The 55,568-nt window shown below is 69.2% G+C and carries 52 protein-coding genes (1 of these 52 running past the window's edge); 24 read left to right on the forward strand and 28 right to left on the reverse strand.

What is annotated here, in order from left to right; translation table 11 throughout:
* Positions 1-573 precede the first annotated feature (573 nt).
* Positions 574-879 carry a non-histone chromosomal MC1 family protein gene (locus NO998_RS10910; protein WP_267647215.1) on the reverse strand — a complete coding sequence of 102 codons (306 nt, stop codon included), beginning with the start codon at positions 877-879 and terminating at the stop codon, positions 574-576.
* A gap of 212 nt (positions 880-1,091) precedes the next feature.
* Between NO998_RS10910 and NO998_RS10915 the strand changes: the two genes are divergently transcribed.
* Positions 1,092-1,289 (forward strand): SymE family type I addiction module toxin, encoded by a 198-nt coding sequence (locus NO998_RS10915; protein ID WP_209492741.1) that lies wholly within the window; start codon positions 1,092-1,094, stop codon positions 1,287-1,289.
* Between the two features lie 5 nt (positions 1,290-1,294).
* Entirely contained in the window at positions 1,295-2,350 is a 1,056-nt protein-coding gene (locus tag NO998_RS10920; RefSeq protein WP_267647216.1) for a quinone-dependent dihydroorotate dehydrogenase, read from the forward strand.
* A 21-nt stretch (positions 2,351-2,371) separates the two neighbouring features.
* Here the strand turns inward: NO998_RS10920 and NO998_RS10925 are convergent, their stop codons facing one another.
* The 6 genes from NO998_RS10925 to NO998_RS10950 all read right to left on the reverse strand — a co-directional run bounded on the left by NO998_RS10925 (position 2,372) and on the right by NO998_RS10950 (position 12,498).
* Positions 2,372-5,065, reverse strand: coding sequence for a valine--tRNA ligase (locus tag NO998_RS10925; protein ID WP_267647217.1), 2,694 nt, complete (start codon positions 5,063-5,065; stop codon positions 2,372-2,374).
* An 81-nt stretch (positions 5,066-5,146) separates the two neighbouring features.
* The gene (gene pheT / locus NO998_RS10930; RefSeq protein WP_267647218.1) at positions 5,147-6,982 is read right to left on the reverse strand and encodes a phenylalanine--tRNA ligase subunit beta; all 1,836 of its coding nucleotides are present in this window, start codon (positions 6,980-6,982) and stop codon (positions 5,147-5,149) included.
* On the reverse strand, positions 6,982-8,487 hold the full coding sequence (gene pheS / locus NO998_RS10935) for a phenylalanine--tRNA ligase subunit alpha (RefSeq protein ID WP_267647219.1): 1,506 nt from the start codon (positions 8,485-8,487) through the stop codon (positions 6,982-6,984). The genes pheT and pheS overlap by 1 nt, the downstream gene beginning before the upstream one ends.
* Positions 8,488-8,951: 464 nt before the next feature.
* On the reverse strand, positions 8,952-10,541 hold the full coding sequence (locus NO998_RS10940; protein ID WP_267647220.1) for a tryptophan--tRNA ligase: 1,590 nt from the start codon (positions 10,539-10,541) through the stop codon (positions 8,952-8,954).
* 19 nt (positions 10,542-10,560) lie between these two features.
* The gene (gene endA, locus NO998_RS10945; RefSeq protein WP_267647221.1) at positions 10,561-11,625 is read right to left on the reverse strand and encodes a tRNA-intron lyase; all 1,065 of its coding nucleotides are present in this window, start codon (positions 11,623-11,625) and stop codon (positions 10,561-10,563) included.
* 84 nt (positions 11,626-11,709) lie between these two features.
* Entirely contained in the window at positions 11,710-12,498 is a 789-nt protein-coding gene (locus tag NO998_RS10950) for a topoisomerase DNA-binding C4 zinc finger domain-containing protein (RefSeq protein WP_267647223.1), read from the reverse strand.
* A gap of 60 nt (positions 12,499-12,558) precedes the next feature.
* Between NO998_RS10950 and NO998_RS10955 the strand changes: the two genes are divergently transcribed.
* Positions 12,559-13,206 (forward strand): HAD family hydrolase, encoded by a 648-nt coding sequence (locus NO998_RS10955; protein ID WP_267647224.1) that lies wholly within the window; start codon positions 12,559-12,561, stop codon positions 13,204-13,206.
* Here the strand turns inward: NO998_RS10955 and msrA are convergent, their stop codons facing one another.
* Positions 13,207-13,737 (reverse strand): peptide-methionine (S)-S-oxide reductase MsrA, encoded by a 531-nt coding sequence (gene msrA / locus NO998_RS10960; RefSeq protein WP_267647225.1) that lies wholly within the window; start codon positions 13,735-13,737, stop codon positions 13,207-13,209.
* Between the two features lie 107 nt (positions 13,738-13,844).
* On the opposite strand from msrA, the gene NO998_RS10965 reads away from it, so the two are divergent.
* A complete protein-coding gene (locus NO998_RS10965; RefSeq protein ID WP_267647226.1) occupies positions 13,845-14,831 on the forward strand; it encodes a hypothetical protein in 987 nt (328 codons plus the stop codon).
* 49 nt (positions 14,832-14,880) lie between these two features.
* Here the strand turns inward: NO998_RS10965 and NO998_RS10970 are convergent, their stop codons facing one another.
* Positions 14,881-16,245 carry a hypothetical protein gene (locus NO998_RS10970; RefSeq protein WP_267647229.1) on the reverse strand — a complete coding sequence of 455 codons (1,365 nt, stop codon included), beginning with the start codon at positions 16,243-16,245 and terminating at the stop codon, positions 14,881-14,883.
* Positions 16,246-16,369: 124 nt separating this feature from the next.
* On the opposite strand from NO998_RS10970, the gene NO998_RS10975 reads away from it, so the two are divergent.
* From NO998_RS10975 to NO998_RS10985, 3 genes are read left to right on the forward strand one after another with little or no spacing between them, the layout of a single operon-like run.
* Positions 16,370-16,579, forward strand: a complete 210-nt coding sequence (locus NO998_RS10975; protein WP_267647230.1) for a DUF7996 family protein — start codon at positions 16,370-16,372, stop codon at positions 16,577-16,579.
* A 56-nt stretch (positions 16,580-16,635) separates the two neighbouring features.
* Complete coding sequence (locus NO998_RS10980) at positions 16,636-16,887, forward strand: DUF8006 family protein (protein WP_267647231.1); 252 nt, start codon at positions 16,636-16,638, stop codon at positions 16,885-16,887.
* A gap of 40 nt (positions 16,888-16,927) precedes the next feature.
* A complete protein-coding gene (locus tag NO998_RS10985; protein ID WP_267647233.1) occupies positions 16,928-17,803 on the forward strand; it encodes a homoserine kinase in 876 nt (291 codons plus the stop codon).
* Between the two features lie 141 nt (positions 17,804-17,944).
* Here the strand turns inward: NO998_RS10985 and pyrF are convergent, their stop codons facing one another.
* From pyrF to NO998_RS11000, 3 genes are read right to left on the reverse strand one after another with little or no spacing between them, the layout of a single operon-like run.
* Complete coding sequence (gene pyrF, locus NO998_RS10990; protein ID WP_267647235.1) at positions 17,945-18,805, reverse strand: orotidine-5'-phosphate decarboxylase; 861 nt, start codon at positions 18,803-18,805, stop codon at positions 17,945-17,947.
* A gap of 43 nt (positions 18,806-18,848) precedes the next feature.
* On the reverse strand, positions 18,849-19,070 hold the full coding sequence (locus tag NO998_RS10995; protein WP_267647236.1) for a hypothetical protein: 222 nt from the start codon (positions 19,068-19,070) through the stop codon (positions 18,849-18,851).
* Entirely contained in the window at positions 19,067-19,333 is a 267-nt protein-coding gene (locus NO998_RS11000; RefSeq protein WP_267647238.1) for a preprotein translocase subunit TatA, read from the reverse strand. Before NO998_RS11000 ends, NO998_RS10995 begins: the two co-directional genes overlap by 4 nt.
* Positions 19,334-19,409: 76 nt before the next feature.
* Between NO998_RS11000 and NO998_RS11005 the strand changes: the two genes are divergently transcribed.
* Together NO998_RS11005 and NO998_RS11010 are read left to right on the forward strand one after the other, a co-directional pair.
* Positions 19,410-20,411 carry a lysylphosphatidylglycerol synthase transmembrane domain-containing protein gene (locus NO998_RS11005; RefSeq protein WP_267647239.1) on the forward strand — a complete coding sequence of 334 codons (1,002 nt, stop codon included), beginning with the start codon at positions 19,410-19,412 and terminating at the stop codon, positions 20,409-20,411.
* Between the two features lie 51 nt (positions 20,412-20,462).
* A complete protein-coding gene (locus NO998_RS11010; RefSeq protein ID WP_267647240.1) occupies positions 20,463-20,879 on the forward strand; it encodes an SHOCT domain-containing protein in 417 nt (138 codons plus the stop codon).
* Here the strand turns inward: NO998_RS11010 and NO998_RS11015 are convergent.
* Entirely contained in the window at positions 20,876-22,420 is a 1,545-nt protein-coding gene (locus tag NO998_RS11015) for an amidohydrolase (RefSeq protein WP_267647242.1), read from the reverse strand. The genes NO998_RS11010 and NO998_RS11015 overlap by 4 nt on opposite strands.
* Before the next feature lie 139 nt (positions 22,421-22,559).
* On the opposite strand from NO998_RS11015, the gene hmgA reads away from it, so the two are divergent.
* Positions 22,560-23,792, forward strand: a complete 1,233-nt coding sequence (hmgA, locus tag NO998_RS11020) for a hydroxymethylglutaryl-CoA reductase (NADPH) (protein ID WP_267647243.1) — start codon at positions 22,560-22,562, stop codon at positions 23,790-23,792.
* Positions 23,793-23,809: 17 nt separating this feature from the next.
* Here hmgA and NO998_RS11025 read toward each other — a convergent pair whose 3' ends face one another.
* Positions 23,810-24,325, reverse strand: coding sequence for a DUF5817 domain-containing protein (locus NO998_RS11025; protein WP_267647244.1), 516 nt, complete (start codon positions 24,323-24,325; stop codon positions 23,810-23,812).
* A 156-nt stretch (positions 24,326-24,481) separates the two neighbouring features.
* On the opposite strand from NO998_RS11025, the gene NO998_RS11030 reads away from it, so the two are divergent.
* The 3 genes from NO998_RS11030 to NO998_RS11040 all read left to right on the forward strand — a co-directional run bounded on the left by NO998_RS11030 (position 24,482) and on the right by NO998_RS11040 (position 27,007).
* Positions 24,482-25,315 carry an NAD-dependent epimerase/dehydratase family protein gene (locus NO998_RS11030; protein WP_267647245.1) on the forward strand — a complete coding sequence of 278 codons (834 nt, stop codon included), beginning with the start codon at positions 24,482-24,484 and terminating at the stop codon, positions 25,313-25,315.
* 348 nt (positions 25,316-25,663) lie between these two features.
* On the forward strand, positions 25,664-26,005 hold the full coding sequence (locus NO998_RS11035) for a cupin domain-containing protein (RefSeq protein ID WP_267647246.1): 342 nt from the start codon (positions 25,664-25,666) through the stop codon (positions 26,003-26,005).
* Positions 26,006-26,014: 9 nt separating this feature from the next.
* Complete coding sequence (locus NO998_RS11040) at positions 26,015-27,007, forward strand: sodium:calcium antiporter (RefSeq protein WP_267647247.1); 993 nt, start codon at positions 26,015-26,017, stop codon at positions 27,005-27,007.
* 134 nt (positions 27,008-27,141) lie between these two features.
* On the opposite strand, the gene icd is transcribed toward NO998_RS11040, so the two are convergent.
* Positions 27,142-28,404 carry an isocitrate dehydrogenase (NADP(+)) gene (gene icd, locus NO998_RS11045; RefSeq protein ID WP_267647248.1) on the reverse strand — a complete coding sequence of 421 codons (1,263 nt, stop codon included), beginning with the start codon at positions 28,402-28,404 and terminating at the stop codon, positions 27,142-27,144.
* 156 nt (positions 28,405-28,560) lie between these two features.
* Here icd and NO998_RS11050 point away from each other — a divergent pair, with 156 nt between their 5' ends.
* Both NO998_RS11050 and map read left to right on the forward strand, forming a co-directional pair.
* The gene (locus tag NO998_RS11050) at positions 28,561-29,409 is read left to right on the forward strand and encodes an isoaspartyl peptidase/L-asparaginase (RefSeq protein WP_267647957.1); all 849 of its coding nucleotides are present in this window, start codon (positions 28,561-28,563) and stop codon (positions 29,407-29,409) included.
* Positions 29,410-29,570: 161 nt separating this feature from the next.
* The gene (map, locus tag NO998_RS11055) at positions 29,571-30,476 is read left to right on the forward strand and encodes a type II methionyl aminopeptidase (protein ID WP_267647249.1); all 906 of its coding nucleotides are present in this window, start codon (positions 29,571-29,573) and stop codon (positions 30,474-30,476) included.
* A 169-nt stretch (positions 30,477-30,645) separates the two neighbouring features.
* On the opposite strand, the gene NO998_RS11060 is transcribed toward map, so the two are convergent.
* The 6 genes from NO998_RS11060 to NO998_RS11085 all read right to left on the reverse strand — a co-directional run bounded on the left by NO998_RS11060 (position 30,646) and on the right by NO998_RS11085 (position 36,815).
* Positions 30,646-30,846 (reverse strand): DUF7835 family putative zinc beta-ribbon protein, encoded by a 201-nt coding sequence (locus NO998_RS11060; protein WP_267647250.1) that lies wholly within the window; start codon positions 30,844-30,846, stop codon positions 30,646-30,648.
* Between the two features lie 200 nt (positions 30,847-31,046).
* Positions 31,047-33,233: an ATP-dependent DNA helicase gene (locus NO998_RS11065; protein ID WP_267647251.1), complete on the reverse strand. Its 2,187-nt coding sequence runs from the start codon at positions 33,231-33,233 to the stop codon at positions 31,047-31,049.
* A gap of 128 nt (positions 33,234-33,361) precedes the next feature.
* On the reverse strand, positions 33,362-33,493 hold the full coding sequence (locus NO998_RS11070) for a hypothetical protein (protein WP_267647252.1): 132 nt from the start codon (positions 33,491-33,493) through the stop codon (positions 33,362-33,364).
* A 42-nt stretch (positions 33,494-33,535) separates the two neighbouring features.
* On the reverse strand, positions 33,536-34,150 hold the full coding sequence (locus NO998_RS11075) for a dolichol kinase (RefSeq protein WP_267647253.1): 615 nt from the start codon (positions 34,148-34,150) through the stop codon (positions 33,536-33,538).
* Positions 34,150-35,961: a glycine--tRNA ligase gene (gene glyS, locus NO998_RS11080; protein ID WP_379821861.1), complete on the reverse strand. Its 1,812-nt coding sequence runs from the start codon at positions 35,959-35,961 to the stop codon at positions 34,150-34,152. Before glyS ends, NO998_RS11075 begins: the two co-directional genes overlap by 1 nt.
* The gene (locus NO998_RS11085; protein ID WP_267647255.1) at positions 35,958-36,815 is read right to left on the reverse strand and encodes a CBS domain-containing protein; all 858 of its coding nucleotides are present in this window, start codon (positions 36,813-36,815) and stop codon (positions 35,958-35,960) included. The genes glyS and NO998_RS11085 overlap by 4 nt, the downstream gene beginning before the upstream one ends.
* A gap of 195 nt (positions 36,816-37,010) precedes the next feature.
* Between NO998_RS11085 and NO998_RS11090 the strand changes: the two genes are divergently transcribed.
* The 5 genes from NO998_RS11090 to NO998_RS11110 all read left to right on the forward strand — a co-directional run bounded on the left by NO998_RS11090 (position 37,011) and on the right by NO998_RS11110 (position 45,490).
* On the forward strand, positions 37,011-37,154 hold the full coding sequence (locus tag NO998_RS11090) for a DUF7556 family protein (protein WP_267647257.1): 144 nt from the start codon (positions 37,011-37,013) through the stop codon (positions 37,152-37,154).
* Between the two features lie 342 nt (positions 37,155-37,496).
* Positions 37,497-37,916: a PPC domain-containing DNA-binding protein gene (locus tag NO998_RS11095; RefSeq protein WP_267647258.1), complete on the forward strand. Its 420-nt coding sequence runs from the start codon at positions 37,497-37,499 to the stop codon at positions 37,914-37,916.
* Between the two features lie 22 nt (positions 37,917-37,938).
* Positions 37,939-41,613 carry a DNA polymerase II large subunit gene (locus tag NO998_RS11100; RefSeq protein WP_267647259.1) on the forward strand — a complete coding sequence of 1,225 codons (3,675 nt, stop codon included), beginning with the start codon at positions 37,939-37,941 and terminating at the stop codon, positions 41,611-41,613.
* A gap of 241 nt (positions 41,614-41,854) precedes the next feature.
* Entirely contained in the window at positions 41,855-45,070 is a 3,216-nt protein-coding gene (locus NO998_RS11105; RefSeq protein ID WP_267647260.1) for a hypothetical protein, read from the forward strand.
* A 132-nt stretch (positions 45,071-45,202) separates the two neighbouring features.
* A complete protein-coding gene (locus NO998_RS11110; RefSeq protein ID WP_267647261.1) occupies positions 45,203-45,490 on the forward strand; it encodes a DUF7130 family rubredoxin-like protein in 288 nt (95 codons plus the stop codon).
* An 81-nt stretch (positions 45,491-45,571) separates the two neighbouring features.
* On the opposite strand, the gene NO998_RS11115 is transcribed toward NO998_RS11110, so the two are convergent.
* Positions 45,572-47,128 carry a sulfatase gene (locus NO998_RS11115; protein WP_267647262.1) on the reverse strand — a complete coding sequence of 519 codons (1,557 nt, stop codon included), beginning with the start codon at positions 47,126-47,128 and terminating at the stop codon, positions 45,572-45,574.
* A gap of 105 nt (positions 47,129-47,233) precedes the next feature.
* Here NO998_RS11115 and NO998_RS11120 point away from each other — a divergent pair, with 105 nt between their 5' ends.
* Positions 47,234-48,193 (forward strand): hypothetical protein, encoded by a 960-nt coding sequence (locus tag NO998_RS11120; RefSeq protein WP_267647263.1) that lies wholly within the window; start codon positions 47,234-47,236, stop codon positions 48,191-48,193.
* 62 nt (positions 48,194-48,255) lie between these two features.
* Here the strand turns inward: NO998_RS11120 and NO998_RS11125 are convergent, their stop codons facing one another.
* The 4 genes from NO998_RS11125 to NO998_RS11140 form a co-directional block, all read right to left on the reverse strand.
* Complete coding sequence (locus NO998_RS11125) at positions 48,256-49,419, reverse strand: NAD(P)/FAD-dependent oxidoreductase (RefSeq protein ID WP_267647264.1); 1,164 nt, start codon at positions 49,417-49,419, stop codon at positions 48,256-48,258.
* 81 nt (positions 49,420-49,500) lie between these two features.
* Complete coding sequence (locus NO998_RS11130) at positions 49,501-50,130, reverse strand: IMPACT family protein (protein ID WP_267647265.1); 630 nt, start codon at positions 50,128-50,130, stop codon at positions 49,501-49,503.
* On the reverse strand, positions 50,131-50,631 hold the full coding sequence (trpY, locus tag NO998_RS11135) for a TrpY family transcription regulator (RefSeq protein ID WP_267647266.1): 501 nt from the start codon (positions 50,629-50,631) through the stop codon (positions 50,131-50,133).
* 54 nt (positions 50,632-50,685) lie between these two features.
* Positions 50,686-51,045, reverse strand: coding sequence for a hypothetical protein (locus NO998_RS11140; protein WP_267647267.1), 360 nt, complete (start codon positions 51,043-51,045; stop codon positions 50,686-50,688).
* Positions 51,046-51,148: 103 nt separating this feature from the next.
* Between NO998_RS11140 and NO998_RS11145 the strand changes: the two genes are divergently transcribed.
* Positions 51,149-51,688: a hypothetical protein gene (locus tag NO998_RS11145; RefSeq protein WP_267647268.1), complete on the forward strand. Its 540-nt coding sequence runs from the start codon at positions 51,149-51,151 to the stop codon at positions 51,686-51,688.
* Here the strand turns inward: NO998_RS11145 and hisB are convergent.
* The gene (gene hisB, locus NO998_RS11150; RefSeq protein ID WP_267647269.1) at positions 51,685-52,272 is read right to left on the reverse strand and encodes an imidazoleglycerol-phosphate dehydratase HisB; all 588 of its coding nucleotides are present in this window, start codon (positions 52,270-52,272) and stop codon (positions 51,685-51,687) included. The two genes, NO998_RS11145 and hisB, sit on opposite strands and share 4 nt — an antisense overlap.
* A 171-nt stretch (positions 52,273-52,443) precedes the next feature.
* Here hisB and NO998_RS11155 point away from each other — a divergent pair, with 171 nt between their 5' ends.
* Positions 52,444-53,178 (forward strand): MBL fold metallo-hydrolase, encoded by a 735-nt coding sequence (locus NO998_RS11155; protein WP_267647270.1) that lies wholly within the window; start codon positions 52,444-52,446, stop codon positions 53,176-53,178.
* A gap of 29 nt (positions 53,179-53,207) precedes the next feature.
* Here NO998_RS11155 and hisA read toward each other — a convergent pair whose 3' ends face one another.
* Positions 53,208-53,936, reverse strand: coding sequence for a 1-(5-phosphoribosyl)-5-[(5-phosphoribosylamino)methylideneamino]imidazole-4-carboxamide isomerase (gene hisA / locus NO998_RS11160; protein WP_267647271.1), 729 nt, complete (start codon positions 53,934-53,936; stop codon positions 53,208-53,210).
* 119 nt (positions 53,937-54,055) lie between these two features.
* Here hisA and NO998_RS11165 point away from each other — a divergent pair, with 119 nt between their 5' ends.
* On the forward strand, positions 54,056-55,568 hold the 5' portion of the coding sequence (locus NO998_RS11165; RefSeq protein WP_267647272.1) for a DNA-directed DNA polymerase II small subunit. The gene runs 179 nt beyond the window's last position; 1,513 of the gene's 1,692 nt are visible here — the first part of the coding sequence; its start codon is at positions 54,056-54,058; the stop codon falls past the right edge of the window.

Consider the following 55,568-nt stretch of genomic DNA (forward strand, 5'->3'; position numbering starts at 1 on the left):
GGTTAAGATCACGTCGTGATCTTACCGTTCATGGTCTATGTATCGGTTTCCGTTCGGTGATCGCCGGCCGCTCCGGGGGTCACCGAACTACCAAGGCTCGCATCAGATGCCGTCCTGTGGCGGACCACGGGGGCGACGTCCTCATCCGTCGCGGGAAGCGCGGGCCCGAGCCGACCTCGGTGTGAACCCCGCTCCCCTCTGCGTATTACATCCGAACACCCGTATTCACTTAAGGGCGTCGGAACGCATCCGAACTCGCTCGGAGCGAGCCCGGGTGTCTCCGGGGGCGACCGCCCCGGCGACCTTCGCATTTCATTCGATGGGAGGTAACTACTTAACCCCGTCGAACCATCGGCGCTACGTCATGCGGTTTCATGCGGGGAACGTTCACACGAAGAGACGATAGGACGCACCTGAAGCTCCGAGTGCGTAGAAGTATTGCGGAGCGGAGGGGCGGTCGATCATCCAGCGTTCGCACGCCAGTTCAACCGCGTAGTACCGCACGTCGAAGCGTTTCGACGTGGGGGAGTGGTGCGCCTGTCGGAACGGCAAGGCACCCATCGGCGTCGACGACTACTCGTCGAGGTGTTCGATCCCCTGTTTGGAGACGTTAGCTTCGGTGATTACCTCGGGCATCCAGTCGGGCTTGTTGTCCGGAGCCTCCTCTTCCCACGCCCAGCCCTCGTAGATGTGTACTTTATCCGTTCCTTTCTCCCGGAGTTCGAGGTCGACGCGTTCGGCGGCGTCCTCGGAGCTCGCAGGCTCGAGGCGGCGAGCAGCTTTGAGTGCTGCCTGCCGAGGGGTGTTCCCCGAGAACACGCTTTCCTCACCGGTCTCTCCTCGAAGCGCGAAATTCCGCTTACCGTCTTCTCGTACCATGGTTTCTCTCCATGCGGGTGGTGCACAGGGTGTATTATAAAAATATCGGGGAAAACGACCCCTATCGCCGGTGGTCTTATATATGGCCCACTAATATTCGTACCTTAACTCTCGGTATTAACCCCGAATCCGCCCGACAGAGGCTCGGGCGCGCGTCAGCCGGAGACAACACTTTAGTAGCGCGTACGGCCAACGACGGGTAGACAGACCAGATGGTCCGCAAGAAGAAGCTCAGCCCGAGCGGGGCCAAAGACGAGAACGGCGAGTACCACAACGTCCACGTGAACCTCCACGAGGACGAACTCGAGGTCGCCGGCATGGAGATCGGCGACGAAGTGTTCGTGCGTGTCCGCGACGGGAAGATCATCATCCAGTCGGCCGACGCCGACGACGTGGAACACGACTTCTGAGGACCATGGACCTCTACGACGCCGGTAAACCGGTTCTGTTCGCACTCCCGGCCGAAACCGCCCACACGCTCGTGAGCCGCGGTCTCGAAGCCGTCCAAGGCACTCCCATCGAGGGAGCCCTCCGTGATCGTTACGTCGTCGACGACGAACGGCTCACGACCGAGGCCTTCGGCCTCCGGTTCCCCAACCCCGTCGGCGTCGCCGCCGGGTTCGACAAGAACGCCCGCCTCCCGAACGTGCTCGCCGCACTGGGCTTCGGCCACGTCGAGGTCGGCGGCATCACCGCCGAGGCACAGGCGGGCAACCCTCGCCCGCGGATGTTCCGCCTCCGACCCGACCGAGCGCTCATCAACCGGATGGGGTTCAACAACGAGGGCGCCGACGCCGTCGGCGCGCGCCTGGACGACACCGCGCTCCCGCACGTGCCCGTGGGCGTCAACCTCGGGAAGTCGAAATCGACGCCGCTGGAGGAGGCCCCGAGCGACTACCGGTACACGTACGAGCGCGTGGGCGACGCGGGGGACTACTTCGTCATCAACGTCTCCAGCCCCAACACGCCCGGCCTGCGCTCGCTCCAGAACCGCGACTCCTTGGAGGCCATCGTCGACGAGCTGCAGGACGCCGGCGCCGCCCCCCTCCTCGTGAAGCTCTCGCCCGACCTTCCCGGCCCGGCTATCGAGGACTCCCTCGAAGTCGTCGACGAGAAGGGCCTCGACGGCGTCGTCGTCACGAACACGACCACCGAACGCCCGGAGAGCCTCAAGTCGCCCAACAAAGCGGAGCCGGGCGGCCTCTCCGGTGATCCCATCGAGGAGCGCTCGACGGGGCTGGTCCGATTCGTCGCCGAACGCACCGACGTCCCTGTCGTCGGCGTCGGCGGCGTCAGCGACGCCGAAGGCGCCTACCGCAAGATACGCGCGGGTGCGAGCGTGGTGCAACTCTACACCGGCCTCGTCTACGAGGGGCCGTCACTGGCCCGCGACATCAACGAAGGCCTGCTGGACCTGCTCGACCGCGACGGCTTCGATCACGTCTCCGAGGCCGTCGGCGCCGACCTGTAGAAAAAGCGGCTGCGCGGTTCCTTACTCCCGAACGATCACGAGCGCGCCGTCGGCTTCGAGCATCTCGCCCTCGCCGGTGAACTGCCGTTCGCGCTCGACGGTGAACTCCTCGGCGCTCAGTTCGTGGCCCGCCACCGTCAGCGTCTCCTCGCCCAGTTCGTAGTCGCCGCTCTCGATGCCGGCCTCGATGTCCGGCACGTCTGCGCCGTACTCCGGCCCGACGACCGAGTAGTCGAGGTCGATCCCGGTGATCACCGACTCGATCTGGGGCTCCTCGTCGAGGGTTTCGAGCGTCCCGACGTGCATCACGTTCCGGATGTCGCTCTCGAAGCCGTCGACGGTGCCGTACACCGACACCGTGTCGAGTTCGGCGTTGAGCGGCAGTTGGCGCTCGCTCTTGTAGCGCCGCAGCGCGCCGACGACGGTCATCGCCGTCTCGCCGGCTTCGTGGTCGGCCTCGACGCCCGTCGGCTCGGGCCAGGCGGTCCGGTGGATGCTTTCGAACTCGCCGCCCGCGCCCGACGCCTCGGACCCGTCGTTGTACATCTCCTGCCAGATCTCCTCGGAGATGTGGGAAAGCACCGGCGCGAACAGTTTCAGGAAGCGCTCGTGGGCGACCGAAAGCGTGTACTTCGCGGACTCGTCGTCCTCCTCGCGCACCCGCTGTTTGGCGATCTCGAGGTAGTCGTCACAGAACGTCCCCCAGAAGAAGCTTCGGAGGCTGTCCCGAGCCTTCGAGAACTCCCGCTCTTCCAGCATCTCCCGGACGAACTCGGCCTCGCTGTCGAGTTCCGCCAGCAGCCAGCGGTCGAGCGCCGAGAGGTCCTCGTCCCGGATCTCCGGAACGGTCTCGGGGGTCAGCGAGTCGACCAGCTTCGAGGCGTTCCAGAGCTTCTGGAGCAGCTTCTCGCCGGCTCGCAGCCCCTTCTCCTGGTACGGCAGGTCGTCGCCGATCGAGCTCCCGGCCGCCCAGAATCGGGCGGCGTCGACGGGGAACTGCTCGCGGACCTCCTCGGGGGAGACGACGTTCCCGACGGACTTGGACATCTTCTTGCGGTCCTCGTCGAGCACCATCCCGTTGATCATCACCGAGTCAAAGGGCACCTCGCCGGTGTGCTCGTAGCACTTGACGACGGTGTGGAACAGCCAGAAGCTGATGATGTCGTGGCCCTGCGGGCGCACGTCCATCGGGAACAGTTCCGGGTTCTCCATCGTGAACTCCTCTGCCTCCTCGTCCCAGTCCCAGCCGGCGTTGATCAGCGGCGTCAGGCTGGAGGTCGCCCACGTGTCGAACACGTCGTCCTCGGGGAGGAAGTCGTCGCCGCCACACGACGGGCAGGCGTCGACGGGCGGGTCGTCCGAGAGCGGGTCGACGGGCAGGTCGGCCTTCTCGGCCATGATCGCCTCGTCGCAGTCCTCACAGTACCAGACGGGGAACGGGATCCCCGAGGAACGCTGCCGGGAGATACACCAGTCCCACTGCAGCCCCTCGATCCAGTGCTGGTACCGGGAGAACATCTTCTCGGGGTACCAGTCCATCTCGCGGCCGGCGTCGAGGTACTCGTCGGTGCTGTCGAGCATCTCGACGTACCACTGGTCGGCGACGAGGAACTCGACGCCCGTGCCACAGCGCTCGTGGACGTTGACGGTGTGGGTGATCTCCCAGCGGTCGAGCAGCGCGCCGGTCTCGTCGAGGTCAGAGACGATGGCCTCGCGGGCGTCGTCGGAGGACATCCCCTCGTACTCGCCGGCGACGTCGGTGAGGTGGCCCGACTCGTCGATGGCGACCCGCAGGTCCAGATCGTGGGCCTGGTACCACTCGATGTCGGTCTGGTCCCCGAACGTACAGCACATCACCAGTCCGGAGCCGGTCTCCATGTCGACGCGCTCGTCGGCGATGATGGGCACCTCGTGGCCGAACAGCGGCACCTCGGCCTGCTGTCCGACGAGGTTCTGGTTCTCCTCGTCGTCGGGGTGGACGAAGACGGCCACACACGCGGGGAGGAGTTCGGGTCGCGTCGTCGAGATGGTGAACGCCGACTGTCCCGCCGCGGCCTCTTCGGCGGCTTCGCCGCCTTCGGGAGCCTCCGAGGAGGCTCCGACGACGCCGAACTCGATGTCGTGGAAGTGGCTGTGCTGTTCGTCGTCCTCGGTCTCGACCTGCGAGATGGCGGTCTCACACTCCGGACACCAGATCGCCGGGGCGCGCTTGCGGTACTCCTTGCCCTGCTCGTAGAGGTCGATGAAGGAGAGTTGGGAGATGCGCTGGACGCGGGGTTCGATCGTCCGGTAGGTGTTGTCCCAGTCGATGGAGAAGCCGAAGGACTGCAGGTTCTCGGTGAACTCCTCCTCGTACTGGGCACAGACCTCGCGGCACTTCTGCTGGAACTCCCGCCGGGAGAACTCCTGGTGACGGATGCCGAGTTCGCTCTCAGTCAGGCGCTCGGATGCGATTCCGTTGTCGTCGTAGCCGAAGGGGTAGAAGACCTCCTCGCCCTGCATCCGGGTGAACCGGGCGACGATGTCCTGCAGGATGGTGCCGTAGACGTGGCCCCAGTGGAGGTTCCCCGACACCGTCGGCGGCGGCGTGTCGATGGCGAAGGCCGTGTCCGGGTCGTCGACCTCCCCCCCGCGGTAGGCGTAGGTGTCCTCGGCGAGCCACCGCTCCTGCCACTGCTCCTCGACGGCGTCGGCGTCGTACGGGCCGCTAGGCATATTGGGTGAACGTTCCCGTGAACGCCTGTTAAAGAACTCGGTCCTGCGAGTACGGCTCCCAGGACGCCGAGACGCGCCGACCTACTCCGCCAGCGCGTCCAGCCGGAACTCGAAGGCCGCGACCGGCACTTCCAGATCGCGCTCCACCAGCACGCGCGGGTGGACCTCGCCGATCACGCCCACCGCGTCACCGTCGATGACGACCTCGGCCACGCGGCCGTCGATGAAGCTCGGGTGGTCGGTGGTCGGCGTTTCGAGGCTCACGTCGAACTCAGCGACGAGCGCCTGCAGTCTCCCCTTGATGTCCTCGTACGTGGCGTCCGTGCGCGCGATCGCGCCCGCGACGGTGCGGTGCTCGGCGACGCCCGTCCCCTCGGCGTCGTCGCCGTCCCGCCCGGTCTCGGCGCGCTCGGCGACGAAGCCGACCTCCGAGAGCTCCTGCGGGTAGCGCCGGTGGGTGTTGTTCTCGAGGACGTGCATCAGCGAGGGGAGCGCCCACGTCCGGAGTTGGGTGTAGTCCTCGCTGTAGGCGCTGGTGACGTTGACCGCCGCACCGCCGCCCAGCACGTCGCTTCCCTCCGCGACGCCCATGCGCTCGTAGTTCTCCTCGGGCGAGGAGAGGTGGAAGTTCAGCAGGTCCTCGAACCCGAGCCCGACGAGCGCGGTCCGGGTCGCTCGCTCCAGTCTGCTGCGCTCGTGGCGGCCGCCGATGGTCCCGATGTCGGGGTACTCCGGTTCGAGTTCGTCGAAGCCGTACGCCCGCCCGACGTCGTCGACGAGGTCCGCGGGGTGGAGCACGTCGGTCCGGTAGGGCGGGATCTCGACCTCGTACTGGGTTTCCTCACCGAGGTTCGTCGTCGCGTCGAGGCCGGAGCGCTCGAACAGGTCCACCACCGCCTCCATCTCCAGATCGATGCCGAGCGTGGTCTCGATCTGGTCGTGGGAGACGGTCTTCTCGCGCACGTCGAGTTCTGGCCGGACGAGGTGGTCGCCCGACCGCTCGCCGGCGGCGCCGTCGTCGTACACCACGTCGACGTCCTCCAGCGTCGCGCCGCGGGCGTCCAGCGCGTAGCAGATGATCGCCAGCATCCGGTCGATCGTCCACTGGTCGGTTCCGGTCAGTTCGATCAGTAGCTCCCGGGAGTTCGTGGTTACCTCGGTTCGCTGGCCGTTGATCACGGGCGGGAACGAGAACAGCCCCAGTTCGTCGTAGATCGCCGGGAAGCGCTCGTACTCGCGTACCACGTCGGCGTACGTCTCGCCGGTCGGGTGCTCGGTCAGCACCTCCGCCGGCGTCATCCCCCTGTCGGCGTCGAGCGGGACGAACTCCTCGCTCTCGGGGTCGATCCCGCGGTAGGTGATCGTCGGGCCACCAACGTCGGTCGGGCCGTCGTCGCCGCCGACGGGGGTGAGGTCCTCCGGCGGTTCGAGGTCGTTGCCCTCACCGATCTCGCGCTGCTCAACGCGTTCGCCTTTCAGCATCGTGAGGTCGTGGATGCCGATGGCGCCCTTCGCGCGCTTGCGCCCCATCGTCGCGTGGAGCTTCTCCTGCAGTTGGATCAGCGAGTCGAGTGCCTGCTCGTCCAGATCGACGCCGCGCACGACCGCGCCCGCGACGTACGGGCGCTCGTCGGGCACGGACTCGTCGACTCGGATCGTCCACTCGGCGTCGTTCGTGTCGGGGACGTACACCCCGCGGTCGTCGCCGTACTGGTAGCGAAGGGAGCGGGCGACGCCCTCGACGGAGAGCCGGTCGAGCCGGTCGGGCGCGAACTCGAACTGGAGTTCGCCCTCGTCAGTCTCGCCCTCGAACTCAAGGCCGAGGCCGAACAGGTCCTCCTTCAGTTGGTCGTCCCCCTTCTCCTCGTGGCCGGTCAGATGTCGTAGTTCGTCAGTGTCGATGTCGACGACGGGCATCAGTAGATCACCTCCGCGTTCCGCAGGAACTCGAGGTCCGCGAGCGTACCGTGCAGGTCGCGGATGTCTTCGGCGCCGGTGTAGAGCATCGCCAGCCGCTCCAGGGCGAGCCCCCAGGCCATCACGTCACACTCGACGCCCAGCGGCGTCAGCACCTCCTCGCGGAAGATGCCGGAGTTGCCGATCTCGATCAGTTCGTCGGTCTCGGGGTGGCGCCCGAACAGCTCGAAACTCGGCTCCGTGTAGGGGTTGTAGTGGGGTTTGAACTGCACGTCCGTGATGCCGAACTGGGCGTAGAACTCCTCGAAGGTGCCCATCAGGTCCCGGACCGAGAGGTCCTCGGCCATCACCCAGCCCTCGATCTGGAAGAACTCCAGCAGGTGCGTCGAGTCGATTGTGTCGTTCCGGTAGGCCTTCTCCACCGAGAAGTAGCGCTGGGGCGGCTCCAGTTCACCCTCGGCGGCCCCCGAGAGGTAGCGCATCGAGAGCGAAGTCGTGTGGCCCCGAAGCGCGACCTCGCGGGCGAAGTCCTCGCTCCACGGCGAGTGGTAGCCGTCGCCGTCGGGACCGACGCCGTTGCGGTGGGCGTTCTCGACAGCCTCGACGAGGTCCTCGGGGAGGTTCTCGACGGGGTCAACGTCCAGCGCGAACCGGTCCCAGTGGGTCCGTGCAGGGTGGTCCTGGGGCATGAACAGCGCGTCGTTGATCCAGAAGTCCGCGTCGGCGTGGGGGCCGTCCATCTCCTGGAACCCCATCCCGACGAGCACGTCCTTCACGCGCTCTGCGGCCTGCCGGAGCACGTGGACCTTCCCCGCGCCGGCCTCGGTCGCGTCGGCCTCGACGTTGTAGTCGGTGAACTCGACGTCCTCCCACTCCCCGGAGGTCAGCATCTCGGGGGTGAGTTGGGCGGCGGTCTCCGCTGCTTCGACGCCGGCCATCATGGCGTCGACGCCGGCGTCGGTGAGCGTGACCGAGCGGACCGTGCGCTCCTCGCGCTCGATCAGCCCGCGCTCCTCCAGTCGGTCCAGTACGCCGGCGTCGTCGACGGATCGGCCGGTCGCCAGTTCTTCGAGTGCAGCCACTTCGGGGTCGCTGTCGGGGTCGGCGTCCGGGTCGGCCGTGACCTCGCCGCTCTCGATCTGCCCGTAGCCCTTCCGGGCGAAGTTCGAGAGCGCGATGTCGACCTGCGGGCCTTCGAGTCCGGCGGCGCCAATGACCTGCCCCATCGGCGCCGCGTCGGTGCCGGCACCGGCGTCGATGGCGGCGCGGTAGAACCGCACCTCCGGCAGGCCCGTTTCGAGGTACGTCTCGGCCTCGTCGGTGATCGAGACGGTCTCCTCGACCTCGCTCTCGACGGCGAGGAGTCCTTCCTCCTCCAGTTCGAAGACGGCGGTCGTGGCCGCCGCCTCGTCGATCCCCGCCGCGTCGGCGAGTTCGGGGATCGGCTGTGCGTCAGTCGCGCTCGCGGCCTCGAGGGCCGCGACCTGTCGTTCCGGGAGTCGCATGTGGTGAGTGAGTTCGGTGTCGGTCGGTCGCCCCGGCGTCGTCGCTCGGGGAGCAGTACGGCCCGCTCGGTCGGTTTCGCCCGGCCTCCACGGCTCCGGGCTCCGCCGACCGACTCAGGCGAAGAAGAACCCGACCCCGCGGCCGTCGGCTGCGTGGCGGTGCGTGCGGGCGGCGGTGTCGGGCGCCATACACCGGAGGATTCCCCGAGCGCGCAAAAAGCTTCCGTGAGTCGGTTGGGCCGTTCGTGGCCGTTCTGACGATGGTGTCGCGTTCGGCTATCGAGACAGCGACGGCGACAGCGTCTCGATGCACGACCACTGGGACCGCAGCGGCAGTGGCGCGGGGGTGTGCAGTCCCCGAGGTCATACCCACTCCGCCATCGCGTTGGCGGGCTGGGGCTGAACACGCCGGTACCAGATCATCGACGACACACGCGAAAAACGAAACTCGACCCGAAGACGACCTATACGGCGTCTTCCTCGTCCTGCCCGCCAAGCCCGCGCCGGTCGCTGCTGAGGTCGATGTCGACGTCTTCGAGGATCTCCTTTGCCTCCTCGCGTTTCTCCTGGTGCTCTTCGAGGAACTCCTTCATCAGTTCGGCGGCCTGCTCCTTGCAGCCGCCACAGAGCCGCTCGCCGCCGGTACACTCCTCGTACACCTCGGCGACGAACTCGTCGTCGGCCTCCGCGAGCAGGTACGAGTAGAGTTCGAACACCGGGCAGTCGTCGGCCTCGCCGCCGAGTTCGCGCTGTTCCTCCGCGGTCGTCCGGCCACCCGTCGCGGCGGACTTGACCTTGTCGTAGCCGTCCTCGGGGTCGTCGAGCAGCGAGATGTGCGACGCCGGGATCGAGGAGGACATCTTCCCGCCGGTCAGCCCGGTCATGAAGCGGTGATAGATCGACGACGGCCGCTCGAAGCCGTAGCCGTCGTGCTCGATCTCGACTTCGCGGGCCAACTCCTCGGCTTCCTCGATGTCGAGGTCGAAGCTGTCGATGTGGGCCTCGTAGCGGCGCTTCTCGCCCGGCACGCGGTCGATGAGCGCCTCGAACGCCGACGCGCTGGCGTTGCGGTCGAGGAAACGCACGCGGGGGCGGATCGGCTCCTTCCCGGCGTTGTCGAGTTTCTTCAACAGCGACTGCTGGGTCTCGTCGTCGGCGAGCTGTTCGCCCCGGTCCTCGAACTCGCGGAGCAAGGCTGCGCCATCCTCACAACGAAGTTCGTCGGCATCGCCCCGTTCCACCAGTGTGTCGTATATGTGACTGAACAGTTCTCGTTCCTGCTCGTCGGCGGCGAAGCTCGCGAACGCCTCGGTCACCTTGAAAAAGCGCATCCGGGCGGCGGCGTCGCGGGCGAACCGGACGTGCGGGTCCTGATCCGGCCCGACCGGGATCACCGTCGGCATCGGTTCGTCGAGTTGCGGGTAGAGGATGTCCGCGAGTTGGGTGACGACCGACTGCATGTGGCTGACGTTCGTCTCGCCGCCGAAGCCGTAGATCGCCTCGAACTCCGAGAAGTTCGTCGTCGAACCGATCTCGAAGGCCAGGTCCTGCAGGACCCGGTTGTCCGACTGGCGATAGAGTTCGCCGTCCTCCACGTCGAACCCGAGCGCGATGAACGAGAGCAGGTAGCTTCGGGCGTGCTCGTCGATCTCGTCCCACGACATCCCGCGGGCCGAATGGGCTTCGAGGTCCGCGATCAGGCCGTACACCTCGCCGCCCTGCTGTTGGTGCCAGATGAGTTCGTCGAACACCATCTTGTGGCCGATGTGGGGGTCGCCCGTCGGCATGAACCCCGAGAGCGCCGCGAACGGCTCGTCGTTGGCCATCGCCTCGACCACGCGCCCGTACTCGCGATGGCCGAAGATGGCCCCGCGGCGCATCAGGTAGTGTGGGTTCGGCACGTCGGCTGCGTCGAACTCCTCGATCCCGAACTGCTCGAACAGTTTGCGGTAGTCCGCGATGGTCGAGGACCCCCACGGGTCGAGGGCTACGTCGTCGTTTGCTACGCTGTCGGTGCCCCCGTCGGTCTTCGGTGTGGGTGTGTCCTCAGTCATCGGTAGACCTCGCCGCGCGTCACGGCGTGATTCGCTCGACGCAGAGCCAATCTACTGCATCGGTCGGCTCGGTCAGCGCAAAAACCATTCGCTTGCGAACCCCACCGGCCAGCCGCACGTCCAGCGAGAGTTCGCGGGGCAGGAACTCGTGGTCGGGCTCGACGACCCGCACCAGCTTGTCCGAGTGGCCGAGGTCCGAGACGCCGTCGAACGCCTCGTAGACCCGGAAGTCCGCCCCGAACTTGAAGCCGGACTTGGGGACGACGCCGGCCGCCCGGAGCGACCGGTAGGCGGCGTAGCGGCGGCCGAACCGCTCGCCCTCGATGGCCTCGGCGTGGCTCGACACCGAATCGACGTCCATCCCGAGGGCCCCGCGTTCGGCGAGGTACGCTGCTTCGAGCAAGGAGAGTTGGAGCGGGCCCGAATCGGCGTTCCGGCCGGCGAGGCGCTGGCCGAAGAACCCACCCTCGTACAGCGTTTCGGGAGGGTCCCAGACCAGCAGTCGGTCGTCCATCAGCGTCGCGTCCAGCGACTCGGGGAGGTCGGGGTCGGCGCTCCCCGACGGTGAGAGCCACTCGGTGCCGAAGTAAGTGAGTTCGCCGTCCTCGTCGACGACGGCGAGCATGTGGCCGTCGATGCTCGCCGCCGACAGCGGCGCGCGCTCGCCGACGACCCGGAGCCGGTAGGCGATCTCGTCGTCGCTCGGCCCCTTCCCGCGCGGGTAGACGACGAAGTCCGTCTCGTCGTCGATCCCGTCGTCGACCCAGCCCTCGCGGGCCGGCGAGAGGTAGAAGCCGCGGTCACGGAGGTCCTTGTAGACGACGAAGGCGAGGACGGCGTCGGTTCGAGTCAGGAACTCACGGAACCCCATCCGCGCGCCGCCGGCGCCGCCCGCGTGCCCGGAGTCGCCCGTCTCGTCGACGACGGCGTCGAGGTCGTCGCGGTAGAGGAGGTAGGCCGCCTCGACCGGCGCGAGTTCGATGTCGTTGCCGCCGGCCGGCCGACCGTACCCCCCCGAGTCGTAGAACCGCTGTCTGGCGTTGCCCGAGAGGTGGACCACGCCGTCACGAAAAGTCCCGTCCATGCGCGTACGTGCCCGGCCTGCGGGTATAGGGACTGTGGTCGGGGGCGGGGCCGGTCGCCCACGGAGCACGGGACTGATCCCGGTTCAGGGCCCGGTCTCGGTTTCGACGGGCGCCTCGTAGTACCGGTCGCAGGTACCGTCCAGACAGCGCCGGCCGGCCGCCGTCTCGAACACCGGCAGCCCGCAGGGACACTCGCCGACCGCTTCGCCCGCGGGAATCGAGAACGTCGTCTCGCAATCGGGGTACGCCTCGCAGCCGAGGAACGGGCGGTTCCCGCGCGAGACCACGCCCAGCGGCTCGCCACAGTCCGGGCAGTCCCAGCGGCCGTGGAGCGCGTCGGCGACGGCGTCGGCCAGCGAGTCACAGCGCCAGTCCACACAGAGTTCGAAGGACTCGCCGCGTTCGACACGCATCGTCGGCAGCCCGCAGTCCTCGCAGGCCGAATCGAGCACCTTCGCCCCCGCCGGGAGTCCGTAGGCCGCGTCGCAGCCCAGACAGGTCACCTCACCGCCCGCGCGCACGAGCGCGTCGCCGCAATCCGGGCAGTCCCCCACCGGCACGCCGGCCTCGGTCGCGGGGTACTCCCGGCGCCCCGTCGGCGCCTCGGAGACGACGCGCAGGGTCTGCTCGCCGCTCCGGGCCGTCAGCGCGAAGGAGTCGCCCTCGGTCTCGGTCGTCAGGTCGTCGGCACGGGTGAGCCACGCGACGGGTTGGTAGCCCCCGGCGTCGTGGACCAGCACGGTTCGGTCCGGCTTCACCACGACCACCACGTAGCCCCGCTGGGTCCGCTCGCGGTCGCCCTCGAACACCACGGTACAGTCGCCCGCGAACAGTCGGATCGTCTCGGTCACGCGCGGGAGTGGTCCCGTCATCGGCCTTGAGGCTCCGCGGAAAACCCCAAACGCGATGGCGCGGGCACCGGTACGGCGACCATGGACGCGCTGCTGTTCGACATGGACGGGGTCGTCGTCGACTCCGAGGACTACTGGCACCGGACCGAACGCGAGGAACTGCTGCCGGCGGTGCTCGACGGCGAGCCACCCGACCTCGACGATATCACGGGGATGCCCTACCGCGAGATCTACCGGTTGCTCGACGAGCAGTACGAAACGACCGTCTCGGAGGCGGAGTTCGTCGACCTGTACGACGCGGCCGCGGCCTCGATCTACCGCGAGCGGGTGGCCCTGCTCGACGGCTTCGGGGAGGTTCGCGAAGCGGCACGCGAGGCCGGGGTGCCCGTCGGCCTCGTCTCGTCGTCGCCGCCACAGTGGATCGATTACGTGCTCGATCGGTTCGGCCTCGAGTTCGACCTCGTGCTCTCGAACGACGAGGTGGAGGGGCCGGGCAAGCCCGAACCCGACATCTACGAGGCCGCGGCCGAGCGACTGGGCGTCGCTCCCGCCGACTGCGTCGCCGTCGAGGACTCGAAGAACGGCTCGGTCGCGGCCGCGCGAGCAGGGATGACCGTCGTCGGCTACCGCGTGGAGCACAACGCGGAGACGGATCTCTCGGCGTGTTCGGTCGTCAGTTCGGGCGCCGAGGAACTGCGGGTAGAGCTGCTGGATCGGCTGTCGGCCTGATCAGGCCGCCTTCCGCTCGAACTTCTCGCGGACCTTCTCGATCTTCGGCTGGGCGTGCATCGTGCAGTAGGCATCTGCGGGGTTCTTCTCGAAGTAGTTCTGGTGTTTCTCCTCGGCGCGGTAGAACGTCTCCAGCGGTTCGACCTCGGTGACTACGTCGTCGTCGTAGCCGCCCTCCTCGTCGAGGGCTTCGACGTAGGCCTCGGCGAGTCGCTGTTGCTCGTCATCGTGGGTCAGCACGATCGAACGGTACTGGCTGCCAACGTCGGGCCCCTGACGGTTCAGTTGGGTCGGGTCGTGGATGGTGAAGAAGACTTCGAGTACGTCCTCGTAGCTCAGCACGTCCGGGTCGTAGTCGACCTGCACCACTTCCGCGTGGCCCGTGTTCCCCGAGCAGACCTCGCGGTAGCTGGGGTCCTCGGTGTGCCCGCCGGCGTAGCCGGAGGTCACGTCCTCAACGCCGTCGAGTTCCTCGAACGCCGCCTCGATACACCAGAAGCAGCCACCGCCGAGCGTCGCCGTTTCGGTCATACCCTACAGTAGCACTCGCGAGCGTATGTATGTGGCGCGGGCGGCGATCCGCGCCGGTGTGGCGGCCCCGGTGGGGACTTATTGCCGTCGCCCGTGTGGCGAGGGACATGTGGCAGATCGGCGACGCCGACGCTGACTGGCGTGTCCGCGACACCCGACTCGACTGCGACCTCCACGCGGTCGTCCACACCGTCGCCGGCCCACACGCCGTCGGCGGGTCGGGAACGCTCGCCGCCGACCGCGGCAAGGGGTGGCAGCCCCTGTTCGACGACGGCCCCGCGACGGAGGGACGACAGCTCCGTGCGATCGACGTGACCGACGACGGCGGGCGACTCTGGATCGCCGGCGCCGACGGCTCGATGGCCTGTTACGACGTGCGCGCCGGCCGCCGCTACGACTACGGCTACCCCGCGGAGCTCGCGGACTCGTGGGGCGGCGTCGCCGTCGCCGGGCCGCGCGGCCGTGAAAAGGTGCTCGCCGCCGACCGCGACGGGCGAGTGCTCCCGTTCGTCGTCGACGGTACCACCCCCGAGTGGGGGAGCCCCGATCGGGTGGCAGCGGGGGGCGGAACCGTCGCCGCGCTGGCCTCGACGCCGGAGGGTGTCGGCTTCGCCGTCGACACCGAGGGGACCGCGTACAAGACCTCGCCCGAAACGGGCTGGGACGACATCGGCGTCGTCGACGCCGACGCGGCGGTCGGCGACCTCTACGCCGGCCCGGGCGAGCAGGTGTACGTCGCCGCGAGCGACGGCCACCTCTACCGATACGGCTCCTCGTACCACAGTTGGACGCCGATCGAGGTCGGCGACGCCGGCCTTCGGGCGGTCGACGTGTACGCCACCGACGCCCGGGAGCGAATGACCGCGCTGGGCGCCGACGGCAGGACGTTCGAGCGCGTCGCCGCGAACCGCTGGGAGGCCGTCCCCGCACGGGTGGATGCGCGACTCACCGACCTCGCGCTCGGCCCGGTTGACGTGATCGTCAGCGGGAACGGGATCGTCGTCGAGCGCGACCACACGGCCGCCGAAAAGGAGCCGCCAGCGGAGCCGATCCCGGTCACCGACCGGACGACACCGCGGGTCGGTCGGGAGTAGCCGGTCGAAGGCCGGAGCGGCCGCGGGAGGGAGCGGGCGGGCCGGCGCGTCAGTCACGGTCCGGCGAGTCCGCGTCGGAGTCGGTGTCGGCGTCCGGCGGGTCCGCGTCGTCGTCGTCCTCGTCCGGCGGATCCGCCGCGTCGGTGTCTTCCTCGTCGGGTTCGTCCGGTTCGTCCGCCGTGTCGTTGTCCGAGTCGCCGCCCCCTGTCGCGGGAGCCCCCGGCGGGGTGCCGTCACCGTCGAAGTTCTCGCCACGGCCGTCGAAGCTGTCGCCGTCCGCGGAGGTCGTGCGCTCGGCCGTCCAGCCGTCCGAGCCGTCCGCCGTCGTGCTGTCGCCGCCCGCGGCTTCGTTCTCCCCGTATCCGCCGTCCCTGGACTCGCTTCCCGGGGCGTCGTGGCGCTCCCAGTCGACCGACGGCGTGGCAGTGTCGTCCTCGGCAGCGTCCGCCTCGGCGTCGCCGTACTGCGCCTTGACCGACTCGGGGGTCTCCTCGGGCGCGCGGCGTTCGACGATCAGGCCGTTGGCGCCGACGAGGACCATCTGCTCGGCGACGAGTCCCGCGCGGAACGTCTCGGTCCCGTCGTAGTGGCCCGCCTCCCACTCGCCGTCGGCGGTCCGGAGGTAGACGTGGCCGCCCTCGCCGCAGGCCAGTTGGCCGCCGTTACCGGCGTCGATGCCGTAGACGGCGAACCCGCCGAGCTCGGAGGGCGTCCAGACGGCCTCGCCGTCCCGGTCGGTCACGCCCGTCCCCTCGAACACCCGGCCGTTGCCGCCGCCGACCAGCAGTCGGCCGCCGCCGAACGCACAGTCGTAGAAGCTCCCTTGCGCGTCGTCGACGCCGGTGCGGTCCCAGCCCTCGTTGGCGGTCGTCGTGTGTACGTTCGAACTCACGTCGACCGCGTAGCCGTACCCCTCCTCGTCGTGGGTGAGCGCCTCGACGGCGTTGCCCTTGTTCGGCGACGTCGACCAGTCCCAGTCGACCTCGCCGGTGTCCTCCCTGACCCGGCCGGGGAGGACGTTCCCCGAGCCGTCGCCGACGAGGAACTTCTCCTCGCCCCGGTCACCGAACACCGTGAGCGAGTAGAACACGTTGGCGTTCCCCCGCGGCACCGAGTGGTCCCGCCGCTCCTCGGTCCGCAGGTCGTAGTAGCCGAAGGCGCCGCCGGCGCCCGCGAACCAGAGCCGCTCGCCGTCGTCGCTCGCGTCGACGGCGTGGAGCGTCTGTGAGCGTGCCCCCGGGCCGTTCTCGAGGATCACGCCCCAGCGCTCCCTGCCGCGGCCGACCGCCACCCCGGTGTCGCCGACGGCGACCGGGCCGTTGACGGTGCTCGTCACGTCCCGCAGCGTCACGTTGGTCGGCGACTCGACCGCCACCCAGTAGCCGGGGTCGGTGTCCGAGTCGAACGTCCACATTACCGATCGCTACGGGAGGAGCGCCAAAGAAACCCATACCCGACCCTCACGACGCCTCCGCAGGCTCCCGGCGCGCGCGAGGGTGGCCGGGGGGCTTTTGCCCCGCCGTGGCCGTAGTTGGGGCATGGCCGACGACGACCGATCGGGGCGCGTGGGACTCCTCGCGCTCCTGCTGGCCGGGGTGGTGCTGCCGGGAGTGGCCCGGTGGTGGCTGGGCACGCTCGGCCTCGACCGCGTCGGCGTCGTCGTCTTCGCCGGTGGATACGCCCTCGCGCTCGTGCTGGTCTGGCGCTACTGGCTCCGGGGGGTGTCGTTCGTCGGCCCGGACGCCTGAACCTCGGACCGAGAACAGAACTTTAAAGCGCCGTTCGGACGCAGAGGTCGTAAGGAATGCTCCCGATCCAGGTCATCGACAGTTTCCTGCTCAACTACGAGATCGGGCAGGTGCTGTTGCTCGTGTTCGCCCTGGGAACGCTCGGCCTACTCGGCCTCGGGTCGAAGAAGGTCCTCAGCCTGCATTTCGGTGCGTTCGGGCTGATCTTCCTCATGACGCCGCAGGCGATCAACTCTCGGCTCTACCTGTTCCTCGGACTGGGACTGCTCGTGATCGCGCCGATGGTCTTCGCCACGTCCGACGACTAACAGCGCCACCTTTTTCGCGCGAACCACGGTACGAAACCTCATGCGAACAGTCCGGGCGCCGGCGACCAGCGCGAACCTCGGTAGCGGCTTCGATACGTTCGGGGTCGCGCTCTCACGCCCGGCCGACATCGTCTCCGTCGAGCGTGCCGAGCGCACCACCATCGAAGTCACCGGGGCGGGCGCGCAGTTCATCCCCGAGAACCCGAAGAAGAACACCGTCGGTGCCGTCGCCGAGGCGCTCGACGCCCCCGCACACATCCGGATCGACAAGGGGGTCAGACCCGCCTCGGGGCTCGGCTCCTCGGCGGCCTCCGCGGCCGGCGCCGCCCTCGCGCTCAACGACCTCTACGACCGCGGCTACTCCCGCGAGGAACTGGTCCCGATCGCCGCCGAGGGCGAGGCGGTCGTCTCCGGCGCCGCCCACGCCGACAACGTCGCCCCCGCACTCCTCGGAGGGTTCACTATCGCCACCGGCGACGGCGTCCACTCGGTCGACACCAACGTCCCGCTCGTGGCCTGCCTCCCCGAGGAGCCCATCTCGACCCGCGACGCCCGCGAGGTCGTCCCCACGAACGTCACCATCGAGGAGATGGTGACCACGGTCGGCAACGCCGCGACGCTCACAACGGGGATGTGCCGGTCGGATCCGGAGCTGGTCGGGAGGGGAATGGCCGACGAGGTGGTTACGCCCAACCGCGCGGCGCTCATCACCGGCTACGACGACGCCGCCGCGGCCGCGACCGAGGCCGGCGCCTACGGCGTCACCGTCAGCGGTTCGGGGCCGAGCGTGCTCGCCGTCTGTCCGCGCCACCGCCGCCGCGCCGTCGCCGCGGCGATGGTCGAGGCGTTCGAGCGAAACGGCGAGAACGCCCGCGCCTACCGGACCTGGACCGGGAGCGGCGCGGAGTTCGTCTGACTCAGTTCTGCAGTCGCCCGTGGCCTCGGCCACTCGTTGGAACGCCTCGGCGTCGCCAGTTTCGGCGTCGGGATGGACCCCCTTCACTCGCGCGGTACGCGGTCCGAATGAGCCCCTCGCCGGCAGGGATCGTGATCGGCCTCAGCGGTGCTTGTTCAGCCGCTTCTTGAGCCGTGCGGCGGCGTCGCCTGCCGCCGCGAAGTACGCCTCCTCGTCGGGGTCCCGGCCCCCCGCGGCGCCCGAGACCGTGTTCCGTCCCACGTCCTCGCCGGCGAAGATGATCCCGCGCGAGGAGTTGACGAGGCCGACGTCGACGCTCGCACCCTCTCGCTCGGCGAGGCCGTACTCCACCGCCGCCTCGGCGTCGCCACCCTGTGCGCCGACGCCCGGGACGAGGAACGGGATATCGGGCACCGTCTCGCGGATCGTCGCCAGTTCGTCGGGCGCGGTGGCGCCGACGACGAGGCCGACGTTGCCGTGTTCGTTCCACGTGTCCGCGAGCGCGGCGACCCGCTCGTAGAGGGGTTCGCCCGAGGCCAGTTCGAGGTCCTGCAGGTCGGCGCCGCCGGGGTTTGAGGTGCGACAGAGGACGAACACCCCCGCGTCGGCCTCCGAGAGGAACGGCTGGAGGGAGTCCCCGCCCATGTAGGGGTTGACCGTGATCGCGTCGACCTCGTCGAGCACCTCGGCGTACTGGCGCGCGGTGTTGCCGATGTCGCCCCGTTTCGCGTCGAGCAGGACGGGGACACCCTTCCCGTGGGCGTAGGCGACCGTCTCGCGCAGCGAACGCCAGCCGTCGGCGTCCTCGTAGAACGCGGCGTTGGGTTTGTAGCAGGCGGCGTGTTCGTGGGTGGCGTCGATGATCCGGCGGTTGAACGCCCAGCGCGGCATGTCGTGGTCGTCGAGGAACGCGGGCAGTCGGTCCGGGTCGGCGTCCAGCCCCACCGAGACGACGCTGTCGGCGGCGTCGATGCGGGCGGCGAGGTCGTCGAAGAAGGACATACCGGGAGCGCGCGCTGATGGGGCAAGAAGGCTGCCGTTTCGGTCAGGGGTCGTCGCCGCCCTCGGCGACCTGCCGCTCCAACGCCGCCACCCGTTCCCGCAGTTCGGCGACTTCGGCGGCGTCGGCAGCGTCGTCGTCGCGCCACCAGCGGTAGACGAGGATCCCGACGATGGCCGGGACGGCGAGGACGGCGAGCCCCTGCAACAGGATCAGGAGGATGATCACCACTTCAGGCCCGCCGGGGAGGGGCATTTGCAGGATCATCGCCCGTCGTCGCCGCCGCCCTCACCGACACGCTCGTCTTCGACGGTCACCTCGTTGTGGGCCGCGTCGCTGCCGGCGGCGACCTTCGCTTCGAGTTCCTCGATTCGGCCTTTGAGTTCGGCCACTTCGTCGCTGTCGTCGCCGTTGCCGGCGTACCGGACGATCAGGAACAGCCCCGCGATCACGACCGGAACGCCCACGAGCAGGGCCAGTACGAGCATGATGACGAGCAGTTCCACCCCGCCGGGGATCTGGAGGAGCATGGTCGGGTGATAGGTCGGACAGCGCATGTGTCTTTCCCCGAACGCTTTACGCGGCTCCCCCACCGAGCCACGGGGCGTGAGTCGCACGCGCCGCCGGTCCATCGTCCTCGGGGTGCTCGCCGCGCTGCTGGCGCTGGCGCTGTTCGGCTGGATCGTCGGCTACGAGCGCCTCGTCGCCACCGTGGCGTCGCTCGACCCGCTGCCGTTCTCGCTCGGCTTCCTCGCCGCCGCGGCGGCCATGGGCTGTCGGTACCTCGCGCTCTCGGCGCTGCTCGACGTGCGGCCGCGGTTCGCCGCCGCGCTGGCGTACCTCCGCGGGTTCTACGGCCAACAGCTCCTCCCGGTGGGGAACCTCGCCGGCCCGGTGTTGATCGCCTACTCGATGGAGACAGTGACTGGCATCTCCACCGAGCGGGGGCTTCCCGCGACCGTCATCACGCAGGCCGCGACGTTCCTCGGCTCGACGACGGTCGCGCTCGCCGGGTCGCTCCTCCTCCTCGCCGGCGGCCATCGCGCGCTGTTGCCGGTCGCGGGCGTCCTCGCGGCGGTGTCGGCCCTCTGGCTGGGGCTGCTGATCGCCCTGATCGCGGGCGTCGACCTCGACCCGATCGCTCACGGCATCGGGACGGCGTTGCGGCGCACGCTCGGTCGGTTCTCCGAGCGGGTCGCCAGCCGGGCTGACCCCGAAACGATAGACAACACGCTCGCGGAGTTCGACGACGCCCGGCGGCTGATCCGCGACGACCCCGCGCGGGTGGTGCTCGCGTTCGCGTGGGTGCTGGTCAGCTGGGTGCTGTTCTCCCTGCCCGCGGTCACGACCGGAATCGCGCTGGGTGTGCCGGTCCCGCTGACGGTCGCGCTCGTCGCCGTGCCCGTGAGTGACCTGCTGAACTTCATCCCGGTCCCGGGCGGCGTCGGCGGCGTCGAGGCGGCGATGGCCGGGCTGTTCGTCGCCGTCGGCGGCGTCAACGGCGCCGCAGCCGTGGTGATCGCGTTCTGTGTCCGGCTCTGTACGTACTGGTTCGTGCTGCTACTGGGCGGCACCGCGACGACGCTCGCCGCGGCGCGGCGGTCCTGACAGCTGAGGTAGGTCAAAAGACATTTTTGACGACCGGCCGAGCCCGGGGACGTGTACGAACTGGTCCACCGCATCGCCCCCGCAAGCGTACGAACCCGTGCAGTTCTCGCAGCCCTCCTGTCGGCCGTCGCCGTGCTCGGCGCGTTCGGAACCGCGATGGCCGGGTCGCCCGCCGCCGCGATTATCGCGGTGCTCGTGACCGTGGGAGCGGCGGCGCTGGCGGTCACCCTCGGCTACGGTGTCGTGAACCAAGCCGAGGCCGCCCCCGACGAAGCGAACCCCACGTGGCAACCGTCGACGCCCGAACGCGAAGCTGACGCCGACCCGATCGAGACGCTGCAGCAGCGCTACGCGGAGGGAGAGATCAGCGACGAGGAGTTCGAAGCACGGATGGATCGGCTACTCGACAGCGGTGCGCAGTCGTCCCGCCCGGCGGAGTCGAAGCGGGAGCCCGCCTTCGAGCGTTAGCGCCCGTCGTAGACGACCTCGCCGTCGACGACGGTCATCGCCACGTCGATGTCCTCGATCTCCCCCTCGTTCTCCCACGGCGAGTCTTCGAGCACCGTGAAGTCCGCGAGCTTGCCCGTCTCGACGGTCCCCAGCCGCCCCTCGTCGAAGCCGGCGTAGGCCGCGCCGAGTGTGTAGGCCCGCAGCGCCTCGGTGACGGCGAGCCGCTGGGCGTCGACATCGGTGTTCACGGCGTGGTGGATCCCGAGCAGCGGGTCCAGCGGCATGCAGTCCGAGCCAAAGGCGACGGGCGCGCCGGCGCCGGCGAGGAGCGCGTAGCGGTTCGTCTCCGCCCGGCGCGCGCCGAGTCGGGACTCGTAGAGCCCGCCCTCTTTCGCCCACTTGAGGAAGTTCGGCTGGACCGAGGCGACGACGCCCAGCTCGCCGAAGCGCTCGATGGCTTCCTCGGAGGCGAGTTCGACGTGTTCGACGCGGTGGCGCATCCCGCCCGGGTCCTCCGTCTGCTCGAAGGCGTCCAGCGTCTCGTCGATGGCCTCGTCGCCGATGGCGTGGACGGTCATCTGGAACCCCGCGTCGTCGGCCTTCTGCACGATCTCGTTCAGTTCCTCGGGATCGACGACCCAACTCCCGTACTCGTCGGTGTCGTCGTGGTACGGCTCCGAGAGCTTCGCCGTGCGGCCGCCGAAACTGCCGTCGGTGAAGGACTTGATCGCGCCCGTCCGGACCATCCCCGAGCCGTGGTTCGTCCGCAGGCCGGTCTCGATCAGTGCGTCGAGGTGGTCCGACCAGTAGTTGATCCGCACGCGCAGGGAGAGCTCCTCGGCGAGGTCCATGTCGCGGTAGACCTCCGGCGCCTTCGAGCCCCGAACCATGTCGTGGACGCCGGTGACCCCGAGTTCGTTCGCGCGGGCCTGCGCGGCGGCGACGAGGCGCCCCGTCTCCTCGGCGCTGGGCGCGACGACCTCGCGGACGACGTTGACGGCGTCCTCGACGAGCACGCCGGTCGGTTCGTTCCCCTCAGTGTGGACGTTCTCCGCGGCCATCTCCTCGACGTAGCGCTCGATGACGACGCTGTTGACGGAGGCAACGTGGAGGTCCTCCCGGAGCGCGACGACGGGCCGCTCCTCCGAGACCGCGTCTAAGTCCTCGCGGTCGAGGTAGCGGTCCTCGGGCCACGTGCTCTCGTCGTAGCCGTAGCCGAGCACCCACTCGGAGTCGTCGGGGTCGGCGGTCTCCTGTTCGCGCTCGCGCAGCAGCGAGACGGCCTCGTCGAGGTCGTCGGCCGCCGAGAGGTCGGCGTGGACGAGGTACTTCCCGACGTTGGTGAGGTGCGTGTGGGCGTCGATGAACCCCGGCAGGAGGACGCGGCCGTCGAGGTCGACCACGTCGGTCTCGGTCCCGACGAGGAACTCCACGTCGTAGCTCTCGCCCAGTCGGACGATCTCGCCGTCCCGGACGGCGACGGCCTCGTGGGTCTCGTCGGGATCGGTCAGGGTGTGGATCTCGCCGTCGAGGAAGACGGTATCGGCGGCCTCGGTCATTACCGAAGGAGCGGCCGGATCGGGCAAAACCGTTCGGGAAGCGGCCGCTGGCTACGAGGTGTCCGCGACGGCACCGGGCCGCGCCGGGCACCGGCCGGGACCGGTAACGGTTTGCCCGCGCCGTCGGAACCGGAGACTCATGACTGACCGCGTCGACGCCGACGCCGCCGAATCGCTCGCAGAGCGGGTCGAGAGCGGCGACCTGCGGCTGTACGAACTCGAAGAGCACGCCGACGCCGACACCGCCGCCGCGGCCCGGCGGCTGGTCGTGACGAACCACTCCGGCGCCGACCTCGACACGACCGGCGAGTACGCCTTCCCGGCCGAGCAGGCCGCGGGAAGCAACATCGAGAACATGATCGGCGCGGCCCAGATCCCGATGGGCGTCGCCGGCCCCGTCAGCATCGACGGCGGCGCCTTCTCCGGCGAGACGTACCTCCCGCTGGCGACCACCGAGGGCGCGCTGCTGGCCTCCGTCAACCGCGGGCTCTCCGTCATCGACGCCTCCGGGGGCGCGACCGCTCGGGTGACAAAAAAGGGGATGACCCGCGCGCCGGTCTTCCGGACGAGCGGGATCGCCGAGTCCCAAGCGCTCGCCGAGTGGACCCGTGACAACACGGACCTGCTGCGCGAGGCCGCCGAGTCGACGACCATGCACGGGAAACTGCTCGACGTGACCCCCTACGTCGTCGGCGACAACGTCTTCCTGCGGTTCCGCTACGACACCGCCGACGCGATGGGGATGAACATGGTCACCATCGCCACCGGCGAGGCCTGCGACGTGGTCGAAGAAGAGACCGACGCCTCGCTGGTCGCGCTCTCGGGGAACATGTGTACGGACAAGAAGCCCGCCGCCATCAACGCCGTCGAGGGGCGCGGGCGCAGCGTCACTGCCGAGGCGACGCTCCCACGGGAGTTCGTCGAGGAGACGCTCAAGACCACCCCCGAGGCCATTGCCGAGGTCAACACGCGGAAGAACCTGATCGGCAGCGCGAAGGCCGGCAGTCTGGGGTTCAACGCACAGGTCGCCAACGTCGTCGCCGCGATGTATCTCGCCACCGGGCAGGACGCCGCGCAGGTCGTCGAGGGGAGCAACGGCATCGTCTCCGTCGAGGCGCGGGAGGACGGCCTCTACGCCGCAGTCTCGCTGGCCTCGATCGAGGTCGGCACCGTCGGCGGCGGGACGAAGCTCCCGACGCAGGCCGAGGGGCTGGACGTGCTGGGCATCCGCGGCGGCGGCGACCCCGCGGGTTCGAACGCCGACGCGCTCGCGGAGTGTGTGGCCACCGGTGCGCTCGCGGGCGAACTCTCGCTGCTGTCGGCACTCGCCTCGCGCAATCTGTCCAGCGCGCACGCCGAACTGGGTCGCTAAGAGCCGACGCGCCGGCTTCAGACCAGCCGCAGTTCCCCGCCCGACTGGATCACTTCCCCCTGCCGTCGCAGTTTCTCGAGAAGCTTTTCGGCGGCGCCGCGCGGGACCCCGTCGTCGACGGCCCGCGAGAGGATTTCGGCCTCGGTGCCGCCCTCCCGGACCGCGTCGCGGACCTTCTCGTCGCGGCTTCTGGACGACGAGCGGCTGGTGTCGCCCGCCGCCTGCACCTCGTCGGCGTCGATGCCCGACGCTTCGAGGTACTCCGTCTCGGACAGGCCGCTCTCCTCGACCTTCGCCTCCAGTTCGGAGACGTGGGCCACGTCGGCGAACGCTTCGCTGTCGCCGTGTTTCTTCGCCAGGAGGGCCGCGCGTGTCTGCCGGGCGGCCTCGCGGTCCTCGGTCTCGTAGAAGCGCTTGAGCTTCTTCGTCTGGTGGCGGCGGCCGCACTTCGGACAGGTGGCGGAGTCGCTCTCCCGCGGGTCCGTGAGCAGCCAGTAGGTGCCACACTCGGTGCAGCCGACGACCGCGTACATGCTTCGACGTGGTGCGCTTTCGGCCATGAATCCTCCGCTCGGCGCGGCAAGGGCGGCGTCGGATCGTCGGGTCGCCGTCGCGTCGGCGGCGCCGGCGGGAGTGGGTCAGCGCCGCCGCATCCGCGGGCTTATCCCCGGCTCCACCGACTCCCGAGTATGCGCGTGCTGGTCACCGGCTCGGAAGGTCGCGTCGCCTCGGGAATCAAGGAGCACCTCGACACCGAGGACTCGGAGTACGAGTTCGTCTACCTCGACCGCGAGGACGCCCCGGACGTGGACCACGTCGGCGACGTGGCCGACTACGAGGCCATCCGCCCGGCGTTCGACGGCGTCGACGCGGTGGTCCACCTCGCGGCCAACCCCACCACCGAGGCGTCGTGGGAGTCGGTCCAGCAGAGCAACCTCGCGGGCACCCGGAACGTCCTCGAAGCCGCCGACGACGCCGAGGTCGAGCGAGTCCTCTTTGCGTCCTCAATTCACGCCGCCGGGATGTGGGAGGAGGAGGGCAAGCCCGACGTGTACGACCTGGACGACGACACCAACGTCACCGTCGACGACGACGAGCGTCCCGACTCCTACTACGGCGTCTCGAAAGCCTACGGTGAGGACATGGGTCGGTTCTACGTCGAGACCCGGGAGTACCCCAAGCGCTTCTACGCGGCCCGGATCGCCAGCGTCCGCGGCGGCCTCTACGACAACCCCTACGGCGACGCCGAGAAGGGCGTCGAGAACGGCGACTGGGAGCGCGGCAGCGAGGCCTACACCGAGCAGGTCAAGCGCCTCAAGGGGACGTGGCTCTCCCTGCGGGACTGGGCGCAGTTGGTCGACCTCTGCCTGACCGACGAGGACACCGAGTTCGGCATCTTCTTCGCCACGAGCGACAACCCTCGAAGCTGGTTCGACCTGGAACACACCAAGGACCTGCTGGGGTACGAGCCGGAAGACAGCGGGAGCGACTGGCAGTCCCCGCCCCAGGAGCTGCTGGAGTAAGTCGGTTCTCGGTCGGGTTTCGTTTTAGCGGGGTTCGGTGTGACGGCACAGCGACCGCGAACGTCGCCGCGGAGGGAGCATGGCTACTGGGACCGCACAGTGGGGCGGTCGCGGTGGACGCTCGCGCTCGCCAGCGTCGGCGAGCGCGGGGGGAGGAGTGGGGATTCGGGGCTGTTCCGGGCCCCGTGCCCGGAACCCGGCGGTTCCAGTGGTCATGCGTCGAGATGCTGTCGCTGCTGCCGGTCGAGTCGTCGGGGGTCGAGAAGGCCACGTAGCCGAGTCCCCGTCTTCCCACGCAACATGGCCGCGAACTGAGGAACTATACGGCCACGACTGTCACACCACCGTATGGATCACTACGAACCCAACGACGACGACTTCGTCGAGGCCGTCGACGACGTGCACCTGACCGTCGGCACCAGCGGCGAGGAGACCAGCGTCCAGCACTTCCGCATCGAACCCGGTGCGGCGGTCCCCTCCCACAGCCACCACCACGAACAGGCCGGCCTGATCACGCAGGGCGAACTCACGTTCGTCCTCGACGACGGCGAGGAGGTCACCGTCGCCGCCGGCGAGTCCTACACGCTGCTGGGCGATGAGGTCCACGCCGCCGAGAACCGCGGCGACGAGGTCGTCGAGGGGATCGACGTGTTCGCGCCGCCGCGGACGAACCCCGACTGGGCGGAGTAACCCCGCTGGATGGTCGCGGTCCCTCCGCTGCTTGTCGCGGCGGTCCTGTTCCTCGTCGGGATCGCCCTAGTGATCGAGAGCGTCGAGACGTTCGTCGAAACCGTCGCCGAGGCCGCGCTGGGGCTGGGCGTCTCCACGTTCTTCCTCACGGTCCTGCTCGCCGGCGTCGACCTGGAGAACGCCGTGCTCGGGGTCGCGGCGATGACCGGCGACCTCCCGGGGGTCGCGCTGGGGACCGTCTTCGGCGAGGCGCTGTTCGTCCTCGGTGCCGCCGTCGGGCTCGCGGGTCTCGTTGCCCCCTTCGAGATCCGCGTGCCGCGGGTGTACATCCTGCTGATGGTCGTTTCGCCGGCGCCGATGCTGCTGCTCTCGCTCGACGGGACGCTCTCTCGGTTCGACGGGGCCGTCCTCGTCGGGCTGTTCGTCCCGTTCGTCGTCGCCGTCTACTGGCTGGAAACCCGGACCGACGTGCAGTTCCTCGCCGCCGAGGCCGTCGAGGAAGCGCTGGAGGAGGAAAACGAGCGGGAGGACGGCGAGCACGAGGGGTCGGGGTCCGACCGGGGCCTCCGTGCGCTCGCGGTCCCGCTGCTCGCGGTCGTCGGGATGACCGTCGGCTCCGAGTTGGCTGTGCGCGGTGCGCGGGACCTCCTCGGCGCTGTCGGGCTCTCGGGGCTGGCCTTCGGCGCGACGGCGATGAGCTTCATCGCGTCGCTGGAGGAACTGTTCCTCACCGTCGAGCCGGTTCGGCAGGGTCGCCCCCATCTCGGCGTCGGCAACGTCGTCGGCAGCATGGCCTTTTTCGTCACCGCCAACGCGGGCGTCGTCGCCCTGCTGGCGCCGCTGGACGTGGGCGGGAGCGTGATGACCGTCCACTGGCCGTTCCTGCTCGGCCTGCTCGCCGGCGTCGTCGCGCTGTTCGCCCGCGGAAAGGTCGATCGGCCGGCGGGGGCGCTGCTGCTGGCGGGCTACGGCGGCTACTGGGTCGCGAACGTCGTCGTCTGAAAAACCGGGCTCGGTAGTTCGCGTATGCGGGTTCGAGAGTGTTCCCACGGCGAAGCCGTGGGAGCGGGAGAAGCCGGCCGAGGCCGGCTTCCGGATGTTCTGACGGGCGCCGCCGTCAGAGGTCGTGACCTCGACTAGGCGAGGTCGCGGATGTTCTCGATGACCTTCTCGCCGTACTCGCTGGTGGCGAGCTTCGTGCCGCCCTCGATCTGTCGTTCGAGGTCGTAGGTCACGTTGCCCGAGGAGATGGTCTCCTCGACGGCATCGCGCACGAGCTGGTCGGCGTCGTCCCAGCCGAGGTAGCCGAACATCAGGGCCCCCGAGAGGATCAGGGCGGTGGGGTTGACCTTGTCCTGGCCCGCGTACTTCGGCGCCGAGCCGTGGACCGGCTCCGCGAGCACGCGGCCGTGGCCGAAGTTGGCGCCGGGAGCGATCCCGAGCCCGCCGATCTGTGCGCCCGCGGCGTCGGACATGTAGTCGCCGTTGAGGTTCATCGTCGCGATGACGGAGTACTCGTCGGTCCGGGTGAGCAACTGCTGGAGCATGTTGTCGGCGATGCGGTCGTTGACGACCACGGTCCCCTCCGGCTGCTCGCCGTCCTGCTCCTCCCAGAGCGTGTCCTCGGTGATGACGTTCTCGCCGTACTCCTCCTCGGCGACCTCGTAGCCCCAGTCACGGAACTGCGCCTCGGTGAACTTCATGATGTTGCCCTTGTGGACCAGCGTCACCGAGTCGCGGTCGTTCTCGATGGCGTAGTCGATGGCCTCACGCACGAGGCGCTTGCTCCCCTTCTCGGTGATGGGCTTGACGCCGATCCCGATCGGGCCCTCGTGCATGACGTCATCGAACCCCATGTCTTCCTCGACGAACTCGCGGACCTGTTCGACCTCGTCGGTGCCGGCCTCCCACTCGATGCCGGCGTACACGTCCTCGGTGTTCTCCCGGAACGTGACCATGTCCATCTCCTCGGGGTTCTTGACCGGCGAGGGGACGCCGTCGAGGTAGTACGTCGGGCGGACGTTCGCGTAGAGGTCGAGCGTCTGGCGCAGCGCGACGTTCAGCGAGCGGAAGCCGGAGCCGACCGGCGTCGTCAGCGGCCCCTTGATCGCGACGCGGTGTTCGCGGATGGCCTCGACGGTCTCCTCGGGGAGGTTCTCGTCGTAGCGCTCGCGGGCGGACTCGCCGGCGTAGACGCGCATCCAGTTGATCTCGCGGCCGGTCGCCTCGGCGGCGGCCTCGAGTACGTCCTGTGCGACCGGACCCACGTCGACGCCGATGCCGTCGCCGTGGATGATCGGAATGATCGGGTCGTCCGGGACGGAGAGTTCGCCGGTCTCCTCGTCAGCGAGGGTGATCTTGGACCCCGACTCGGGGGGCTCGATCTGATCGTAGCTCATAGCAGGGAAGATGTCTCAGAGGCAGCCCATAGGCCTGCCGTTCTGCGCTGCGGTGGTGTGGCGACGGGGGGTCTCCACCGCCGGCGCGCGACCGGCCTCCCGGCGTCCCCGACCGCTTCCCGTGGATTGATGCGTGCGCCCGACGCGCAGGCAGCCATGCGCATCATCGTCCACGGCGGCGCCGGCGGGAAGCCCGACGAACCCGAACCCCGACAGGCAGTGCTCGACGAGGCCGCGGAAGCGGGCGCGGCCGAGTCCGACCCGGTCGACGCCGTCGAGGCGGCGGTGAACGTCCTCGAAGCCGACGACCGCTTCAACGCCGGCTACGGCGGCGCGGTCCAGTCCGACGGTGCGGTCCGGACCGACGCCGGCGTGATGACCTCCGACCGCGAGACCGGCGCCGTCGCCAGCATGGACGGCGTCCGCGACGCGGTATCGGCCGCACGGGTCGTGATGGAGGAGACCCCCCACATCTTCGTCAGCGGCGAGCACGCCGTCGACCTCGCGTCCGAGTTCGGCGTCGAGACCGGCGTCGACCTACTCACCCCGGAGAGCCGCGAGGAGTACGAGGACGAGGACCCGCCGACGGCGGGGCCGAAAGCCCACCTCGAGTGGCTCGAAGAGCGGTTCGGCGGCCACGACACCGTCGGCGCCGTCGCCTTCGAGGACGGCGAGTTCGCCGCCGCGACCTCCACGGGCGGGCGGTCGTGGGCGCTCGCGGGACGCGTGGGTGACGTTCCACAGGTCGGCTCGGGGTTCTACTGCACGCCGGCCGGCGGCGCCTCCGCGACGGGTGCCGGCGAGGACATCGCGAAGGTGACGCTGAGCCAGCGCGCCGTCGACAAACTGGAGGACGGCGCCGACGCCCAGACCGCCGCCGACGAGGCCATCGACGAGTTCGACGAGATCACCGGCTCCTCCGCGGGCGTGATCGTCTGCGGCGAGGAGGCGACCGGCGCGGCGTTCAACTCCGAGGGGATGCAGACGAGTACGGCAACGCGGTAGGCGACGACGCTCCTCACACAACAGGTCGGCGCGGCTGCCAGCTGTCCCGGCACGGTTGCCCGTCACCGTGCTCGGACCCTCTGTCCTGGCACGGCTGCCCGTCGCCGTGCGCGGACCCTCTGTCGGAACCTCTTTGCCGCCGACAGGCCAACCGAACAGCCATGACCTATGGCGATCTGAGCGAGGAGGCAGTCGAGAAGCACCACGAAGCCGGCGAGATTCTCGTCGAAGTGATGAACGAGGCCAAGGAGCTCGTCGAGCCGGGGACGACACACCTCGAAGTCGCCGAGACCGCCGAGGCCCGCATCGTCGAACTGGGCGGCGAGCCGGCGTTCCCGGTCAACATCAGTATCGACCACGAGGCCTCCCACGCGACCCCGGAGGCCGACGACGAGACGGTCTTCGGCGAGGACGACATGGCCTGTCTCGACATCGGCGTCCACGTCGACGGCTACATCGCCGACGCGGCCATCACGGTCGACTTCTCGGAGAGCGACGAACTGGTCGAGGCCGCCGAGCAGGCACTCGACGCGGCGCTGGACGAGGTCGAAGCCGGCGCGGAGGTCGGCGTCGTCGGGCAGGCCATCGAGGACGTGATCGACGGCTACGGCTACTCGCCGATCCTGAACCTCTCGGGCCACGGACTCGGCCACTACGACGCCCACACGGGGCCGTCTATCCCGAACCGCGGGGTCGACCGCTCGGTGGAACTCGAAGCCGGACAGGTCGTCGCCATCGAACCGTTCGCCACCGACGGCAGCGGGAAGGTCGGCGAGGGGAGCCACGAACAGATCTTCGAACTCCAGCAGGAGCGCTCGGTGCGTGACCGCGCCGCTCGGCAGGCGATGGACCAGATCACCTCGGAGTTCGACGGACTCCCCTTCGCCGCCCGCTGGCTCGACACCCCGCGGCCGGCGATGGCGCTGCGCCGACTCAAGGCCGACGGCGCCATCACGGGCTACCCCGTGTTGCAGGAGGACGACGGGAACCTCGTCTCGCAGGCCGAACACAGCCTGATCGTCACCGAGGACGGCTACGAACTCCTGACCGACGGGCTGTTCGAGTAAGCCGGCGGCGCGGCTCCGCGTGTTTTCGAGAGAGGCGCCCGTCGAGGCCGGTCGGTTCAGCCGACGCTGGCGGGCGTAGTCCACGGCGCCGATTGGCGCCGTCACTTCTGATCCGGCATCGTTCGTCGTCGGGCCCCCACGCCCGTTCGACGGCCACGTTGCCAGGTAGTTACGCGTTGTTCATCCGTGTCGCCGTCTCGGACTCACAGGAGTTGCAGACGGCAACCCGGTAGGGCTCTCGGGAGAACTCCGAGTTCTCCTCTTGATCGCTCTCGGTTCGGATCTCGACCCGAACGTCGTGGAGCGTCTCCCCGCCACAGTCCGCACAGTTTTCCCGAACGCTGTCGGGGTCGGAGGGTTGAGTGGCCATGCGTCACTCGCTACTCAGAGTAACGCCATAAAGCCGGGGCTAACAGAGCTGACAGGTATGGCACCGGCTGCCCGAGAACGGATCGGTGGCCGGCCCCGGGGAAAACCCCGGTACGTGCCCGGCCCGACCGCCGACCTCCCTGCCCAAGCTATCGACTGTGTCACACACATACCGTAGCGGTAGTATATCTCTTTCGGCAGTCAGGGCCGGGGGGGAGTGCCGTCGTAGGCGTCGAGGTCACCGTAGAAGTTCAGCATCCCGAACTTCAGCTTCTGGGGGTTCATGTCGATGAGTTCGCCGCGCTCCTCCTCGGGGAAGCTCCCGCGGACGGAGTACCGGCCCATGTCCGCGCGGGTGTAGCGCTTGTCCGCGAGGACGCGGACGCCGAAGTCGTCGGGCGAGCGGATCACCCGGCCGAGCGCCTGCCGGGTCTTGCGGATCGTCGGGATCTCGACGGCGTAGCGCCAGCCTGCTTCCTCGCGGTCGCCGTAGGCCCGGTCGTAGGCGTCCTGTACGGCCTCCAGCCGGTCGTCGATATGCGGGTAGGGGACGCCGACGACGGCGACGGTGCGGGCGTCGTCGCCGTCGAAGCTCACCCCCTCAGCGAGGGTCCCCCAGAGGGAGGTGAACAGCGCGCCGTTCTCGCTACTGACGAACCGTTCGCGCAGGCCCTCGGTCTCCACGTCGGAGCCGTCGAGCATCAGGCTCGAGTCGCCCGGATCAGCACCGCCCACGGGGTGGCCGGTGCCGCCGAGGCGCTGGTAGTAGCGCTCGGCCTCGGCGTAGGAGGGGAAAAAGAGGAGGGTGTTCCCGGGCGTGAACTCGATCAGGTCCGAAACGAGCGCCGAGACCTCCTCCTGTACCTCCGGGTCGCCGCGGTCGCTGGCGAACAGCGGCGGCGTGCCCGCGCTGTAGGTCCGTCGGCGCTCCTCGGGGTAGGCGAGCCCGTACGCCATCGTCACCGGATCGTCGAGGCCCAGCACGTCGGCAGCCACGTCGAAGGGCCGCAGCGTCGCGGACATGAGGACGCTCGCGTACACCTCGTCGAACAGCGCCTCGGTCACCCGCCGGGGGATACAGGTGTACAGTTCGGCACGGCCGTACACCTCGTCGGTCGCCTCGTCGCGCCGGACCGAGACGACGGGGTACTGGCCCATCTCCGCGTTCTCGTCCATCCAGATCGCGAGGAAGCGGGCGGCCGCGAGCGTCGAACTCTCGGCCCGGGAGGTCGCCTCGCCCTCCTTGTAGGCCTCCTCGTACTCCTCGTCGATGGCCTCGCCCAGTTGGACCGCCAACTCGATCTCGGTGTCGATCCCGCGTCCCTCGTAGTTCCGGAGGAACGCGAGCGTGAGGTCGTCTCTGGCGTCGTCGTTGGCGACGGCGATGTCGTGCCAGTTCTCGTCGACCTGCTCGCGTTCGCCGAAGGCGAAGCCGTCCTCGTAGGCCTCGACCAGCGCGTCCCGGAACGCCCGGATCACGTTCTCGGCGGGGTCGGCCCGGGAGTCGTCGCGGCCCTCGAGTTCGTCGAGCGCGCCCGCGAGGCTGTTCTCGGTCAGGCTCCGGCTGGCGTGGTCCCGCGCGGCTGACTCGATGTTGTGGGCCTCGTCGAAGACGGTGACGACGCGCTCGGGGTCGCGGTCGAGCCACCGGAAGAACTGCTCGCGGATGTTCGGGTCGAGCAGGTGGTGGTAGTTACAGACCACCAGATCGACGGCCTCCATCCCCTCCTTGAGCAGTTCGTAGCCACAGAGGTGGCGTTCCTCGGCGTAGGCGTAGATCTCCTCTGGCGTCCGGACCCCCTCGTAGAGCCACTCGTAGAACTCGTCGTTGTCGCCGAGCAGGTTGTTGCGGTAGTGCTCACAGACGTTTGCGCCCTCCACGTCCTCGATGCGCTCCTCGACCTCGTCGAGTTCCTCCATGATCGCCTCGCGGCGCTGGGCGGCGGCGGCGTCGCCGTCGCGGCTGGCCTCGAGCAGTTCCCGCTGTTGCTGTTCGAGTTCGCGCTTCTCGGCCTCGTCCTCGACCAACTCGCGGGTGGTGTCACGCAGCGTCTGACACTCCTGGTAGTCGACCCCGATGTGACACATCGAGGACTTGCCTTTGAACACCACCGCGCGGATCGGCTCCTCGTCGTTGATGGCGCGTGCCTCCTCGACGAACTGGCGCATCTGCTGGTGAACGTTCGTCGTGATGACGACGGTGCGGTCCTCCTCGCGGGCGTGTTCGAGCGCCGGGACGAGCGAGGAGAGGGTCTTGCCGGTCCCCGGGGCGCCCTCGAACAGCACGTCGTCGCCGTCGTCGAGCGCGGCGGCGATGCGGGTCATCGCCTCGCCCTGGTTGGGGTAGGGGCTGTCGTACGGGAAGAACCGTCGCGTCGTCTCTGCCACGAGCGGTGTTGGGTGGCTATCGGCCTAAAAGGCTCGGGGCTGGACGGGCGAACGCGGCTGCACGGAAAAAGCCCGCGTGGAAACTCCCCGTGGGCGCCGTTGGCATACCCCTCCGTTTCGACTGGAGATCAGTCGATCAGTTCGACGGCGAGTTCGAGCAGTTCCCCTTCGCCCTCGCTCTGAAGCAGGACGTAGAGGATTCCCAGCACCACGAGCAGTACGATCGCGGCGATCAGTATCTCGACCAGTCCGATCTCCATGTTCGGGGATACTCGCGGAGGCTCAAGGGCGTGGTGGCCGACTCAGAGCCAGAGCACCGCCTCGATCCCCGCCCCGGCGGCGACGAACACGAGGGTGATCCCCAGCGCCGCCGCGATGGGGATGGAGGCGTTGTCGTCGATGACGCGGCCGGCGACGACCGGTTTCACGCCGTCGGCGAGGGTCGCCCCGGCAGCGCCGGTGGCCGCGGCGGCGACGCCGACCGGGAGGCCGACGACGGCGACGGTGAACGGCGCCGCGAGCGCGAAACAGACGAAGAACATCACGCCGAGGACGCCCGCCTGCTTGGCCGTCCCGGCGTCGTTGTCGCCCAGATAGCCCGAAACCGGGTCGCCGATGGTGAGCATCACCATTCCCGGGAGCGCGACGGCGGGGGTAAACAGCAGCGCCACGACCGCCTGTGAGTAGGCGTAGAGCGCGTAGCCAGCGACGTTCTCGCGTTCGTACTCGCGGGCCAGTTGGTCGAACAGCGGCCACTCGTAGTCGAGAACGAGGCGGACGAACTCGAGCGCCGTGACGGCGACGGAGAGGCCGACCAGCAGCAGGCGAACCCCCGGCCAGTCGACCACGCCGAGCAGGTACAGCGCCGGGATCCCCGTCCCGGAAGCGTGAACCGCGCGGCGCCCGAGTTCGGTCATTACTCGCTCTCGATCGGTTCGACGGTCTCGTACTGGGTCAGCACGGTTTCGAAGCCGGTGTCGCCCTCGTGGAGCGCTTCGAGTTGACCCACGAGGTCGCCGACGGGGAGACGAGCCTGTGCGCCCGTATCCCGGTCACGGAGCGTGACCGACGTGGGGTCGTCCTCCAGCCCGTCGCGGTCGACGGTGACACAGAACGGCGTGCCGACCTCGTCCTGCCGGCGGTAGCGCCGACCGATCGAGCCGGAGTCGTCCCGGGTGGCGTCGAAGCCCGCGGCCCGGAGCGTCGAGACGACGTCGTCGGCCGTGTCGAGCAACGGCTCGTGGTTGCTCACGAGCGGGAACACCGCCACGTCCGTCGGCGCCATCTCGGGGGCAAAGGAGAGGAAGTCCCGCGCCTCGTCGCCCATCTCGTCGCGTTCCAGGCCGTGGTCGATCAGGGCGTAGACGGTCCGGTCGACGCCGAACGACGGCTCGATCACGTGGGGCGTGATGTGCTCGCCGGCCTCCGTCTCCTCGACGACCTCGAAGTTCGCGAGGTCGGTGTCGACGGTGTACTCCTCGCCGTCGGCGGTGACGGTGACCTCGTCCGCCTCGAAAGCGTCGGGGTCCCGCTCGGCGAGGTCCGCGAGCGCGTCGGCGACCGCCGCGGCGGCGCCGCCGAACTCGGGGCCGAGCGTCGCCATGTCGGGGTCGACGGTCGGCTTCCGGACCGACTTTGGCTCGTCGTACTGCTTGAAGACGGTGAAGCTCTCGCCGCTGCCCGTCGCGTGTTTCGAGAGGTCGTAGTCGCCACGCGAGGAGATGCCGGCGATCTCGATCCAGTCGCCGCCGGCGCTCTCGATCTTGGCCTCCGCGTCCCAGCAGTCGGATGCGTAGTGGGCGCGCTCGCCGGGCAGGTGCTGGCGGAAGCGCAGTTGCTCGGTATCGAGGCCGATCCGCTCGTACCACTCCTGAGCGACGCCGAGGTAGTAGGCGATCCACGGCGAGGAGAGCAGGTCTTCCTCGACGGCCTCGCCGACGGTGACCGTCCGGTAGCCGTCGCTCGCGGGGGCCTCCTCCTGCTGTTCGGGGACGGCGTAGAGGCGCAGTTCCACGTCCTCGACCCGTTCGAGCGGCGGTTCGTCCGCCTCGGGGTCGATGAACTGCTCCAGTTCGGCCTGCGTGAGCTCCCGCACCCGGATGAGGCCCCGGCGGGGCGAGATCTCGTTGCGGTAGGCCGGGCCGATCTGGGTGACGCCGAAGGGGAGCTTCCCCCGGGCGTACTCCTTGAGCCGCGGGAACTCCACGAAGATGCCCTGTGCGGTCTCGGGCCGGAGGTAGCCGGGCTGGCCCGAGCCGGGACCGATGCTCGTCTCGAACATGAGGTTGAAGTCCTCGACGGGCTGGCCGGCGAGGGCCGCACCACAGTTCGGGCAGACGAGGTCGTGTTCGGCGATCAGGTCGGCGACCTCCTCGGGGTCGAGCGCTTCGGCGTCCTCCAGCGACGTGGCGCCCTCAACGAGGTGGTCGGCCCGGTGGGACTCGCCGCACTCGGCACACTCGACGAGCATGTCGTCGAACGTGTCGAGGTGGCCCGAGGCCTCGAACACCGGCTCGGGCATGATCGTCGGCGCCGCGATCTCCTCGTTGTCCTCCTTGAGCGCGAAGCGGTCGCGCCACGCGCCCTCGACGTTGCGCTTGAGCGCCGCGCCCTCGGGACCGAACGTGTAGAAGCCGGCAGCGCCGCCGTAGGCCTCCGCGGCCGCGAAGAAGAACCCGCGTCGCTTGGCGAGTTCGACCACGTCCGCCCGGTCGTCGTCGCTCATCAGACCGCCTCCAGCAGATGGACGTCCCGGAGCACGCCGACGAGGTCGCCGCCGCCGACGACCGGGATCTGCTCGATGTCGTTACTGATCATCAGCTGAGCGGCCTCGACGGCGGACTTGCGCTTCGAGACCGTGACCACGTCCGCCGTCATGTAGTTCGAGACCGGCTCCTCGGGGAACTCGACGTTCCGCGTCGGGACGTAGCGGCTGCCGACGGCTTTGATGCGCTCCCACTTCCAGTCCTCGTCGTCGCCGGCCATCGAGATGCCGGCGTCCTCCTCGCCCTCGACGATCTGTGCGACGGCGACGATGTCGGGCTCAGTGAGCACGCCGGCCATCTCGGCGTCGTCGTCGAGCACGACCGTGTAGGGCACTTCGGCGAGTCCGATCTCGCGTTCGGCGACCGGTAGCGGCGTACCGGTGTACGTGGTGTTGATCGCCGAGGCACAGAGGTCGCCGACGACGGCCTCGGTACCGACCTCCTCGCGGGCGAGCGCGCGGATCACGTCGGTGATGGTGACGATGCCGGCGAGCGAGCCGTCGTCGCCGTCGTCGACGACCGGGACGCGCCGGGCGTCGGTCTCGAGCATCAGTTCGGCGAGGTCGTGGAGGCTCGCGTCGGCCGTCGTCGTCGGGACCTCACGGAGCAGCATCGCGAGGTCGTCCTCGTCGGGGTGCTCGATCAGGTCGTCACGGGAGACGAGCCCTCGGTAGCGCTCGCCGTCCTCGCCGTCGCGGACGACGGGAACCGAGGAGAACTGTCGTTCCTGCAGGTACTCGAGGGCGTCGTCGCGGGAGCCCGGCAGCGAGACGGTTACGAGCTCGGACGCGGGCGTCATGGCGTCGGCTACCTTCATGCGGCCGTGTTCTCCGGCGGCCCTCTTGTACTCTGCGAAGGTGTGCGCGGGGCTGGCAACCCCGAACGGCGCCCCCACCGCTGCGTCGGCGCCGATAGCGGGGACCGACAACCGGGTAGTACTCCCCTACCCAATCGTGTGAACAATAGCCAAAGTTTCGACGGCTTTATAGGTATGGGCGTGGGAGGCTATACCATGGCACCGGGCACGGCTCACGAGGGTGGCGACGTGATGGGCTCGCTTGACGACACCGAGTTCGTGATCGCGGATCTCGGTCGAGAGGAGGCGTGGATTTCGGTCTCCGAGGCGGACGCGCCGGTCGTCGCGGAGTGGGCGTAGCGAACACCGAGGCGCGGGTGGTTTCTGCGGGTACTTAAAGAACCGGGAGATTCCGGGAACAGTCCTACCCGGGAAGGAGGCGTTGTATCGATGCAGCGAACGCATCGACGGGCCAGCAACGTACCCCCGGGCGGTTCCCACAGATCGCCCACCCCGGACGGTTCCACAGTCCGTCCGTTCCGGACGTCCCCCCACACGTCCGTTCCCCACACGCATTCCGGCAGGCTGTCCCGTCCTTCTCCCGTTTCTCGACCTCGCAGCGGCGGCGCCGTCGGCGTCGGTGGCGTCGGCGAACCGCGGCGGTACTGAAGGTTTTTGTCGTCGTCGCCGCTGTAGTGGCGTATGGATTACCGCGAACTCTCGCTCGACCGTGAGTTCCTCGCCCGACTCGAGACCGGCGCCGACTGGCGCGAGGAGATCGAGTCGCTGGCCGTCGAGGAGGAGGTCGACGCCGCGTGGTTCAACGCCATGGGGGCGGTGCAGGACGCCGTCGTCTGGTTCTACGACCAGCAGGAGGGCGAGTACCAGTCCGTCGAGTTCGAGGAACCCCTCGAGGTCGCGGCCTGTGTCGGCAACGTCTCGCTGCTCGACGGCGAGCGCTTCGCCCACACGCACGCCGTGCTCTCGCGGCCGAGCGGGCAGTCGCTGGCGGGCCACCTCGACGCCGCGACCGTCTTCGCCGGCGAGGTGTACATGCGGACGTTCGAGGAGTCGCTGGAACGGGAGTACGACGAGGAGACCGACCTGGACCTCTGGCTGTGAGCCGACTGGCACGAGGTGAACGATGAGGAAGGACGACGAGCGGTACTTCGAGCGAATGGAGGAACGCCTCGACGAGGCGTTCGACCGCGCAGAGGCCGCCCGGGCACAGGGCCACGACCCTCAGACCGAGATCGAGATCCCGGTCGCGCGGGACATGGCCGACCGCGTCGAGAACATCCTCGGCATCCCCGGCGTCGCCGAGCGCGTCCGCGAACTCGAGGGGCAGATGAGCCGCGAGGAGGCCGCCCTCGAACTCGTGGAGGACTTCGTCGACGGGAGCGTCGGCGACTACGACGGCCGCGAGGGGAAGATCGAGGGCGCGGTCCGGACGGCGGTCGCCCTCCTCACCGAGGGTGTCGTCGCCGCACCGATCGAGGGGATCGACCGCGCGGAGTTGCTGCAGAACGACGACGGCACCGAGTTCGTCAACGTCTACTACGCCGGCCCGATCCGCTCTGCGGGCGGGACCGCACAGGCGCTGTCGGTGCTCGTCGCCGACTACGCCCGGTCGCTGCTCGGGATCGAGGAGTTCCACGCCCGGAGCGACGAGGTCGAGCGCTACGCCGAGGAGGTCGCCCTCTACGAGAAGGAGACCGGCCTGCAGTACACCCCGAAGGACAAGGAGACGAAGTTCATCGCCGAGCACCTCCCGATCATGCTCGACGGCGAGGCCACCGGCGACGACGAGGTCTCGGGGTTCCGTGACCTCGAACGCGTCGACACCAACTCCGCCCGCGGGGGGATGTGTCTCGTGCTCGCGGAAGGGATCGCGCTCAAAGCCCCCAAGATCCAGCGCTACACCCGCCAACTGGACGAGGTCGACTGGCCGTGGCTGCAGGACCTCATCGACGGCACCTACTACGACAGCGACGACGACGACGAGGGTGAGGCCGACGACGGCGAGAGCGACGAGGCTGACGCCGACGCCGCGGACGCCGACGACGACGAACCGAGCGAACCGGAAGGGCCGATCCGCGCCGACCCGGCGACGAAGTACCTCCGGGACCTGATCGCCGGCCGGCCCGTGTTCGGCCATCCCTCCGAATCGGGGGGTTTCAGGCTTCGATACGGTCGCTCGCGCAACCACGGGTTCGCGACCGCCGGCGTCCACCCGGCGACGATGCACCTCGTCGACGACTTCCTCGCGACGGGGACCCAGATCAAGACCGAGCGGCCGGGGAAGGCCGCCGGCGTCGTACCGGTCGACTCCATCGAGGGGCCGACGGTCCGCCTCGCCAACGGCGACGTGCGGCGCATCGACGACCCCGCGGAGGCCCTGGAGATCCGCAACGGCGTCGACGAGATCCTCGACCTCGGCGAGTACCTCGTCAACTTCGGGGAGTTCGTCGAGAACAACCACCCGCTCGTCCCGGCCTCCTACGCCGTCGAGTGGTGGGAACAGGAGTTCGCTGAGGCCGGCGCCGACGTGCAAGCCCTGCGGGACGACCCCCACGTCGACCTCGACAGCCCCGCTCCGCGGACCGCGCTGGATTGGGCCGACCGCTACGACTGCCCGATCCACCCCGAGTACACCTACCTCTGGCACGACGTGACCGTCGCGGAGTACGACGCGCTGGCGACGGCCGCCACCGATGGGGAGATCCGGGGTGACGGCCTGCGACTCGACCGAACCGACGACGTGCAACGCGCGCTCGAACGGCTGCTGATCGAGCACAGCACGGATGGAGACGGGGAAGCACTGCTGATCCCCGAGTACCGGCCGCTGCTTCGCTCTCTGGGCGTGACCGAGGACCTACGGCGGGAGTGGACCCCCGCGGACCTGAGCGAGCGCGCGCGGACGTGGGGCGCCGAGGCCGGCGAGGACGCCGTCGCAGACGGGGGGATGGCGATCCGGAACGAGGAGAACGGCGGGAGCGACCCCGAAGCCGCCACCGACGACGCGATCACCGTCGACGACCCCGAGCCGTCTGCGCCGTCGGTGCCGCTGCCCGGCACGAACGCCATCGAGGCGGTCAACGAGGTCGCGCCGTTCGCCGTCCGGGAGCGTGCACCCACGCGGATCGGGAACCGGATGGGCCGACCCGAGAAGTCCGAGAGCCGGGACCTCTCGCCGGCGGTCCACACCATGTTCCCCATCGGTGAGGCCGGCGGCAGCCAGCGCGACGTTGCCAAGGCCGCGAAGGACCGCACCGACGCCGGCCGCGGCGTCATCGAGGTCAGCCTCGGCGAGCGCGAGTGCCCCGACTGTGGCGAGCACACCTACAAGAACCGCTGTCCGGACTGTAGCGCCCACACGGAGCCGTACTACGAGTGCGACGACTGCGGGATCGAAGTCGAACCCGACGAGTCCGGCCGCGTGGTCTGCCCCCGCTGTGAGTGGGAGGTCGAGAGCCCCGAGACCCGGACTGTCGACCTCAACGCGGAGTACCACGAGGCCATGGAGTCCATCGGCGAGCGCGAGGGGAGCTTCTCCATCCTGAAGGGCGTCAAGGGGCTGATGTCGGCCAACGAGACCCCCGAGCCGATGGCGAAGGGCGTCCTTCGGGCCAAACACGGCGTCTCCTCGTTCAAGGACGGGACCGTCCGCTACGACATGACCGACCTCCCGGTCACCTCGGTCCGGCCCGAGGAGTTGGACACGACGGCGGCGGAGTTCCGCCGACTCGGCTACGAGACCGACATCGACGGCGAGCCGCTGGTCCACGACGACCAGTTGGTCGAGCTAAAAGTGCAGGACATCGTGCTGCCCGACGGCGCCGCCGAGCACATGATGCGCACCGCGGACTTCGTCGACGACCTGCTCGAACGGTTCTACGGCCTCGACCCCTTCTACGAGGTGGCGGACCGCGAGGACCTCGTGGGCGAACTCGTGTTCGGGATGGCGCCCCACACCTCCGCGGCCGTCGTCGGCCGCGTCGTCGGCTTTACGAGCGCCGCCGTCGGGTACGCGCACCCTTATTTCCACGCCGCAAAGCGAAGAAACTGTGACGGCGACGAAGATTGCGTCATGCTCCTCCTGGACGGCCTGCTGAACTTCTCGAAGGAGTTCCTCCCCGACCAGCGTGGGGGGCGGATGGACGCGCCGCTGGTGATGTCCTCCCGGATCGACCCCTCGGAGATCGACGACGAGGCCCACAACATGGACATCGTCCGGCAGTACCCCGAGGAGTTCTACGAGGCCAGTTTGGAGATGGCCGACCCCGGCGAGGTCGAGGACCTGATCCAACTGGGCGAGGACACGCTGGGCACCGACGAGGAGTACCGCGGCTTCGACCACACCCACGACACCACGAACCTCGCGCTCGGGCCGGACCTCTCCTCGTACAAGACCCTGCCCGACATGGAGGCGAAGATGGACGCCCAACTCGAACTCTCGCGGAAACTCCGGGCCGTCGACGAGACCGACGTGGCCGAGCGGGTGATCGAGAACCACTTCCTGCCGGACCTGATCGGAAACCTCCGGGCCTTCTCCAGTCAGGAGACACGCTGTCTCGACTGCGGCGAGAAGTATCGCCGCGTCCCGCTCACCGGCGACTGCCGGGAGTGTGGCGGTCGGATGACGCTGACGGTCCACCGTGGCTCCGTGAACAAGTACATGGACATCTCGATCGAGGTGGCCGAGGAGTACGGCTGCCGGGACTACACCAAACAGCGCCTCGAAGTGCTCGAGCGCTCGCTGGAGTCGGTGTTCGAGAACGACAAGAACAAACAGAGCGGTATCGCGGACTTCATGTAGGCGACGGCGCCGCCGAGGCGCGGTGACCGTCCGAGCCTACTCCGAGGCCCGTACCGTTGGTCCGCGTTTTGCCGCCCATTACGTCGAGTCTGCAGTCGTTCAACGCCGAGAACAGTAAGGCCGCATTTCGGTCGGCCGGCGTCTCAGGTCGTCCGGTAAGGTGGGCCTCGTTGAGACGGTACCGAGCCTACCCCAAAATTGTGTTACTGTAACAAAGCACGCTGATTGCGTAGGACGGGCTATGGCTACAGATCCCGAGCGATCCACACCGGGATGGCGGGAGAACTGGTTGACGGTCGCTGTCGTCGCCGTCCTCGTCACGAGTGCAATGGGTGTCGGGATCGTCGCCGGCGGCGAGAGCGCCGAACTGACCCCGACCACCGAGGTCAACCCAGCGATCGCGCTGACGGGCGCAGGGTCGCTCGCCGACGCCGACACGAAGTTGACCGGCGCGGGCACGAACGACGACTTCGGCGCGGCGCTCACCCACGGGGACGTGAACGGCGACGGCATCGAGGACGTGCTCGTCGGCGCGCCGCGCAACAACACGCCAAACGGGAACGGTTCCGGCGCCGTCTACGTGTTTTACGGCCCGGTCGTCGACCGGGAGATCGACGCCGAGTCGGCGAATGCCACGCTCTACGGCGTCGAGGGAGGCGACGGCGCGGGCTACTCGCTCGCGGCCGGTGACGTGGACGACGACGGGACCGACGACATCGTCGTCGGTGCGCCCTTCGAGGAGACGGGCGCCGACGACGCGGGTGCCGTGTACGTCGTCTACGGCGGCAGTCTCGAGAACCGCTCGCTCGCGGACGCGAACCACACCTTCTACGGAGAGAGCTACGGGGATCACGCCGGCCGCTCGGTCGCCACGGTGAACCGGACCGACGGCGACGACGTGCTCGTCGGTGCGTCCGGGAACGACATCGCAGCAGAGGACGCCGGCGCCGTCTACGTCATCTCCGGCGCCGACCCCGGGACGCTGAACCTGACGAACGCGACGCCCACGCTCACCGGCGAGGGTCCCGGTGACCGCGCCGGCTGGTCACTCGACGGCATCGGCGACTTCGACGGCGACGGCAGCAACGACTTCGTCGTCGGCGCGCCCAACAACAGCTCCACCGCGGCGGACGCGGGCGCGGCGTACGTCATCACGGCGAACGTCTCCGGGACGGAGTCACTCAGCAACGCGACGCTGAAGCTGGCCGGCGAGAACGCCAGCGACCGGGCCGGCTGGGCCGCCGCGGAGGCAGGTGACGTGGACGACGACGGCTACGTCGACGTGGTGATCGGCGCGCCGTTCGCCGACGCGACCGGTAACGACAGCGGCATCGCCTACGTCGTGTACGGCGACGACGACACCACCGGCACGGCGAACCTCTCGGCGGTCGGGACGGTGATCGCCGGGGAGGAGGCGGGCGACTACACCGGCTACAGCGTCTCCTCGGCCGGCTCGGGCGACGTGACCTGTGACGACTACGCCGACGTGCTCGTGGGCGCGCCCGGCGCCAACACCACGGCAGAGGACGCCGGGGCAGTCTACCTCCTCGCCGGCGGCGAGGACCGCGAGGATGAGCGATCACTCTCGGATGCGGACGGGACGTTCGTCGGCGAGGGCGAAGGCGACCACGCCGGCTACGCCGTCTCGGACGCGATGGACGCCACCGGCGACGGCGACGAGGACGTGCTCGTCGGCGCACCGGGCAACGACACGGCGGCCGGGAACGACTCGGGCGCGGCGTACCTCCTCGCGGGCGACTGCCCTGAGCCGACGCCCACGCCGACGGAGACGGCGACGCCCACGCCAACGGAGACAGCGACGCCGAAGCCGGAGCTCGAGGACCTCGACGTTGCGAAGAAATGCGCCGACGGCGACGGCGAAGTGACGATCACCAACCCCAACGACGTGCGGGTCGTTCTCACCTTCGACGACGAGGAGTACCACCTCGCTCCGGAAGGGAAGTCGGGCGACAGCGTCACGATCGACGATCTCGACGACGGCAGGTACCACTGGAGCGCCGAAACCAAGAACGGCCGCCATGTCGACGACGGGAGCGTCCGCATCGACTGTGACCGCGAAAAGCTGGATGGCCTCGAGATCAGCAAGAGATGCGTCGACGGTGACGGGGAAGTGACCGTCAGCAACCCCAACGACGTGCGGGTCACGCTCACCTTCGACGGCGAGGAGTACCACCTCGCTCCCGAGGGTGAATCGGGTGACAGCATCACGATCGATGATCTCGACGACGGCAAGTACGAGTGGAGCGCCGAAACCAAGAACGGCCGCCACGTCGACGACGGAACCGTCCGGATCGACTGTGACCGCGAAAAGCTGGAGGACCTCCACGTCACCGAGAAATGCGTCGACGGCGACGGGAAAGTGACCATCACGAACCCCAACGACGTCGGTGTTAGCCTGATGTTCGACGGTGAGGAGTACTACCTCGAACCTGAAGGGGAGTCGGGTGACAGCGTCACCATCGACTACCTTAACGACGCCAGGTACTACTGGAGCGCTCAAACCAAGAACGGCCGCCACGTCGACGACGGAACCGTCCACATCGACTGCGACATCACGCCAACCGAAACGCCGACCGAGACACCGACCGAAACGCCGACCGAAACGCCGACCGAGACACCGACCGAAACGCCGACTCCAACCGCGACACCAACACCGACTCCAACCGCGACACCAACACCGACTCCAACCGCGACACCAACACCGACTCCAACCGCGACACCAACACCGACTCCAACCGCGACACCAACACCGACTCCAACCGCGACACCAACACCGACGCCAACACCAACTGAAACCCCCACACCGACGCCGACTCCGACCCCAACACCAACCCCAACACCGACGCTGACTCCGACGCCAACGGAGACCGCGACACCAACACCGACTCCAACCGCCACCCCAACGCCGACGCCAACCCCAACACCGACACCGACTCCAACCCCAACACCGACGCCAACCCCAACACCGACGCCGACGCCGACGCCAACGGAGACCGCGACGCCGACCGAGACACCCGTGGTCTGCGAGGGAACGGCGAAGTACGAGTGGAGGGGGAACTCCTACAGTCAGGAGTTCAGCAGCCTCGACGTCACCGTCTCCGGGAGCGCCGCGGAGGCGACGATCACGAACAACGAGGCGTTCGCGGTCGACGTCTACGTGAAAGCGGGGAGCGAGCAGAGCGGCGCGGGGGTCTCCGGACCGACCACCGTCGAGCCCGGCGAGTCGGTCCAAGTGACCGGGACCGACGACAAGGACATCAGCGCCATCGGCATCGTCTGTGAGGGCGCCGGCACGCCCGACTTCCCGCCGTTCAGCCTCCCGAACGCGGCTGGGCCCCCCGGTGGCGGAACGAACGGTGGACCCGGCCCGGTCGGGTTCGTGATGGTGCCGGCGGCAGCCGCGCTGGGGGCGGCCGTGCTCGGCCGCAGGCGCTGACTCCCCGACCCGTCCCGATCTCACCCCTCCGGATCACGGCCGTCCCCCACCGGTCCCCGAGCCACAGCGCACTCGCCGGGGGCGTGAGCACCGCCATCGGGTTTTTGCGTTCTCCCAACCTAATTGACACGCATGAGCGACGACCGACCCATCACCATCGGTACCGACGTGTACGACGACGACGGAACGAAACTCGGGACGATCCGGGGCCTGACCGACGACGGCTTCTCCGTCACCACCCGGGAGGGGATCCACGCACTCTCCATCGAACACGACCGCGCGGGCCACGAGTACGGCGAGGCCGAACTACTCTGGCGCTGTGCGGACTGTGGCGAACTCGGCGACATCGACGACCTCCCCGAGGAGTGCCCGTCGTGTGGCGCCGATCGGACGGCGCTGTACTACTGGATGGAGGACTGACTCGCTGAGCACGGGCGCCGTCGCTCTCGGTTGATTCGTGGCGCCGGCTGTCGCAGAACGGGCCGGAATAGCTAGCCGGAGTTACTCCATGTAGCCGAGGTCCTGGAGGCGCTCCTGGATCTCCTCGTCCATGTCCTCGACGGCGTCGTCGGTCACGTCGCCGTCGGCGGCGCCGGTCCAGGCGCCCCCGACCTCACGCTCGAAGACGGCGAGTTCGGCCTCGGTCCCGTCGATCGACTCATCGTCGCCGTCGGCGACGTTCTCGGTCTCCGCGGGGTCCTCGTCCAGTCGGTACGCCTCGTCCTCGATTCGGTCGATCCGGACGTACTTCGCGTCGGTCCGGCGCGCCGCCCGCATGCGCGCGTAGAAGCGCGAGTCCTCGTCGAGTTCGATCCCCGAGTCGGCGGCTTTCTCCTCCAACTGCTTGAGTTCGACCACCGGCCGCGAGTACTCGACGAATCCGGTCTCGCCGTCCGGCGCCGCCGTCTGGCCCGCGTCGGCGTCGTCGACGCCGTCGAAGCGTCGGTAGCCGTCCGAGAGCAGCGAGCGAGTGTTGTCGAAGGCGACGGCCTCCTCGTCGGGTTCGGCGGGGGTCGCGTCGGCACCGAACGTGTCCAGCACGGTGTGGTAGAGATCGATCAGTTCGACGGTGTCCTCGCGGCGGCCGCCCTCGATATCGGGGTGTTTGACCATCAGCGGGACGTTGACCAACGGGTCGTAGAGGCCGAACTCGTGGCCGTAGAGGCCGTGCTCGCCGTGGAGTTCCCCGTGGTCGGCACAGATGACGACCGCGGTGTCCTCCCAGCGGTCGGTCGCCTTGAGCCAGTCGAACAGGTCGGTGAGTTGGCTGTCGATGTGGGCGATCTCGGCGTCGTACAGTCCCTTGATGGCGTCCCACTCGTCGTCGTCGATGTCGCGGGCACCGGAGTTGAACTCCTTCGAGTTCTGGCAGACCTCCGTCGAGTCGACCCCCGGCGCGAACTCCTCGCGGAACTCCTCGGGCGGGTGGTAGGGGAGGTGGGCGTCCATGAGGTTGATGAAGGAGAACCACTCCTCGCCGTCGGCCTCGGCGTCCTCGATGAACGACTTGGTTCGGTCGATGACGCGGGGGGTCTTCGAGTCGGCGCCCTCGCCGGAGCTGAGGTACTCGTGGGCGGTGTTGCCGGCGCTGACGATCATGTCCGCGAGCTGGCGCAGGCGGGGGTTGTCGTTGAGCACCTGCCACATCCGCGCGAGCGGGCCCGAGAGCAGGTCGCCCGGCATCACTTCGAAGAAGTTGTCCTGGTCGTCGAAGCCGTCGGTGAGGTGGGTGTAGGGCGTGATCCAGGCGTTCGAGGAGTAACACGCGGTACGGGTGCCGTCGGCCGAAAGCGACTGGGCGAGGGTGGTCGCGCCCTGCAGGTAGGGGTTCTCCTGGTCGGCGCCGTGCTGGGAGGGGTACATCCCCGTGAACATCGAGGCGTGGACCGGGAGGGTCCACGGCGCGGGCGCGACGGCGTTCTCGAAGACGGTCGCCTCCTCGGCGAAGGCGTCGAGCCCGGGCGTGGTGTCACGCTCGTAGCCGTAGGGGCCGAGCCGGTCCTTCCGGACGGTGTCCATCACCACGAAGAGGACGTTCGAGGGCGAGCCGCTGGTCATACCGGGAGTAGCGTCGGTAAGGCGGATAAGTTTCCTGTTCCGCGCTCGCCCGCGGCCGCCGGGGCGGGTGTGGGGCTTATGCCGACCGCTTGTGTTACGTCGGTGATGGAGTGCTCGCGCCGGGCGGTTCTCGCGTTGGCCGGCTCCGCCGGGATCGGCGGCGTCGCCGGCTGTCTCGGCGGGGGATCGGACTACGAGAACGGGTGGAACCAAGCGAACAGCGACACCGACGACGCGCTGCAGGACGTGGCCGCACTGGAGAACGACGCGATGGCCGTCGGCCTCGACGGCACCGTCATCAAGCGACTGAGCGACGGGGAGTGGAGCAAACAGGACACCGCGCCGGGTGCGAGCGACGAGACCCACATCCGCGCCATCGCCCCCACGAGCGAGTACGAGCGCGCGTGGTTCGCCGGCGACGACGGCCTCGTCGGGATGTACGACAGCCACGGCCACTTCGAGGACCACTCCCAGCCGCTGAAGCGGACCAAGCGGTTCGTCGACGTGGCCGTCGACGGCGCCGCCGGCGGGGAGGACATCTACCTCGTCGACGACGAGGGCCGAATCGTCCGCGGCTCGAAGGACCAGCAGGGTGACGTGACGTGGGACATGGGGAAAGAGCCCGGCGAGGGCGCGCCCATCGCCATCACGTTCACCAGCGACAACTTCGGCTACACCTGCAGCGACGAGGGCGGCGCGTTCCAGCGCGTCGGGCAGGGCTGGGAGCGCGTGGGCGTGCCCGGCGTACAGGACGGCCTGACCGACGTGGCCGGCCACGAGGAGTCGCTGCTCGACGTGGCCTCCGCGAAGGGGAACATCCACCGCTACAACGGCTACGACTGGCGGGAGATCGAGTTGGGCGAACACCCCATCGACGCCATGCACCGCAGCGGCCGCCACGGGCTGGCGGTCTCCAGCGACGGCGCCGTCTACGCGCTGAACCGGAGTTGGGAGCTCTCACTCGACGGGCTACCCGAGGGGCTCAACGGCGCGACGACGGGCACCGAGACGGGCGACGTGTTCTGTGTCGGGAACAACGGGTTCCTGCTCTACCGGGAGAAGTAGCGAGACCGGGAAACGCGAGCGGTAGCGGGCGGGAAACGGTCTCGAAGAACGGCTTCACGCGCTCAGAACCGCGCCGGGTCGAACGCCGAGAGGTCCACGTCGGGCTTCTCGCCGGTAAGCAACTGCGCGATGACCGCACCCGAGTACGGTCCGAGCGTCAGCCCCGTCGGCCCGTGGCCGGTGGCGACGAAGGCGCCGTCCACGTCCGGCACGGCGCCAATGATCGGGAGGCCGTCCGGGCTCCCCGGCCGCAGGCCCACGCGGACTTCGTGGAACGTCGCGTCGGCGAGCCCCGGGGCGAGTCGGAGTCCGGAGTCGAGCACCGAGTGGACGCCGTCGGCGGTCGTTCGGGCGTCGAAACCGGCCCCCTCCTCGCGGGTGGCGCCGACGACGATTCGGCCGTCACCCCACGGGACGATGTAGTTGTCAGCGACGCTGCCGACGATGGGGAGGTCCGCATCGTCGAGGGTGCCGTCGCTCTCGAGGTGTACGATCTGGCCCCGGGTCGGGGAGACCGGGAGCGAGAGGCCGAGGTCGTCGCCGAACTCGCTCGACCACGCGCCGCCGGCGACGACGACGCGCTCGGCGTCGATGCGTTCGCTCTCCCCGGCGGTCCGCTGCTGCTGACGGGAGGCCCCGCCCGCGGCGTCGACGACGACGCCCGTGACGGCGCCGTCCTCGGTCCGGATCCCCTCGACGGCGGCGTCGAGGGTGGTGAGTCCGGTTCGGCGCCCCGCCCGGCGGATGCCGGAGGTGATCGTCGCGCCGTCGACGCGAGCGGCCTCGGGGAAACGAAGCGCCGACTCGACACCCTCGAGTGCGGGGAACGCCGCCTCGGCCTCCTCGGGGGTGAGTTCTTCGAGCTCCGCACCGCGGCGTGCGGCCCGCTCGCGGTCCGCCGCCAACGTATCGGCCTCCTCGTCGCTGAGCGCGACCGAGAGCATCGGCGTCTCGGCGTAGCCGTGGTCGTCGATACCCTGCGTTTCGAGTCGGCGGATCAGGTCCGGGTAGTGGGCGGCCGCCTCGACCGCGAACGCGAACCAGTCGTCGTTCTCGCGCCGGCTACTGGTGGGCGGGGAGATGATCCCGGCGCCCGCGGCGGTCGCACTGGCTTCCCGCCCGTCGTCGACCAACACCGTCTCGACGCCCCGTTCAGCGAGGTGGAACGCCGTCGCGGTGCCGACGATACCCCCGCCGATCACGACTACGTCCGTCTGCTCGACCATGTCCGAACCGTCGGCGGAACGCGGCAAAACGGTTGTGCCCGCTGGAGTCGCCATCGAGTGGCCGGGCGGGGCTCGGGACGGCTACTCGATCCGCGCCCGTCCGCTCGTCGCCGACTGGATGCGGTCCCGGAGGTCGTCGCTCTCGGTGACGGGGGTCGAAACTTCGAAGACGACCTCGGCCTCGTAGTCGGCGTCGAACTCGCAGTCGGCGCCGTCGAGGATGCCCCGGACGGTACCGGAATCGTCGTAATCGACGGTGACGGTAAAGCGGTGGCGCGGCCGGACCTCCGCGATCCCGGCGTCGTCGACGGCGTCCTTGACCGCGCGGGAGTACGAGCGGGCGAGGCCGCCGACGCCCAGATTCGTGCCGCCGTAGTAACGCGTGACGACGGCGACGACGTTCCGGATCTCGCGCTGCTGGAGGACGTTCAGCGCGGGCTTGCCCGAGGAGCCGGTCGGCTCGCCGTCGTCGCTCTGGTACTCCCGGATCATGACCTCGTTCACGCGGTCGGGAGAGGTCTCGCCGGCGGGCACGCGGTAGGCCGGGACGTTGTGGGTCGCGTCGTCGTACTCCGCACTGACGGCGTCGATGAACGCCTCGGCGGCCTCGACGGTGTCGGCGCGGGCGACGTGGCCGATGAACTCAGAACCCCGGACCTCGAAGCGGGCCTCGCCGCGGCCGGCGACGGTGCGGAACGGCTCGGGGGCCATTCAGAACCTCACGGCGCGGACGTGGGGCAGGTCCCGGATCGCCTTCAACAGGTCGCCGGAGGGCTCGGAGTCGAGGACGATGTACAGCGTCGGGTCGTCGGCGAACTCCGGGTCGTCGGACAGCACCTGCCGGATCGAGACGCCCTCGTCGGCGACGAGGCCGGTGACGCGGGCGACGATGCCGGCGGCGTCGGCGTCGGTGGGCTCGACCCGGACGACGGTGAAGTCGAGGACGGGCGCGAGGTCCATGAGGCTCGGGACCGCCGAGATGTTCTCGAAGATGCGCCGCAGTTCCCTGTCCTCCAGCAGCGCCGTCGTCGTCGAGTCGACGACCCGGCGGTCGACGCCGATCTCGCGGGCGATCTGGGTGTCGGGGATCTCGATCCCGCCGGAGACCACCCGGCCCTCGTCGTTGATCGAGAAGCCGCGTTCGAGCAGCAGTCGGACCACCGCCTGCTGGGAGGGCGACCCCTCGAACTTCTCCATGATCTCGTCGAACACTCCCGGATCGATGCGGGCGCCGGGGTTAAACCCCCGGCTCGCCGCCGTGGGGAGCTACTCCGGAGATCGGGGCCAGTCGCTCCCGCCCGTCGCCCGGTCGATCTGGCAGTCCAGACAGCGGTCGTCCTCGTAGCAGAACGCCGATCCGTGGGGGCAGTCCCACGCCGACGCCTCGGCGGAGAGCCGGCGCTTCTCGCGTTCGTACTCGCGCTCCCAGTCCTCGATCGACCCGTTGCGCTCGGCAGCGTACACCACCTCGTCGTTCTGGAGGATCTTCGTCTCCTCGGCGTCGGCGGCTTTCACCCGGCTGATCGCGTCGGCGATGGAGTCGGCCGCCTCGCGCTCGACGCCGTGGCGCCCGAACAGTTTGACCGTGATCGATCGGCCGGTCGTCTCGGTTGGCTCGATGTCCATGCGGAGTGAGCCGGGTTCGGCCCTCCTGACCCTTAAGCGGCGGGCTCCCGGGGATCACGGGGCCGGCCGCGGCTTTCTTGCCTGCCCGCACCGACCACCGGCCATGGCCGACCTCCAGTCGTGTTACTTCTGTGGCGCCCCCGACGACGTGAACGAGTACGCGGTGGTTCCCGAACGCCTCGGCGGCGGCGACCGCTCGGTCGCGCTCTGTCCGGACTGCAAGACGAAACTGCTGCGCGTCATGGAGCCGCTGATCGAACGTGCCGAAGCAGGCGCCGATGCGGGGAACAGCACCACAGCGGCGCCGTCGGCCGCCGACTCGGCAACGGCGACCGACGACAGTGGGATCACGATGAGCCCGGGCGGGGCGGGGTCCGGCAGCGGCGGCGAACCCACGCCGCCGTCCGCGGACGGCACGGCCGCCGTGAGCGACACGCCGAGCGACCCCAAGGACACGCCCCCCAGCTACCGTCGGGCGATGCGGATGCTCTCGAACCGGCCGTTCCCGATGGACCGGAGCGAGGTGGAGTCGATGCTCGCCACCGCCTACGACCTCGAACGCGAGGAGATCGATGCGGTGCTCGAACGCGCGGAGGCGGACGGGAAGCTGGTGGCCGAGAACGGGGAGATCCGGGAGGCTTAGAGGCTGCCCTTGGTGCTGGGCGTGTCGCTTCGACGCTCGTCAAGCCGGGTAGCGTCGTCGAGCGCGCGGGCGAGGGCCTTGAACAGCGCCTCGACCTCGTGGTGGGCGTTGTCCCCCTCGACCTCGCAGTGGAGCGTGAGGCCGGCGTGCTGGCCCAGCGAGCGGGCGAAGTGCCGCGCGAGGACGCTGGTGAACTCCCCGATCCGCTCCTGTGAGAACTCGCCGTCGAAGCGGAAGTAGGGCCGCCCCGACACGTCGACGACGACGCCCGCTTGGGCCTCGTCCATCGGGATCCGGCGGTCGGCGAACCGGCGGATGCCCGCGCGGTCGCCCAGCGCCTCGTCGAAGGCCTGCCCGAGCACGATCCCCACGTCCTCGATGGTGTGGTGGTCGTCAACGTGGAGGTCGCCGTCACAGGTCAGTTCGAGGTCGAACAGGCCGTGCCGGGCGAAGGAGTCGAGCATGTGGTCGAGGAAGCCGATCCCGGTGTCGACCTCGCTCTCGCCGTCGCCGTCGATCGTGAGGCTACAGTCGATGGCGGTCTCGGCGGTCTCACGGGAGACGCTGGCGTGCCGGTCGGTCATACGTGTGTTCGTGGGCCGGGGGAGCAAAGCGGTTGTGGAAGGGTGGACGGCTTGTTGGAGTCGGCGTCCCTCGGCGCGGACGGCCAGCGGTCAAACCCCGTCGGCGAGCGGTTCCGGTGAGTGCTCCGGCAGAGAAAGTCCCAACCTCACGGCTCGCGTAGCGGGAGCCGAATGACGACAGCCCCCGACATCGAGGTTCAGCTCGTGCGGAACGCCACCCTCCTCGCGACCGTCGACGGGACGACGTTCCTCGTCGACCCGATGCTCTCGCCGCAGGGCGCGAACCCGCCGATCCAGAACACGCCGAACGACCGGAACAACCCCCTCGTTGCGCTCCCCGAGGTCGACCTCGACTACGACGCCGTCGTCGTCACCCACCGACACCCGGACCACTGGGACGAGGCCGCGAGCGAGGAGCTGGCAGACGACGTCCCGCTGCTCTGTCAGCCCGAAGAGGCCGACGCCTTCGTCGAGGAGGGGTTCACCGACGTGCGCCCCGTCGAGGACGAGACCACCTTCGAGGGAATCACCATCCACCGGACGCCGGGCCGGCACGGTCACGACGAACTGGCCGAGCAGATGGGACCCGTCTCCGGGTTCGTCTTCGAGAACGGGGCGACGCTGTACGTCGCCGGCGACACCGTCTGGTACGAGCCCGTCGCGGAGACGCTGGCGGAGTTCGACCCCGTGATGGCCGTCCTCAACGGCGGTGAGGCCCGGTTCGAGGAGGGCGAACCCATCACGATGGGGGTCGACGACGTTCGTGCCGTCCGCGAGGCGACCGACGCGACGGTCGCCGTCGTCCACATGGAGGCGATCAACCACTGTCTGCTCTCGCGTGAGGAACTCCGTGCTGGGACCGAAGACGTGCTCGTCCCCGAGGACGGGGAGCGCGTCAGTCTCTGAGGCGAGAAAGGACCGCTGTTTCGACCGAGTCAGACGCCCATCGCTCGGGCCAGCGTGAACCGACCCTCGTAGAGCGCCGTGCCGACGACGACTGCCGCCGCGCCGGCGTCGCGCAGCGCGGCCACGTCGTCGAGATCGGTCACGCCACCGCTGGCGACGACCGGGATGTCGACGGCGTCGACGACGCGCTCGACGGCCTCGCGGTCGATCCCCGAGAGTTGGCCCTCCACGTCGACGTTGGTGAACAACACCGAGCCGGCACCGAGGTCCTCGTAGCGCGCCGCGGCCTCAGCGGGGTCGAGCCCCGTGCCCTCGGTCCAGCCCGAGACGACGACCTCGCCCTCTTTCGCGTCGAGACTCACCATCACGCTCTCTGGGTGGGTCTCGGAGATCCGCTCGACGATCTCGGGCTCCTCGACCGCGGCGGTGCCGAGGATCACGCGGTCGACGCCGGCGTCGAGCAGGCTGATGGCGTCCGCGACGGTTCGGATGCCGCCGCCGACCTGCACGCCCACGTCCTCCCCCGTGGCATCGACGATGGCTTCGATGGCGTCGGCGTTCTCGCGCTCGCCCTCGAAGGCGCCGTCGAGGTCGACGAGGTGGAGCGTCTCCGCGCCCTCGTCCAGCCAGCGCTCGGCGGCGGCGACGGGGTCGCCGTAGCGTTTCCCGGAGTCGCGCTCGCCCGCCACGAGCTGGACAGCCTCGCCGTCCTGTACGTCGACCGCGGGGATCACCTCGAACGTCGGGAACTGCGTCACGCCCGGGGCTGGGAGCGCCGGTCGCTTAGCCGTGCCGGAAGCGCGGGACGCCGCGCGCGGATGACGCCGACCCGTCCAGCGTCGGTATGCTTTTGCCCGGGCCTCGCCGAGAGGGTGGCGTGCCACAGGAGTCCCATCGACGGCTCGTGGAGGAACTCACGAGCCGGGGGTACAACGCCCAGCGCGAGGCGGTGACGATCCTCGCCAACGCCGGCGAACCCGAACTCGCCGCCGAGGCGGCCGCCGACGCCGCCGGCGACGCGTTCGTCGTGACCGTCGAGCACGCCCGCGAGGCCGTCGACGGCGGCCTGCTCGACCGTGCCCCCGACAGCGAACGGACTCCGGACCGAGAAACGCTCCCACCCGAAACAGACGGTGCCGCCGACCTCGCCGAACAGGCGCCGACGGACATGACCGGCGACGCCACTCCCGAGACCGACCTGCTCACGGGCGACGACGGGAGCGGCCATCCCGACGTTTCAACTGGAACGGAAAACCTCGACAATCGCCAGCAAGGGGGGAGTGATGGAGTCGAAGCGAAGGGGTCCGGGGGCGACGCGAACGCCGCGGGTGGGGCGGCCGCCACGACCATCGGCAGTCGCTCGCCGCCCGCCCCGGAGATCCGGAACGACGTGACCGGGCAGTCGACCGGGACCGGCGAGTACGACGAGTTCGTCGGGACGTTTCAGGACCGCTACGACCGGCTCGCGGGGCTGCTCCGCGGGCGCGTGAACCACCGACCCGCGGAGGCGATCCAGTCGATGCCGGGCGGTAGCGACGCCGAGATGATCGGCCTCGTCGACGACATCCGCTCGACGGCCTCGGGCCACTGGATCGTCGAACTGGAGGACACCACCGGCACCTTCCCCTGCCTGATCATGAAGGACCGGGCGTTCGCGCCGCTGGTGGACGACCTGCTGCTCGACGAGTGTTTGGCCGTGCAGGGGACGCTGGCCGACGACGGCGGGATCATGTTCGTCGACTCGCTGCATTTCCCCGACGTACCCCGGACCCACAAGCCGAGCACGGCCGACCGGCACGTGCAGGCGGCGCTGATCTCGGACGTCCACGTCGGCAGTCAGGAGTTCGCCCAGGAGGCGTGGAACCGCTTCGCCGACTGGCTCCACACCCCCGAGGCCGAGGCCGTGGAGTACCTCCTGATCGGCGGCGACATGGTCGAGGGCGTCGGGGTCTACCCGGATCAGGACGAGGAGTTGGACGTGGTGGACATCTACGAGCAGTACGAGCGGTTCGCGGAGGAGCTGAAGAAGGTCCCCGGCGACATGGAGATCGTGATGATCCCCGGGAACCACGACGCCGTCCGCCTCGCGGAACCCCAGCCCGCCTTCACCGAGGAGCTTCGGGACATCATGAGCGCCCACGACGCCCGCTTCACCGGGAACCCGTCGACGGTCACCGTCGAGGGCGTCTCGGTGCTGATGTACCACGGCGTCTCGCTGGACGAGGTGATCGCCGAACTCCCCGCCGAGAAGGCCAGCTACGACGAGCCACACAAGGCGATGTACCAACTGCTGAAGAAGCGCCACGTCGCCCCGCAGTACGGCGGTCACACCCGCGTCGCCCCCGAGGAGAAGGACTACCTCGTCATCGACGAGGTGCCCGACGTGTTCC

Source organism: Halolamina litorea, assembly GCF_026616205.1.
Taxonomy (GTDB): Archaea; Halobacteriota; Halobacteria; order Halobacteriales; family Haloferacaceae; genus Halolamina; species Halolamina litorea.

Bases quoted from the DNA above. Each gene is read 5' to 3' on its own strand.
- pheT (WP_267647218.1), bottom strand. From the start codon at position 6,982: ATGCCCGTCGTCGACATCGACACTGACGAACTACGACATCTGACCGGC.
- NO998_RS11095 (WP_267647258.1), top strand. From the start codon at position 37,497: ATGGATTACCGCGAACTCTCGCTCGACCGTGAGTTCCTCGCCCGACTC.
- NO998_RS11075 (WP_267647253.1), bottom strand. From the start codon at position 34,150: ATGACCGAACTCGGGCGCCGCGCGGTTCACGCTTCCGGGACGGGGATC.
- NO998_RS10950 (WP_267647223.1), bottom strand. From the start codon at position 12,498: ATGACGGGACCACTCCCGCGCGTGACCGAGACGATCCGACTGTTCGCG.
- NO998_RS10910 (WP_267647215.1), bottom strand. From the start codon at position 879: ATGGTACGAGAAGACGGTAAGCGGAATTTCGCGCTTCGAGGAGAGACC.
- NO998_RS11100 (WP_267647259.1), top strand. From the start codon at position 37,939: ATGAGGAAGGACGACGAGCGGTACTTCGAGCGAATGGAGGAACGCCTC.
- NO998_RS11140 (WP_267647267.1), bottom strand. From the start codon at position 51,045: ATGGACATCGAGCCAACCGAGACGACCGGCCGATCGATCACGGTCAAA.
- NO998_RS11090 (WP_267647257.1), top strand. From the start codon at position 37,011: ATGGCACCGGGCACGGCTCACGAGGGTGGCGACGTGATGGGCTCGCTT.
- NO998_RS10925 (WP_267647217.1), bottom strand. From the start codon at position 5,065: ATGCCTAGCGGCCCGTACGACGCCGACGCCGTCGAGGAGCAGTGGCAG.
- endA (WP_267647221.1), bottom strand. From the start codon at position 11,625: ATGGACGGGACTTTTCGTGACGGCGTGGTCCACCTCTCGGGCAACGCC.
- NO998_RS11000 (WP_267647238.1), bottom strand. From the start codon at position 19,333: ATGCTCCTCCAGATCCCCGGCGGGGTGGAACTGCTCGTCATCATGCTC.
- icd (WP_267647248.1), bottom strand. From the start codon at position 28,404: ATGAGCTACGATCAGATCGAGCCCCCCGAGTCGGGGTCCAAGATCACC.
- NO998_RS11070 (WP_267647252.1), bottom strand. From the start codon at position 33,493: ATGGAGATCGGACTGGTCGAGATACTGATCGCCGCGATCGTACTGCTC.
- pheS (WP_267647219.1), bottom strand. From the start codon at position 8,487: ATGCGACTCCCGGAACGACAGGTCGCGGCCCTCGAGGCCGCGAGCGCG.
- NO998_RS11110 (WP_267647261.1), top strand. From the start codon at position 45,203: ATGAGCGACGACCGACCCATCACCATCGGTACCGACGTGTACGACGAC.
- NO998_RS10985 (WP_267647233.1), top strand. From the start codon at position 16,928: ATGCGAACAGTCCGGGCGCCGGCGACCAGCGCGAACCTCGGTAGCGGC.
- NO998_RS10975 (WP_267647230.1), top strand. From the start codon at position 16,370: ATGGCCGACGACGACCGATCGGGGCGCGTGGGACTCCTCGCGCTCCTG.
- map (WP_267647249.1), top strand. From the start codon at position 29,571: ATGACCTATGGCGATCTGAGCGAGGAGGCAGTCGAGAAGCACCACGAA.
- hmgA (WP_267647243.1), top strand. From the start codon at position 22,560: ATGACTGACCGCGTCGACGCCGACGCCGCCGAATCGCTCGCAGAGCGG.
- NO998_RS11130 (WP_267647265.1), bottom strand. From the start codon at position 50,130: ATGGCCCCCGAGCCGTTCCGCACCGTCGCCGGCCGCGGCGAGGCCCGC.
- NO998_RS10920 (WP_267647216.1), top strand. From the start codon at position 1,295: ATGGACCTCTACGACGCCGGTAAACCGGTTCTGTTCGCACTCCCGGCC.
- NO998_RS10940 (WP_267647220.1), bottom strand. From the start codon at position 10,541: ATGACTGAGGACACACCCACACCGAAGACCGACGGGGGCACCGACAGC.
- NO998_RS10955 (WP_267647224.1), top strand. From the start codon at position 12,559: ATGGACGCGCTGCTGTTCGACATGGACGGGGTCGTCGTCGACTCCGAG.
- NO998_RS11040 (WP_267647247.1), top strand. From the start codon at position 26,015: ATGGTCGCGGTCCCTCCGCTGCTTGTCGCGGCGGTCCTGTTCCTCGTC.
- hisB (WP_267647269.1), bottom strand. From the start codon at position 52,272: ATGACCGACCGGCACGCCAGCGTCTCCCGTGAGACCGCCGAGACCGCC.
- NO998_RS10970 (WP_267647229.1), bottom strand. From the start codon at position 16,245: ATGTGGACGTTCGACTCGGACACCGACCCCGGCTACTGGGTGGCGGTC.
- NO998_RS11120 (WP_267647263.1), top strand. From the start codon at position 47,234: ATGGAGTGCTCGCGCCGGGCGGTTCTCGCGTTGGCCGGCTCCGCCGGG.
- msrA (WP_267647225.1), bottom strand. From the start codon at position 13,737: ATGACCGAAACGGCGACGCTCGGCGGTGGCTGCTTCTGGTGTATCGAG.
- NO998_RS10995 (WP_267647236.1), bottom strand. From the start codon at position 19,070: ATGATCCTGCAAATGCCCCTCCCCGGCGGGCCTGAAGTGGTGATCATC.
- NO998_RS11115 (WP_267647262.1), bottom strand. From the start codon at position 47,128: ATGACCAGCGGCTCGCCCTCGAACGTCCTCTTCGTGGTGATGGACACC.
- pyrF (WP_267647235.1), bottom strand. From the start codon at position 18,805: ATGTCCTTCTTCGACGACCTCGCCGCCCGCATCGACGCCGCCGACAGC.
- NO998_RS11015 (WP_267647242.1), bottom strand. From the start codon at position 22,420: ATGACCGAGGCCGCCGATACCGTCTTCCTCGACGGCGAGATCCACACC.
- NO998_RS11025 (WP_267647244.1), bottom strand. From the start codon at position 24,325: ATGTACGCGGTCGTCGGCTGCACCGAGTGTGGCACCTACTGGCTGCTC.
- NO998_RS10915 (WP_209492741.1), top strand. From the start codon at position 1,092: ATGGTCCGCAAGAAGAAGCTCAGCCCGAGCGGGGCCAAAGACGAGAAC.
- NO998_RS11035 (WP_267647246.1), top strand. From the start codon at position 25,664: ATGGATCACTACGAACCCAACGACGACGACTTCGTCGAGGCCGTCGAC.
- NO998_RS11125 (WP_267647264.1), bottom strand. From the start codon at position 49,419: ATGGTCGAGCAGACGGACGTAGTCGTGATCGGCGGGGGTATCGTCGGC.
- NO998_RS11105 (WP_267647260.1), top strand. From the start codon at position 41,855: ATGGCTACAGATCCCGAGCGATCCACACCGGGATGGCGGGAGAACTGG.
- NO998_RS11145 (WP_267647268.1), top strand. From the start codon at position 51,149: ATGGCCGACCTCCAGTCGTGTTACTTCTGTGGCGCCCCCGACGACGTG.
- NO998_RS11155 (WP_267647270.1), top strand. From the start codon at position 52,444: ATGACGACAGCCCCCGACATCGAGGTTCAGCTCGTGCGGAACGCCACC.
- NO998_RS11050 (WP_267647957.1), top strand. From the start codon at position 28,561: ATGCGCATCATCGTCCACGGCGGCGCCGGCGGGAAGCCCGACGAACCC.
- NO998_RS10965 (WP_267647226.1), top strand. From the start codon at position 13,845: ATGTGGCAGATCGGCGACGCCGACGCTGACTGGCGTGTCCGCGACACC.
- NO998_RS11085 (WP_267647255.1), bottom strand. From the start codon at position 36,815: ATGAAGGTAGCCGACGCCATGACGCCCGCGTCCGAGCTCGTAACCGTC.
- NO998_RS11060 (WP_267647250.1), bottom strand. From the start codon at position 30,846: ATGGCCACTCAACCCTCCGACCCCGACAGCGTTCGGGAAAACTGTGCG.
- NO998_RS11030 (WP_267647245.1), top strand. From the start codon at position 24,482: ATGCGCGTGCTGGTCACCGGCTCGGAAGGTCGCGTCGCCTCGGGAATC.
- NO998_RS10980 (WP_267647231.1), top strand. From the start codon at position 16,636: ATGCTCCCGATCCAGGTCATCGACAGTTTCCTGCTCAACTACGAGATC.